A 57,671-nucleotide genomic window follows, 5' to 3' on the forward strand; every position below is an offset into this window, starting at 1 on the left:
AATCTGATTAACCAACATGGCGGTCGTGCCATTGGTTTAACAGGTAAAGATGGTAATTTAATTCGTGCACAAAAACTGTTGATGGAAAAAACCTTAGAAGATGGTTCTACACAACAGATTGATTTAGGACTTGTTGGTGAAGTCGTTGGTGTGAAAACAGATGTTCTTGAGATGTTTACCCAAAGTGACTTTATTCCTGTGATTGCGCCGTTAGGCGTAGATGATGAAGGTAATACTTACAATATCAATGCCGATTTAGTTGCAGGTAAAGTTGCTGAAGCATTAGGTGCTGAAAAGTTAATTTTACTTACTAATATTACAGGCGTACTTGATGAAAACAAAAATCTTTTAACAGGTTTAAGTACTCAAGAAGTTGATCGCCTGATTGAAACAGGGGTCATTTATGGTGGCATGATTCCTAAAGTTGGCTGTGCTTTAGATGCAGTTAAAGGTGGAGTTGTGAGTGCACATATTGTAGATGGACGTGTTCCACATGCAACGTTATTAGAAATTTTTACAGATCATGGTGTTGGAACTTTAATTACCAATCGTGCTCATGTAAAAAATACATAATGATGTTTGATGAGAAGGAGCCTATATGGCTCCTTTTAAGTTAAATTATCAAAATAAAATGAATAAATAAAATTAGTGATAAAATTCAAATACATTTGTATGTATTCTAATTCAAATAATTTTAAATTCTGATTTGCAAATGACCTATGAAGTCATGCAGAATGATCCAATAATAATTTTTGCTTGATGAAATTTTATGTGCCAGCTTCTAGGAATGAATTGTGCAACACCTACAGATATCACGTTTTCATTTCGTGGCTTTTCACAAAGAGCAGGGATTACCTCAGATCATTCAGATGGTTTTGGTATCGCTTTTTTTGAAGATAAAGCATGTCGTTTGTTTGTAGATAATGAGTCGGCTGTAAAATCACCGATTGCAGAACTTATTCGTAATTATCCAATAAAATCACGAAATGTAATTGCGCATATACGAAAAGCGACACAAGGAAAAATTAATTTAGAAAATTCACATCCATTTATTCGTGAACTATGGGGTAGACAGTGGATTTTTGCCCATAATGGTGATTTACATGATTTTCATCCTGAACTTTCTGGTAGATATACACCTGTTGGTAATACGGATAGTGAACGATCATTTTGTTATTTATTAGATCAATTAGTTGCATGCTTTGGCTATAAAGAGCCTTGTATAGATGAAATTTTTGATGTGTTAATTGGGATTTCACCAAAAATTGCAGAACATGGTACGTTTAATTTTTGTTTATCCAATGGGCAAGCGTTATTTAGTTATGCTGTAACAAAATTGCATTGGCTGGTTCGTGAATATCCATTTAAACCTGCTCAACTGATTGATTTGGATGTTGAGGTAGATTTTAGTCAAGTAACCACGCCAGAAGATCGTGTTGCAGTGATTACAACAGAGCCATTAACTCAAAATGAGCAGTGGACGGCATTTCAGCCAGGTGAAATGATTTTATTCCAAAATGGGCAACCGATTAAATCACAATTAACATGGATTGATCGATTAGAGAGAGAACGTTTAAATCCAGAGTTAAAACGTGTAACAAAAGCAGACCAGTATTAGAGAAAATATCATTTTAAGATTGTATGTTTTATATAAACTTAATTTAAATCAAGTGATTAGTGTCTATTTTTTTGTGTTTGCAGCTATTTTTTATATAGAATTAACAAAAAATATATTTTCTTTAAGTGCATCCTTTTGAATAATCAGAATATAAATATATTCTGATTTCGCGCAGCAAACTAAAGTTTACTTTAGTTTGCTTTTTTTGTTTTTGATTTTCCGTCATGAGAAGGGCAAAATAGCCATAGATTTTTAATAGGACAGCATCATGCAACATAATGCTCTATCACGATGGTTATCGCCGCTGATGGCGTTTTGTTTATCATTTATTATTATTACAACCTTGGCACCAGTGACAGGAATTCAAATTGAACGTCAAATCGACTTTTGGATTTTGTGGCTTTTGACGATGGTTGTGTTGGCATTGCCTATTTGTTATCTAGAAATTGCTTTAGTGAAACGTTCTAAGATGACTGCATTACAGGCTTTATCTAAACTCACAAGAGATGCTGATGCTTCACCTAAATGGCGTCTTGTAGGTTGGTTTGCTGTTGTTTTTATTCCATTTCTTGCTGGTGGTATTTTAGATAATGCAAGCCAATTGCTGATGGTTTATGCATTCCCTGCAACTGAATACAATATTTTATGCATTGGGCTTGCTATTGCAACAGTGATTATTTCATTGCTACCACGTGCAATTATTTTAATTTTAACTTTAATTGCTGTGATTGCATCATTAATATTTGCTAATGTTTTTGGGACTGTGTTGCCTGAATGGAAATTAAGTCCATTGGCTTTTTCTGAATGGGGGCATGCAACGATTCTAGCACTCGTTGCAAGTGGGTTAGGTCTTGGTTTATATGGTCAATCAAATTTAGCAACAGTTCAATCTGAAGATGTGGCGAGTAAAACAGTTTTACCGATTTGGATTGCTCAAATATTAGCGGTAGTTGTATTCGGTTTCTTTGCTATTCGTACTCAAATTCCTGCTTTTACATTTATTATTGCAAGTGTTGCAGGTTCAGCATTATTACTGCAAATGGCACGAGAGCAATTGGCACATCGTCAAATTTCAACTGTTTTACAGTGGGGCATTTTACTGATTGTACTTTTTGTTTGGGCGATACCCAATACAAGTGCAATTTTTGATCATATATTGGTATTTTGGGGCTTGGTTATTTGTTTTATTTACGCAATTTTTGCTGGTTGGATTATGAAAATAAGCCATTTACGTAAATCGATGAATTTTAGTAATGAAGCTTTTTATAATATTTGGCGTATTGCCGTTCGTATTATTTTACCAGTTGCGATTATTGTTGCGATTGTTGCTCAACTCGGACAATTGATCTAATGAGTTTAATTCAACAAATGGTGTGGGTTGCTTATGCAGCCCCAGAACAGCAATTTAATATTGCAGTTGAATACCGTGAGGGATTAACTGCAATAGAAGCCATAGAGTTAAGTGGAATTAGAAAGCAAATAGATTTACCCGAAACACTACAATTGGGTATTTTTGGTGTTCGCTTAAAAGATGAAAATCAAATTTTGAGTATTGGGGATCGTGTTGAAATCTATCGTGCTTTAACGATTAATCCTAAAGATATTCGTAGAAAACGAGCAGAAAATCATCCAGTTGGGCGATTAATTAAAGGTAATCGTTTTAAACAATCGAAATGATATAAAAAACCCCTTAGTTAGGGGTTTTATTTTATCTATCAAAGCACTTATAGTGGTGGCGCATTTAAAATGGTTTCTTTTGAACCAGGAAGACCAGGCTGAGATTCAGGAATAGTTTCTAATCCGTCAATCTTTTCTACAACTCCTTGGGAATTAAAAAATACTTTTAGATGTTGCCCTTGTGCTGCTGGAATTTTTGCTTTTTTAGCATAGGTTCCTGGGATATAGTTGTAAATATAGTCCCAACGTAATGGATTTAACGGATCTGATATTGTTGGACTACCAAGCAAAAAGCGAACTTGTTGGTGGGTCATTCCCACCTGAATTTTAGCTGCCTGAGCTTGGGTTAAAGGTGTACCTTGAGGAATATCAACTTTATAAACGCCTAAGGTTGAACAACCTGTCAGCAACGAAGTGACGAATAACGTCAACATGATTTTTTGCATTTTGCTACACTATCCCAAATTAATTATGATGCATTTGATCCACGGATAGATCATACTGCATCTTATGTTTGTTGCATATTCCAACTTTAATTTTGTTGAGAGATCATATTCATGGCTATTTCTAATCAAGACTTACGAAAGGCTGGACTGAAAGTTACACTTCCACGTATAAAAATACTCGAATTATTAGAAAATTCAAGACACCATCACTTAAGTGCTGAAGATATTTATAAGACATTACTTGAACAAGGGGAAGATGTCGGTTTAGCAACTGTATACAGAGTGTTAACACAATTTGAAGCTGCGGGGATTATTCAGCGTCATCATTTTGAAAATAACCATTCTGTATTTGAGATTATGCAAGAAGATCATCACGATCATATTGTTTGTCAAAACTGTAATAAAGTTGTTGAATTTACGAATGATATAATTGAGCATGAACAGCATGAAGTTGCTAAAAAGTTTGGATTTGAATTAACAGGTCACTCACTCAATCTTTATGGTTATTGCGATGCGCCAGCTTGCCAAGAAGCATTCCGCAAGCGTTAATATCATTGTATAAAAAAGCTCCTCTGGTGGAGCTTTTTTATTTTTATATTTTCTTGTTAATTAATGAGTAAGATAATTTATAAAAATGTTTCGGGCTGTTTTGCCATAGAGCGGGCAGTTTGAGGTGAAATTAATCCTTTTGCTACAAGGTTTTTTAAACTTTGATCTAAAGTGATCATACCGTGATTCGCGCCAGTTTGAATGGCTGAATACATTTGGGCAACTTTATTTTCTCTGATTAAATTACGAATAGCAGGAATGCCAATCATAATTTCATAAGCAGCAACACGACCACCGCCATTTTTTTTCAGTAAACTTTGTGAAATGACAGCCTGTAATGATTCTGAAAGCATTGCTCGCACCATTTCTTTTTCTTCTGCAGGAAATACATCAATTACTCGGTCTACTGTTTTTGCAGCCGAAGTTGTATGTAATGTACCAAAAACGAGATGACCAGTTTCAGCAGCAGTTAATGCCAAACGGATTGTTTCAAGATCGCGCATTTCACCCACTAAAATAATATCTGGGTCTTCACGTAACGCTGACCGTAATGCTTCATTAAAGCCATGCGTATCTCGATGAACTTCTCGTTGATTCACTAAACATTTTTTCGATTGATGCACAAACTCAATAGGATCTTCAACAGTTAAAATATGGCTATAACGTTGCTCGTTAATATAATCAATCATTGCAGCTAATGTTGTAGACTTACCTGAACCCGTTGGACCTGTAACCAACACAAGACCTCGAGGAAAATCACAGATATTTTTAAATACTTGCCCCATATTGAGTTCATCCATACTTAAAACTTTACTTGGAATAGTTCTAAATACAGCGCTAATACCACGTTTTTGATGAAAAGCATTTACACGAAAACGAGCTAAATTTTCAATTTCATAGGAAAAATCTATTTCTAGGTGTTCTTCAAATTCTCGTTGTTGTTTTTCATTCATTGTGTCATATAAGAATTCTTGTACATTTTCTTGTTCAAGATGAGGTACATTGATTCGTCTAATTTCTCCATCTACTCTTATTAGTGGTGGCATTCCTGCAGATAAATGTAGATCTGAGGCATTATTTTTTATTGCAAACGTTAGTAGTTCTATAATATTCATTAAAGCTCCCCAAGCATGAATATATTTTTAATAATTTTGTTAGAATAATACGGCTTTCTGTAGACTTAACCAATAGTTTACTGAAATTAAAAATAAAATTTTCAAAGATGAGAAGATCATTTATGAGTAGCCTTCAAGTATTACGTCATTCGGTATTAGAGCAAATCAAGCATGCTTGTGATCTTGCACATCGTTCGGTAGATGATGTACAGCTATTGGCTGTTTCTAAAACACATCCGAGTGAAATGCTACGTGAGATGTATACTGCGGGACAGCGTTCTTTTGGCGAAAATTATTTACAGGAAGCTTTAAATAAAATTGATGAGTTAAGTGATTTAAATATTGAATGGCATTTTATTGGTCATGTACAAAGAAATAAGACAAAACATTTGGCGGAAAAATTTGCTTGGGTGCATGGAGTAGATCGTTTAATTATTGCTGAACGCTTATCAAGTCAACGAGAAACATCACAGGCACCTTTAAATATTTGTTTACAAGTAAATATTGATCATCAAGACAGTAAAGATGGTTGTATGGTGACAGAAGTTTCTGATCTAGTTCGTCAAATTAGTCAACTTCCTCAGTTACGTTTACGTGGATTAATGGTGATTCCAGCACCTAATAATATTTCAGCATTTTCTGATGCACGTATATTATTTGAAAGTGTAAAATTAGAGCATGCTCATCCTGAAGATTGGGATACGTTAAGTATGGGAATGTCAGGAGATATGAATGAAGCAATTCAAGCGGGTTCAACAATGATTCGTATTGGAACTGCATTGTTTGGTGCACGTGATTATTCTAAGCTCTAAATTGGATCATTAGATTGAACGTGCTTTTAGTTCTAAATGACGATGAATAAGTTTATTTTTGTTTTGATCTATATTTAATTGATTCAATAATGATACGTATTGAAACAATAATTTTTACAGTAAAAAGGTTATGATTTCATTTGATTTTTATATCAAAAGGAATGGACTGTGAAAAATTTATTTGTCATTACTTTGTCGCTGGTAATGATTGGTTTAACGGGGTGTGCGACGTCAAGAGGACTCGTTACTTTAAATGCTCCTCAACACGTGAATCAATCAGAAACATTGAAACATACGGCTGTAATTAAAATAGTAGAAGATGATCGTCATTTTGAAAATAGACCAACATCTCCTAGTATTCCATCTTTAAAAGGTGGTTTAAATAACGCAACCGAAGAAGAGAAGGCAAGAGCTATTGCACGTAAGCGTAATACTTATGGCAAAGCTTTAGGTGATATTTTATTACGTGAAGGGACTGTAAGTTCGGTAGTACAAGATCGTGTGATAAGTGCATTGAACCAAGCAGGTTATAAAGTAATACCAACTTCAGTTGAAAATGAACGAAAAGCAGATTTAGTTGTTTCTGTTCAAATTAATAAATTTTGGTCATGGTCTAACCTAGGTGTTTTAAGCACAGAAATTGAAACAACTTTAGTAAATGATAAAAATACTGCAAAAAATATTGTAGTAGATACCAAATTAGTTAGACCCGTTCATGTGAAAACTGGTCAACAGTGGGTTGAAAATATCAATTTAGCTTTAGATGAATATGAAACTAAATTAGCTAAAGAATTAAAATCTAAATAATGAATTTTTAGATTTTTAAATTCTAGATAATAGGTAGAAAGCCCCAAGTATATGGGGCTTTTTTTATCCTGAAATTTCGATTGTACTTGCACCAGCACCGATAGGTTTTACTTGGATTTGTACAGGAATTCGCTCATGCATTTCTTGAATATGAGAGATTAGTACTACCTTGCGACCTTGGCTTTGTAATTGATCTAATGCATTCATCACCATGTGTAATGAAGATGCATCAAGTGTTCCAAATCCTTCATCAATAAATAATGATTCTATTTTCATTGAACCTGATGCCATATTGGCGATTGCTAAGGATAAGGCAAGGGCAGTTAAGAAGGATTCTCCACCTGATAGAGATGCAACAGAACGTGTTTCTCCATCCATATCGTGGTCAATAATTGCAAGACTCAGGGAGTTGTCTAAACGTTTTAATGTATAGCGCTGAGAAAGCATTGCTAATTGTTGATTGGCGTATTCAATCAAAATGTCGAGATTATATTGCTGTGCGTAGTCACGGAATTTTTTCCCTGTTGAGTCACCCATTAAACTCGAAATTTTATTCCAACGATGCTCTTCAGTCTGAATTAGTTGAATTTGTTCTGCAAACTCTTTTTGCTTGATTACATTACGATGATGAACTTCAAGTTTAAGTCTAATGTCATCACGCTGTTCAGCTAATTGATTAAGATGTTGAGCAAGCTCAGTGAGTTTGGAAATAAGTGTGTCTAACTCAATTTCAGGTTGCTGTTCCAAGTGTTGTTCTAGTTGATCTTGAACAGTTTTAATGCTTGCTTGTAGGTCTGTATAAGTACGTTCAACTTCAGAAATACGCTGTTTAAGTTGCTGTTCTTGCTCATGAGAAATCGTGCTTAATTGCTGTAAAAGAGCAGCATCAAAATCTAGATGTTGGCTTAACCATTGCTGAATATGAATACTTGCTTGCTCTACTTGTTTTTGAAGTTGAGTATTTTGGGTATTACATTCTTTTAGTGCACTTTGCGCAGTATCAAAAGACTGACGAATTTGATCAAAGCTTTTACGAGCAAGATTGATTCGATCTTTTAATTGTAAGCTATTCTTTTCAAAATCAGCTAACCATTCATGTGGTTTTTCAACGGTAATTTGTGTCATTTCAAAAATAGCTTGAATTGCAATATCGCTATTTTTTTTACCTTCAGTTGTTAAATTTTCAATTCTATTTTTAGCAGATTGAATATTTTCCCGACCGAATTGGATTTGTTGTGTGCATTGATCAAATTGTTGTGTGATTTGACTAAGCTGTGTTTTCAGCTCATTTAACTGTTTTAAGATGTCTTGACGTTGTTGCAAACAGTTTAATATATGCTCGGCAGTGCTTAATGTTTTTTGTTTCCACATTTGTTGTTCTGTATCACTGAGCAAATGAATAATATGCTGAATATTTAATTCGGCTTGCTGGACTTTTGATAAATGCTGTGAAGTTTGTTGAATAATTTGTACAAGTTCATGGCGCTGTTTTTGTACTTTTTCATGTGTATCTAATGAAAGTTCAAGTTGTTGTTGAGCCTGTTGGATATCATCTTTTTGACTTTGAATGAGTTGAGTGAATACATCATGATTTTGTGAAAAATCAAATGTGATGTCGAGTAGGCTAAGTTTTTGCGCAAGCTCAATTTGTAGTTGCTGTTGTTGAGCTGTCAGTGTTGCAAGCTGCACAGTATTTGCATCTAAAGACGTAGTTTGTTGAGTTAATGTCGTTTGTAGTTTTTGCCATATATCAAAAGCCACTTTTTCAGACACTAGTGCCTGTTGCTCTTGCTGTTCTTGTAATTTCACGAGCTCATTTGAAAAATCATCTTTTTTTGCATAAGGGTGATGTGTGCTGCCACAGACTAAACATGCTTCACCATCGACTAAATTTGCTCTGAGTTTTTCAATATTTTCGGTATTTAATAAACGCTGTTGTTGCAATATTTTTTGCAGTTGTTCATGTGCTGTCTTTTGGTCTTGATAATTATTTTCTGCATTTTTGAGCTCAGCTTGATTATGTGTGATTTGTTGGCTCAAGGTATTTTGTAAATTTGTTAATCGATGATATTCGGTATCAATATTTTGGAAATTTTGCCATTGATGTTGAATGACATTGAGCTGATTGAGTTTTTGTACAAATTGATCTCGTTCAGTACGAAATGTCGTAATTTTTTGATTGAGCACATCATCTTCACCAAATTTTTGAATCAATTCATTGAGCTGATTTTGTTGGGTTAAGAGTTGTGAGTTGGCATGTTTAAGATCGCCATAATTTTTTTCAAAGTGTGAATAGCTTTCAATGAAACGCTGAACTTGTTCAATGTGTGCTGAAAGTGCATCATCCAAATTGCTGAAATGGTTCGATAGCTCTAATTGTGCTGTGTATTGAGCAATATTATCGTGTATTTTCTTGAGCTGTTCTTTAATTAATATTTCATTATTGAGATGAGGAGTAAGTTGATTTTCAAGATCTTGAATATCATGTTTTGCTTTACGTAGTTGCTCTACTAAAATAAGACGTTCGGTAATCCGTTCACGGACCAATTTAATTTTTTCATGATGCTGTGATTCAAAAAGATCTTGCTGTTTTTGTTCTGTTTCAATTTGTTCAAAGGCAATTTTTTCAGTATTAAATTGTTGTTCAATCACCGTAAATTGCTTTTGAGCATGTTCTAATTTAGGTTGTAGTTGAGTAATTTCAGCATTCAAACTTTGCTGTTGAATAACACTTGGACGAATAGATGAAAAATGTTCCAAGCGTTGTAATTGAATTTTTTGTGGCGCAAGTGCATCAACCAATTGTTGTTGGGTTTGTAATTGCTGCTGGCGTGTTTGAATATTTACTACTAGCTTTTGTTTTTGTTCAAACCATTGTTGTTGTTTTTGTAGAATTTGCTTTTCAGCTTCAAGTTGTTGATATTGATTATTCAATATTTTGAATTGTGCATCGAATGTCGCAAAATCTTCATCAGATAAAATTTCAATATGTCCTAAAACACTCTCAAGTTCTTTACGCTGATTTGCAATTTGTTTGGTCTTTTCAAATGCCAATTGACCAATTTTGCCAAAAATATTTGAATTGGTGAGATATTCTAAAAGTTCACCACGCTCATTATCACGTGCTTTTAAGAAAGCAGTTACTTCAGATTGTGCAAGTAAAACGGCACGGGTAAATTGTTCAAAGCTTAGTTGTGTGAGCTTTTGAATTGCAGATTCTACGGCTTTGGCTTTATCTGCTATGACATTTCCATCGGTTAAGCATTTTAATGAACGTTGAGCACTTTGTAATTTTCCATTTGGATTTTCACGTGCGCGTTTAATTTCCCAACGTGCTAAATATACTTTTTGATCTTGAGCAACAAAGCTCAGTTCTGCAAAACCATGACCTGTACCACGACGTAAAACTGTTAAAGGCGAGTTACTTAGAAGTTCTGAACCATCTACATCAATTAGTCGTCCATCGCTGTCTTTTAAACGTGGAATACGATTGAATAATGCCAAACACATGGCATCTAAAATAGTTGATTTACCTGCACCAGTTTTGCCGACAATTGCAATAAGACCTGCACTTGCTAAGGGTTCACTTTCAAAATCAATGAAATGTTCACCTGCTAATGATGCTAAATTTTTTATACGAATAGATAAAATTTTCATGCTAATTCCTTAAATATTCGTATCATCTTCAAGTGATTTTTGTGCTTCTTCAACCAAGCTCATAAAATCTTTCAATACGGTTTCATCCGAGTGATAACCTTGCTTTTCCCAGATTTGTTGAAAGAGTTTTTCAGGCGTTGGTGGTTCTAAAAGAATATGTTGTTGTTCATCAAGCTCGTGATTCTGATTTTTATATTGTCTAGAAATTCGAATCAAACGATAGCGATTCGGTGCTAGTACATCTTCAAATTGTTGACGTAAATTCGGTTGAGGAGGTGTATCTGTATGATATTCAATATCGACATATTCCCGATGATCTATATTTGCAATTTCACCACTAGGTAAAGCTTTTAATTTTTCAAAAACCTCAGACAAACTTCCCTTTATTTTATGTAATTCTACGCTACGAGGAATTTCTAAAATATTGTAAATCATCCGTGATTCATTATTTTCTTCAGGATGAATCTCGACTTCAATTACTTGGTGCTTATAGTTAATTTCGCTAAATGAAAGCGGAATTGGTGAACCACTATATCGAATATTTGCCTGACCAACTTTTTGAGGTTTATGTAAATGTCCTAGGGCAACATAATCAATGACATCATCAAAAAGAGAGGTAGATAGCGCTTCTTCATTGCCAATAATAATCGGGCGTTCTGAATCTGAAGTTTCACCACCTTGCATATGCGCATGTGACATTAAAATTAAGGCTTGATTTGGTTTTGTACGCGTTTTAGCTTCAGCTATCAGTTGCTGATGTAAATATGCAATCGCATTTTGGCTATTAGTCGTTTGGTCATTATAACCTGTAATTTCAGATGAACGTAAAAATGGTAGGGTTAAGCACCAAGCTACGACTTCTTTATCTTCATTCAAAATAGGTTGTAATAAATGATCCAAATTCAATGTTTTATCAGCATTCCAAGCAATAACACCAACGGCTTTTGCATTATATTTTTCTAGTAATGGTTCAACTTGTTCAATTCTATAACCAGAATCATGATTACCTGCAATCATTAATGTTTGCATATGAGGAGCCACTGCATGGGCATCTGCAAGAAATTGATAAAGTTGTTTTTGTGCAGCGGATGCAGGATTAATTACATCAAAAATATCTCCTGCAATGAGTAAAGCATGAGGTTGTTTTTCTTTAATTTGATGAATTAACCATAAGAGAAATTGTTCATGTTCATATTGACGTGAATGGTTATAAAAAAATTGTCCTAAATGCCAATCTGAAGTATGAAAAAAACGAACAGTCATATTTTTAACCCTATGCATTAACATGCATAGTAGCGAAAATGAATAGCGTAATTCTAGTCTTATTTTAGTAAGATAAGAAAGGCAATTTAAATGACAGAATAAAGATAATACTGCACACAAATAAAAGACCGACGATTCGAGTGATGATGAAATCGTCGGTCAAGGAAGCTTAAAACAAAAAATTTTGGCTACTATTCAAAATCCATGTTAAAGCTATGAGCTTATTGCTTTAGGAAGGTCACCGAAAATATTGTGGATGCCGTACAAATTCACGGTTGCTACAGACCTTATACTTATATAACGTCAGCATATACAGAATGGTTGACAATAAAATGAAAAAAAATTCATTTTTTTTTATACTGTGTTATAAATTTTTTTATTGTGAGTACCATGGCAACCTTAACTCGTTATTTTATTTGGTTTTTCTTTCTGATGTTTATTTTTACCTGTATTTGTGGAGTACTTGCTGCGTTACTACCCCAAGGTGTCGGAGGGATATTGACAGTGATTCCTTATATGATTGCGATGATTTGGGTTTTATTCAAATTTATTAAGCAACAAAAACGTGCACCAAGCCAAAGTGAGCGTATAAAATTTACCTGGGGACTTAATCTTATCTTTTGGTTGTTTAATGTAATTTTTGTTTTTTTAGGAATCTTCTTATTTTCAAAAGGTGATCCTGAAATCTGGAAAATTTTTGTTCTATATTTAAAAGAGCCTAGATTTATACTGACCATAGGTTGCTTATTTTTATTGATTGCTATTCCATTAGGTTTAATTACTTATTGGTTTTATGGACCGCAAGCTCAGCGTATGGCTCAAAAGATACATTCTTAAGAACCTTGAAAATAAGCATTACAAGTTACAAAAAACTAAGAGGAAAAGCGTGCTATTTATTAAAGAATAGCCTATTTATAGGCTGAATAATACGTTATAGGTATAGCAAGATGATAGATAAGTCTTTGGTGTTAATTACGGGTGCATCAGGCTTTATTGGATCATATTTAATTTCTTATTTATTAGATTTAGATTATCAAGTGATTGGTTTAACCCGGAATAAACATCAGAAAAAAATGCATCCCAATTTAGAATGGGTTGAAGAATTTTCAGAAATTAACAGAAGTCAGATTGATTATGTCATCAATTTAGCAGGGGAAAGTATTGGTCAGGGGCGGTGGACAGAAAAACGTAAAGAAGAATTAAAACAAAGCCGTATTAAAACGACTAAAAACCTATATGAGTATTTAAAGAAAAATAATATTTTTCCAAAAACCATTATTTCAGGTTCTGCAGTGGGCTTTTATGGCATAGATCAAATGGAAAAATGGTCTGATGTGAGTAATGAAAATGCATCACCACAATCTATATTTATGTCTGAATTATGCCAACAATGGGAAGCTGTAACAGCGCAATATCCTGAACAGAAAACAAAAATTATTCGTTTAGGTGTTGTGTTTGGACGAAAGGGAGGCATTCTTCCTCAAATGTTATTGCCTATTCGTCTAAATTTAATTGGAAAAATAGGTTCAGGAAAGCAACCTTGTGTTTGGATACATATTCAAGATGTATTAAGAAGCATTGTATTTTTAATGACAACAGAAACATCACAAAGCATTTTTAATGTAGTTGCTCCAGAGAAAGTTTGTCAGGCAAGTTTTGTGAGTACATCTGCCAATATTTTAAAACGGAAACCATTTATTACATTGCCCAGTTTTATTATGAAATTGATATTGGGGGAACAATCTCAGCTTATTTTAAATGGACAATATGTGAAACCTAAAGCCTTACAAGATGCAGGCTTTGAGTTTAAATATCCAACCCTTAAACAAGCTTTGAAAGATTTATTAGAGAATTAATCTTAGGTGCATTTCAGGACATTAAACGTAAGGGTGAATAAGCATCTGGGTTTTCCAATGGCGTTTGATTTAGCATAAGTTGGCGCAATAATTTTGCAGAAGCAGCTCCCATACATAAGCCATTTCGAAAATGACCAAAGTTAAACCATAAGTTTTCTATAAATGGTGCTTGACCAATAAATGGAACGCCATTGGGTGAGCTAGGTCTTAAACCTGCCCATTGCTGCACAATTGGAAAGTGAGCAAGTTCAGGTACCATGTCGAAGCATGCATCTAAGATATTATTTTTTATATTTTCATCTAAAGATAAATTAAAACCAACTTGGCGCATACTAGAACCGCAAACAATATGTCCATCCATACGTGGAATAAGATACATCACTTTATTCATACACATGGTGGGTAACCAATTTTCAGGCGTTTTAAATAACAGCATTTGTCCTTGAATTGGCTCGACAGGAATATGAATATTCAACTGCTTTTCCCAATGTTTTGACCAAGCACCTGCGGCAATAACGAAAGCATCTGCATGATGAGTTTGTCCTGATAAATCTGTAACCGATATAAGTTTTTGCTTTTGAATATTTAGTTTTTCTATTGGACAGTGTTCTAAAATTTTAACCTGTGGTTGTTGTTTTAAATATCTTTGAATAGATTGTAATACGCGTGGATTTCGTGCATTTGCTAAATGTGGAAAATAGAGTGCATGTGTATATTTTTTATGAATAAATGGATTGATTTGTTCGAGTTGTTCACGCTGTATATATTCTGCATGTTGTAATGGTTCATGGTGCTGTTTTGCATAATTTAAGCCAATGTCAAAATCATCTTCATCAAAAATAAGCATACCTGTTTCATGAATTTGAAAATCAATTCCTGTTTGTGGTGCTAATTTTTCATTCCATGTTTGATAAAGCGGTTTGGCATATTTTGCGAGGGCATTAACGGCAGGATCATAACGCCAAGGATACATAGGGGAAAGAATTCCTCCACCTGCCCATGAAGCTGCTTTTCCTACTTGTTGTTGATCGAAAATTGTGACAGAACAACCTTGTTCAATAAGTTCTAATGCAGTCATTAGGCCGCTAATTCCTGCACCTATAATCGCAATATGCATTAGGTATAAATCCTGTATGTTGAAAGTGGGAGAGATAAAAAAAGCCCTCCATATCAGGGAGGGCTTTTAAAATGAAGAAGTTACTTCATATCTTTAAGTTTGATGGCAGCTTCTTCGGCAAAATATGTCCAAATTCCGTCTGCACCAGCACGACGACAGCTCATGAGTGATTCAATAATCACGCTGTCTGATAGCCAACCATTTTGAATTGCGCCTGCAAGCATAGCGTATTCACCACTGACTTGATAAACGAAAGTTGGTATGCCAAATGTATCTTTTACTTCACGAACAATATCTAAATAAGGCATACCTGGTTTTACAATGACCATGTCTGCACCTTCTTGAATATCGAGCGCAATTTCATGTAATGCTTCTGCACGGTTGCCAATATCCATTTGGTAGTTGTATTTGTTACCACCTTTTAGATTGCTTGCTGAACCAACCGCATCGCGGAAAGGCCCATAAAAGCTTGAAGCATATTTTGCTGAATATGCCATGATATTTGTATAGATATGACCATTGGCTTCTAATGCTTGGCGAATTGCACCAATACGACCATCCATCATATCACTTGGTGCAATCACATCGGCACCAGCTTCTGCATGGCTGAGTGCTTGTTTAATTAAGCATTCAACAGTTTCATCATTCAATACATAGCCAGTATCATCAATAATGCCATCTTGACCATGAGTGGTATATGGATCAAGTGCACCATCAGTGATGAGTACCATTTCTGGTAATTCTTTTTTCAATAAACGAACAGTATTTTGAACTAAGCCATCTTCACGCCAAGCTGCTTCAGCTGTTAAGCTTTTATCTTCTTGTGGTGTAACAGGAAATAATGCAAGTTTAGAAACACCAAGTTCTAATAGTTTTTCAGATTTTTTCAAAAGTAAATCAGCAGATAAACGCTGAACATTTGGCATGCTCGGAATATCTTGAGTTTGATTTTGACCTGGTAAAACAAATACTGGATAAATGAGATGGTCAGCCGTCAGGTGTGTTTCTCTGACCATGGCACGTAGTTGGTCATTTTTACGAATACGGCGCATACGAGTAGCAGGAAAAGCAGGACGATTGAACGTGTAAGTCATAACAATCTCAGTGATCAGTATTAAACTATGGTCTATTGTAGACGCTTATTTCAGCTTTAGGGCAATACAATTCATTTTTTTATTCAATCAATATCATTTAAGTAGTCAATTATGGCATTAAAAAAAAGTTGGACTGGTAATGTTGAATTTGGTTTAGATACAGATGTAACGGTTGTATTAGAACAGCTATGTCATGCATTTAACCAATCTCCATTTTATACCTATTGTGGTATGAGTATGAGAGTTGTAGATGGGGTCATTGAAGCTTATGTGGAGATGCAAAAGGAGTTAATTGGTAATACTGCATTCAGAATTTTGCATGGTGGGGTGGCAGCAACTATTTTAGATAGTATTGGTGGTATTACTGCAATGGGGGAGCTTTATAAAAAGGCAACGCCAGAAGAATTACCTGAAATTAGTCAAAAAGTATCTAAATTAGCAACTATTGATATTCGTGTTGATTATTTAGCACCAGGTCGGGGGCAATATTTTGTTGCACGTGCTGAAACTTTACGTTTAGGTCGTAAAGGTTGCACTATGCGTATGACCATGGAAAATGATGAAGGCAAAGCGATTGCAACGGCAATAGCATCTTATGTGTATTAAAGAGATGTTGATAAAAATCACAACACTGAAATTTAAAGCGGTGTTGTGAATAAAATAAACCCATAAGTTACATTTTATGTTTTAGAAAAATAAAAAATTATTATTACAATATGAACCATTAACTAGAAATACTTTCTCATCGACACCAGCAAAGGACAATGATGTCCGATCCTTGTTGTAAAAGGATGATGCCTGATGACCAAGTGAATTGGATTTTAGGAATATTCGATGACAGATGTTCAAAATACACTGCCAAATGCACCATCTACAGATCAAACGAGTGATGCTGAATTAAAAGCAAAACGAAAGAAAGCCTTAAGTATAGTGGCACTTTTGCTTGTAATTACATTTGCTATCTTTTTGATATGGAGGTTTTTCTTTAATAATACAGTAAGTACAGAGAATGCCTATGTAGGTGCAGAAACGGCTTCTATTACATCTATGGTAACGGGGCAAGTTGCAGAGGTTTTTGTAAGTGATACTCAGCATGTCAAAAAAGGGCAATTGTTAGTACAAATTGATCCTAGAGATGCTGAAATTGCGGTAGCACAAGCAAAAGCAGAATTGATTAAAGCACAGCGTCAATATAAACAAACCGCTGCTAATAGTAGTTCTTTAAATGCGCAAATATATGTGAGTGATGATGCAATTCAAAGTGCAGCTGCTCAAGTTGTAAAAGCTCAGGCAGATTTAACGAAAGTCCAAGAGGAATATAATCGCCGTGTTCAATTACGTTCAACTGGTGCAATTTCTCAAGAAGAATTAAGTACATCTAAAAATACGGTTAATACAGCGAAAGCCGCTTTAGAAGTTGCGAATGCGAGTCTTGCACAAGCTAAATCTAGTCAAAAAGCAGCACAAAGTAATTTAGAAGCCAATCAAGCGTTAATTCAAGGTGCAAATGAAAACTCAACGCCTGATGTTTTAGTTGCTCAAGCGAGATTGAAGCAAGCTTTACTAGATTTAGAACGAACCAAAGTAAAAGCACCATTAAATGGTGTTGTAACACGTCGAAATATTCAAGTTGGGCAACGTGTATCGCCAGGTAGTGTTTTGATGCTTGTTGTACCCGAACAGCAAGTATATGTAGATGCTAACTTTAAAGAAAGCCAGCTTGAACGTGTACATGTGGGGCAAAAGGTTAAACTCACTTCAGATTATTATGGTGACTCTGTTGAGTTTACTGGAACGGTTACAGGTTTTTCAGGAGGGACTGGTGCAGCCTTTGCATTAATTCCTGCACAAAATGCAACAGGGAATTGGATTAAAGTCGTTCAGCGTTTACCTGTACGTATTCAGTTAGATTCCAAAGAATTAGCAGAGCATCCACTTCGAGTCGGTTTGTCGATGGAAGCAACCATTGATTTAACATCGAAGTAATCACCTATGAATCAGGTTTATCCTATAAGTGATCTTAAAGGTGGTCGCTTAATACTGGCAGCTTTTGTATTGGCTTTAGCCAACTTTATGGTCGTCTTAGATATGACGATTGCCAATGTATCTGTACCTCATATTTCAGGAAGTTTGGCAGTTTCAGCCTCACAAGGGACGTGGGTTATTACCTCTTATGCAGTTGCAGAAGCAATTTGTGTTCCTTTAACAGGATGGCTTGCAGGACGCTTTGGTGCAGTTCGTACTTTTGCTGTGAGCTTATTTGGCTTTACTATTTTTTCTATTTTGTGTGGTTTATCTACCAGTTTAGAAATGCTGATATTTTGTCGAATTGGACAGGGGCTTTTTGGCGGTCCAATTATGCCATTAAGCCAAACTTTGCTAATGCGAATTTTCCCTCAAGAGAAGCAATCACAGGCAATGGGAATGTGGGCAATGACCACAGTTTTAGGTCCTATTTTAGGTCCTATTTTAGGTGGAACGATCAGTGATAATTGGTCTTGGCATTGGATTTTCTTTATTAATATTCCTGTGGGCTTGGTCTGTGCATACGCAGTTATGCGCTTATTAAAATCTGCAGAAACACCAACTGCAAAATTAAAAATAGATATGGGGGGATTGTTACTTCTCGTTCTATGGATTGGTGCTTTGCAGCTAATGTTGGATTTAGGTCATGAAAAGGACTGGTTTAATAACCCATTTATTGTCATTTTAGCGATTACATCTTTTGTTGGGTTGATTATTTTTACGATCTGGGAGCTGACAGAACGTCATCCTATAGTGAATATTCAAATCTTTAGATACCGAGGATTTACCATTTCAGTTTTAGCCTTAGCATTTGGCTTTGGTGCTTTTTTTGGCAGTATTGTACTTATTCCACAGTGGCTGCAAATTAACTTAGGATATACCGCAAGTTGGGCAGGACTACTGACTGCAACCATGGGGCTTGGTAGTTTAACGATGTCACCTATTGCAGCTAAACTAGCAATGAAATATGACCAACGGGCATTGGCAAGTTTTGGATTATGTTTACTTGGTGGTGTGACGCTTATGCGTGCTTTTTGGACTACAGATGCCGATTTTATGGCATTAGCATGGCCGCAAATATTACAAGGTTTTGCTGTTCCATTTTTCTTTATTCCTTTATCGAATATGGCTTTAGGTGCAGTTAAGCCACATGAAATGGCAGCGGCAGCAGGGTTAATGAACTTTTTAAGAACCATGGCAGGTGCTATAGGTGCTTCTATTGCAGTCACAATTTGGGCTGATCATGCCAAGATTTCACGTGCAGAACTTTCGGGCTTATTACATATTGATGAAGTGAAAAATACTCTCATGAATATTGGCTTAAGTGAACAAGGCTCAATTGCTTACATTGCTAATTTAGTTGAATCTGAAGCAAATACTATTTCTGCTGATTATGTATTTTTTACGATGTCTTTAGTTTTTTTCTTTGCTGGGCTTATTATTTGGTTATGTCCAAAACCAAAAGCAGGTATGGCAAGTAGTGAAAACTTACATTAAAACCAACTGGAAAAAAATAAAAAAACCGCAATAAATTGCGGTTTTTTTATGATTGTTAAAATTAATTCATTAGATAATATCGGATTTAGCACGTTTTAAAGCAGTTTGCCATTGTGCTAAATAACTTTGTCGTTGATCTTCATTCATTTTTGGCTCAAATGCACGATCTAATTGCCAAGATTGTGAAATATCTGAAAAATTACTAAATATACCTGCTTTTAATCCGGCCATTGCTGCAGCACCCCAAGCAGTAGATTCCAACATTTGTGGACGTAAAACTGGAACATTTAAAATATCCGCTTGGAATTGCATAAGCATATCATTTTGGCTAGCACCACCATCAACACGGAGTTCTTTGAGCGGATGAGCTAAGTCAGATTTCATTGCGGTTAGTACATCTGAAACTTGGAATGCAATAGATTCTAATGCCGCACGTGCAATGTGTTCCTTTGTTGTACCACGAGACATTCCACATAAAAGTGCGCGTGCATCACTATCCCAATGAGGGGCACCAAGTCCTGTAAATGCTGGAACGAGAACAACGCCATCTGTATGCTGTACTTTTGTTGCTAACTTTTCAACATCACTACTTTTTTGAATAATTCCCAAACCATCTCTTAGCCATTGAACGACGGCACCTGCCATAAAGACACTGCCTTCAAGAGCAAATGTAGTTTGATTTTGGGTTTTCCAAGCCAATGTAGATAATAATTTATTTTGACTGTATTGAACTTGATCACCACTATTGAATAATAGAAAACAACCTGTTCCATATGTATTTTTTGCCATACCAACATCAAAACAAGACTGACCAAATAAAGCAGCTTGTTGATCTCCTAAAATGCCTGTAATAGGAATATTTGCACCTAATAACCCTGTTGCTGTATCTGCTACATAGGTATCTGAATTGATGATTTGAGGAAGAATAGAAACTGGAATATTAAATAATTCGAGTAATTCTGTATCCCAAGATTGGGTTTCTAAATTCATGAGCATCGTACGAGAGGCATTACTTGCTTCAATGATATGTGTTGTACCTTGGGTAAGATTCCAAACTAACCAACTATCAATAGTGCCAAATGCGACATGCCCATCTTCTGCAAGTTTTCTTAGCCCTTGAATATTTTCTAGTAACCAAACGAGTTTTCCTGCACTAAAATAAGGATCTATTCGTAATCCAGTTCTATGTTGAATTTTTTCACTTAGGCGCTTTTGACTAAGTTGGTTGCACCATGGTGTTGCCCGTCGATCTTGCCAGATAATAGCAGGTGCAAGTGGTTTACCTGTGCGCTTATCCCAAATAACGGTTGTTTCTCTTTGGTTTGTTAAACCAATTGCTTTAATATCTTTTGCTAAAATACTCGCTTGGGCAAGTGCTTGCTGAATTACAGCAATTTGTGATGACCAAATTTCTAAAGCATCTTGCTCGACCCAACCAGATTGTGGAGTATGAATATGGGTTTCTTGTTGAGCTATTGCTTGAATTTCTCCATGCTCATTAAAAATGATGGCACGACTTGATGTTGTACCTTGATCTAGTGCAAGTAAAAAGCTCATAAAATATTGAGATGCTAATTTGAATTTTTAAATTCTAGCGTAAATATGAAAATAAACGCATTAAGTTGTGTGAGTGAGTAAAAAACAAGCTGATATTTTTTTCTTTTATGCTATGATGACTCTGTACTTTGGGGATGTTTCTGGCTTCGACGCTGGTGATGAAACTCATAGATGCATGCCGAGAGCGCATTTTCTCTCGTAAATAAAATTTGCATTTTTATAGTCGCAAACGACGAATCTTACGCTCTAGCTGCCTAAGGGCAGCTTGTCCGCATCTCTGAATACTTGTGGTTAGAGATCCCGACTGAAGCGCACGCACACAAGTCCGTATAACATCAAGCCTTGGGGTGTTGTACTAAACTAAAAGGATCGCGATTTGTATCCTGTTCGTCGGGTCACAAAAAGCTAAAATAATAGACGATATCTAAGCATGTAGTATTCTCGAGCGTAATGCTGGCGGACGCGGGTTCAACTCCCGCCATCTCCACCAAATACCTAACAAAACATACCAAGATATGGTTTGTTAAACACTAAAAAGGCTTGATTCTAAAGGGATTAAGCCTTTTTTCTTGCCTAAACATAACTAAATATAACTAGCTATAGTGTACATGCACCGTGTACACTGTCTTGTACATTGCAATATTTATTGAACTCACTGGTGTACAAGCCATGAAAAGAACAGATATAAAACGCCGTCCTTTATCTGATACCACCTTAGCTGGCACTGTTGCAAATAGCTCCTATGATAGGCTAAAGATCTTATTTGATTTGAGATACAGTGTATGAATCCATTCCATGGCCGACATTTTCAAGGTGAAATTATTCTTTGGGCGGTTCGTTGGTATTGTAAATATGGCATCAGCTATCGTGAACTTCAGGAAATGCTTGCTGAACGAGGTGTAAATGTTGATCACACTACGATTTATCGTTGGGTGCAGCGTTATGCGCCTGAAATGGAAAAACGTTTACGCTGGTATTGGCGCAATCCTACAGATTTACATGCATGGCATATGGATGAAACTTATATCAAAGTAAATGGCAAATGGACCTATCTCTACCGTGCTGTGGATCAACGTGGTCATACCATTGATTTCTATCTTTCATCTCGACGAAATACCCAATCGGCTTATCGCTTTCTCTCCAAGATCTTCAACAATGTGAAAAAGTGGCAAATTCCACGCGTAATCAATACAGATAAAGCTCCGACTTATGGGCGTGCGTTATCACGATTAAAACGAGAAGGAAAATGTCCTGAAAGCCTTAAACATCAGCAGATTAAATACAAAAATAATGTGATTGAATGTGATCATAGCAAGCTGAAGAGAATCATTAAGCCCATGTTAGGATTTAAATCAATGAAAACGGCATATGCCACCATTAAAGGTATTGAAGTGATGCGTGCACTACGCAAAGGACAAGCTTCATTATTTTATCGGGGTCATGCCTTAGGAGAAGTGTATTTAGTGAATAGAGTTTTCGGAATTTAAGCAACATTTAAACAAAAATTACAGCCTCACTTCCTATTTGCAACAGTGCCTCTCAAATAGTATTTTCAGTAAACTTAAATTATTACATTATCCATTCTATTGGTAGGATTGAGATCACTTTGATTGTAAGTCTTTGAAATAAAGTGGTCTCTGGTTCATATTTATGTGTTGTTACATTGCCATCATGATGCTCAAGCCATATAATTTTTCCATATTTATTAAGTTTTAGTTCGTAGGCGATACGAGGTAATAATAGAGATAATGATTCATGAATTTCTTGTTGTAAACTTTCAGATTCAAGTATCAAACCAACTTCAGTATTTAATGATTTAGATCTTGGATCAAAATTAAATGATCCAATAAAAACTTTGTGATCAATATAGAAAAATTTAGCATGTAAACAAGATCTATTTTTGTTTTGAGTTGGAATGATATTACCTGTTATAATTTCATACCAAGTTTGTTTTTTTGTTGAATGAAGGGTTTTAACTCATAAATTTTTATATTTGAAGTTAAAAGTTTTTGTCTATATTTTTGATAAAAAGCATGCACAATCGGAACATTATTTGCTAAATAAGAATTAGTGAGAATACGAACACTGACATGCGATTCTTTAATATTCGTTAATTGCTTTACACCGAATTTAGTTGGAATGAAATATGCTGAAACGAGTTGAAAATGATACTTTGGCATTCCCATTATTTTTATAAATTTATTGTACAAAAGATCCTCTTTATTAACTTTGTTTCTAGTTTTGTTAGGTGTGTCTCCAATAAAATGGGCTTTTGCCCAACGGAGTGGATATTTAGCTAAATGATATTCTCTAAGTAACTTTTCAGTACGGAAGAGTTTTTCTTTATCTATGGTTTTTACAAGACTTTCTTGCTCATATTTATTTTTTAACTGTTGTAGACCAGCTGCTGTACCTGATTTTAAAAAATAATTAACAGGACAACTTAATGTATCATTCCAAAAGTCTAGAAATAACCGATTGGCATCTTTAACAGGTGGGCCATAAAATAGAATATCGAAATCCGTAAATTCAGATTTATTACTAGCATTAAAATACTGACGACTAATATTTCTTCCACCAGTAACTGCAATTTCACCATCAGCAATTATAAGTTTATTATGCATACGACGGTTTATTTGAAATGCTCTATATAAAAAATCTAATGCACGTAATTTTCTAAATTTATAGGGATTATAAAATTTAATAGAAAAATTTGGATGAATTACAAGTTGTTCTAAACTAGAATCAAGTTGAGTGCCATTTTGATCATCAATTAGTAATCGAATTTGTACTCCTCTATTAGCTGCCCTAAGAAGTTCTGAAAGAAGTAAGTGTCCAAGCTCATCGTTTTCCCAAATATAGTATTGTAAATCGATATGATGTTGGGCCTTGGTGATTAAGTGTAATCTGGTTGCAATACTTAAAAAAGCTTCATATAACGGTAAAAATGCAGTTAGACCTTCTGCAATTTTAGTATCAATATTTTGTTCGGAATGAAACCAATAATTACTATCAATAGGGGAGCTTGATGCTTCTGAACTATTTATATATTTTTTTATACGCTCTACCATGAGTAATTATAATCCTATATGAAAAGAGTACATTTCACTTATTATAAAATTATTTTCCTATTTTAAAAAGATTGAATTGAACTGAGTTTTACTACATAAAGGTTTGAAAGGCAGAGTTACTAAACTCAGGCATTACAGAGGTAATTATTAGAGCATTGATTATTTTGAAATATTATAACATATCATTTTATAGTGAATTCACACGTGTTAAAATTAGTACCTAAGTTCAAATCCTAGAATTGAATTTGAACAAAATTAGTTTTAGTACTCAATGCACTAAATCTGATTTGGGTAAAAATTGGGTAAAATTTTTCTATTATATGAATTAGTATTTAAAATCAATGGGTTATTAACTGAATTCAATTGACGTCATCGTTTTAAATAGTAGATGAAAGGCTTGATTCTAAAGGGATCAAGCCTTTTTTATATGCATATAATTGAGTATATCTAGATATAGAAACACACTCTATTTTAAAACTCATGGGGATACAAGATAGTGAAAAGATCTGCAATTAAGAGAAGACCATTAGCTGATACTGTATTAGCTATATCGAGTCTTAACTAAAAATATTGAGAGTGAATAATTGTTTATTATCATTTTTTACTTTTGTTACCTTTAAAAATCGATTAGGGATTTAATATTTAGCGAAGAATACATTCTCTTTTGAAGTATACGTCTATCTAAAATAATTTTTATTTCTGATATATTTTGATTGTTTAACTTAGTTCGATATTAGACATCTTCAAAGTTTGTTCCTGAAAATAATGAAAAACAAACACGGCGTAACCATTGATTACTTGGATTATTGTGTACACGAGAATGCCAATGTTGTTTCACCTCATATTTAGCGAAATTAAAAGGAAGCTCGATAATTTTCAATCGTCCCCTAGATAATAAAACATGGCTTAAATAGTTCGGTATAGTTGCAATCGCATCAGTTTCCTGAATAACAAGTCCAATCCCTAAATAGCTTGGTAGCGTTACAGATGTATTTCTTTTAATACCGAGTTTTTGTAACTCATGTTCCACTACATAATGTCCACCCGTTGCTAAAATATCGATATGTAATTCTTGGCTATATTGTTCAACTGTAATTCGATTCTCTCGTAAACGAGGATGTTCAGCATTTGCAATTACAACATAATGCTGATTAAAAAGTGTTTGTTGATAAAAGCCAGCTTCTAATTGAGGTAAGAAACCGATTGCTAAATCAATATCGCCTGATTCCATTAAACGTTGAGTATTATTGTCAATCGGAACAATATTTATACGAATATTGGGTGAATGTACCTGTAAGTAATTTATGAGCTTTGGCAATAAGACTAAATGACTAATGTCCGTCATACTGATATTGAATTGTTGATTTGATGTTCTAGGGTCAAATTCAACATTGAAGTCATTAATACTTTGAATTTGTGTTAAAACACTTCGAATTCCTTTTGATAAATTTATTGATAAATCAGTTGGTTGCATTTCATTTCCAACTCGAATAAATAAAGGATCATGATAATGTTCTCTTAATTTATTTAAGCCAATACTCACAGTTGGCTGACCAATTCCAAGCTCATCAGAAGCTTTTGAAACACTTCGATGTTTAAAAATTGCATCAAAAATATTCAATAAACGCGTATCAATGCTCATAAATTAGACAAAAAAACTGTATTGATATAATCAATACAGAGTATTGAATCTAGCGAATAGATTCAAGTTATTTTGGTTGCTAAATTAAAAAACAAGAAATATTGAATGCGAACTTTAGTTGCATCATTCATCAATGGAAGAGGTAAGTTATGGAACAGCTTGCAACATTAGCAGATCTCCCGGAACGCTATTTGGAACATCTAGAACAAAGTAATTTAGTCCCATTATGGCCCAGTCTTCGTAATGTTTTACCCCCGATAAAACCAATTCCACATACACAAAGTTTAGTTTGGAAATATAGTGAAATTAAGCCTCTATTATTAGAAGCTGGGGAATTAACACCGATTGAAAAGGCTGAAAGACGTGTCCTAGTACTCGCAAATCCAGGACATGGTTTGGAAAATATGCGTGCAACTTCAGTAATTTATCTTGGAATGCAATTGCTTCTTCCAAATGAGTGGGCACCTGCACATCGCCATACACCGAATGCAGTTCGTTTAATTGTTGAAGGTGAAAAAGCCTATACAACGGTTGAAGGCGTTAAATGCCCAATGGAACATGGTGATTTAATTTTAACACCATCGGGTTTATGGCATGAACATGGTCATGATGGTGATCAACCAGTGATTTGGTTAGATGTGCTTGATTTGCCATTGGTGTACTACATGGAAGCATCTTTTGTAGAAGGTGGCGAGTCACAGCCTGTAAAAACTGTAGAAAATAAAATGAGTTATAGCGCAGGTCTAGTACCAGTACAGCATCATATTCGCGCTGAACAAAATTATCCAATGCTTCGATATCCATGGAAAGATGCTAAACAATTACTCATCGATTTATCAGAAAAACAATCTGAAGGTCCAATTCAGGTGGCATATGTGAATCCTGAAACAGGTGAAGATTGTCAAAAAATTATTGGTTATTCAGTGCTTATGGTGAGATCAGGTGAAACAGTTCAGTTACAACCGCGCTCAGCAGCAATGGTATTTCATGTAATTGAAGGTGAAGCTGAAATTAAAATTGATGGAAAAATCTTTGGAATTGACCAAGCAGATACAGCTTGTGCACCTTGTTTTTCAAATATTGATTTAATCAATAAGTCTAATAGACCTTGCTTTATTTTTATAGCAGATGAAGCACCAATTCAGAAAAAACTTGGTCTGTATTCGGTTCGTGCTCGCAGTGAATGATCGTTTTTAAAGGATGAAGAACATGTCAAATCAAACGATGCCTATTTTAGTTGCTGGTGGCGGTATTGGTGGTTTTGCTGCAGCATTAGCTTTAGCAAAACGTGGTTTCAAAGTGCAAGTTTTTGAGCAAGCACCAGAAATTGGTGAAATTGGTGCGGGAATTCAATTAGGACCAAATGCATTTAATGCATTTGATGCTCTAGGGATTGGTGATCGTGCACGTGCACGTGCAGTTTATACCGATTATATGGTTATGCATGATGCATTGGATGAGTATCAAGTTGGTCGTATTGAAACTAGTGAGGCTTTTATTAAACGATTTGGTAATCCATATGCGGTTATTCATCGTGCTGATATCCATACGTCATTAGTTGAAGGTGCACAGGAAAGTGGTGATATTGAAATTATCACAGACTGTAAAATTGTTAATGTTGATCAAGATGAAAATAGTGTGACGATTACAGATCACAAAGGTAATGCATATATTGGTCAAGCATTAATTGGTGCAGATGGTGTGAAATCTATTGTCCGTGAAAAATATGTAGGTGATCCTGCATTAGTAACAGGTCATGTGGTATATCGTGCTGTTGTATCTAAAGAAGAATTTCCTGAAAACTTACAATGGAATGCTGCAAGTATTTGGGTCGGTCCGAATTGTCATTTAGTACATTATCCATTGCGCGGCGGTGAAGAATATAACGTTGTTGTAACTTTCCATAGTCGTGAACAAGAAGAATGGGGTGTTAAAGATGGTTCTAAAGAAGAAGTTCTTTCTTACTTCCAAGGTATTTGCCCTAAAGCACGACAATTAATTGAATTACCAAAATCATGGCGTCGTTGGGCAACTGCTGATCGTGAACCAATTGATCAATGGACGTATGGTCGTATTACATTATTAGGTGATGCTGCTCATCCAACAACTCAATACATGGCACAAGGTGCATGTATGGCAATGGAAGATGCGGTTACATTAGGTGAAGCACTACGTATTACGAATAATAATATTGAGCAAGCATTTGATATTTATCAACGTGCACGTGTTGCTCGTACTGCACGTATAGTTCTATCTTCACGTGAAATGGGTAAGATTTATCATGCTAAAGGCGTACAGCGGATGGTACGTAATGATTTATGGCGTGGTCGTCCTAGTGAAGGTTTCTATGAGGCAATGTCTTGGTTATATAACTGGAATGTTGATAACTGTTTAGATGCGGCGAAAAATTATACGGGGAATGCAGCATGAAAATGTTTGGATTTTTCCGTAGTGGAACATCGCACAGAACACGTATCATTTTAAATTTAAAGCAAATTAACTACGACTTTCAGCCAATTTCATTAATGAAAAATGAGCATAAACTAGCGAGCTTTAAAGAACTTAATCCGCAAGGTTTTGTACCTGTACTTGAAGTAAATGATCAAAAACTTATTCAAAGCCCTGCAATTATTGAGTGGTTAGAAGAGCAGTACCCAATGCCTGCGTTGTTACCTCAAGAAGAGCCTGCAAGAGCAAAAGTACGTGCGATTGCAGCCTTGATTGGATGTGATATTCATCCAATCAATAACAAACGTATCCTTGAATATCTTCGTCATACATTAAAACTTGATGATCAACAAGTTGAAACATGGTGCCAGCATTGGATTAATGAAGGGTTCAATGCTTTAGAACAACTACTTGAACAAGATCAAGTACGTGGTGATTTTTGTGTAGGGGATGCACCAACAATTGCAGATGCATACCTAATTCCACAAGTTGATTCATCAAAACGTTTTAATGTTGATATGACTAAATATCCTAATATTCAGCGTGTTTATGATGCATGTATGCAATTACCTGCATTTCAAGCAGCTGCGCCAAAAAATCAACCAGATGCTGTGTAATCCAGCTAAATATTGAAATAAACAAGGAATGAACATGAGTTTCGTATTTAATCCAATGCCGATTGTTGGTTTACCAGTAAAAGATACAGAAGCATTATTTCCAGTACGTCGTGTGTACTGTGTAGGTCGTAACTATGCTGCGCATGCACGTGAAATGGGCTTTGATCCAGATCGTGAACCACCATTTTTCTTTTGTAAGCCAAATGATTCTGAATCAATTGTGCCTGTACCTGAAAATGAGGCTGTAACAATTCCTTACCCAAGTTTAACGTCTAACTATCATTATGAAATTGAGCTTGTTGTCGCAATTGGTAAAGACGGCAAAAATATTTCTGTAGAAGATGCAGTGAACTATATTTATGGTTACGCCGTTGGTTTAGATATGACTCGCCGTGATTTACAAATGGCTCAACGTGAAAAAGGTCGCCCATGGGAAGTTGGTAAGGCATTTGATTATTCAGCACCTATTGGGCTTATTCACCCGATTTCACAAACTGGTGAATTAAACTCAGGTGATATTCACTTAACAGTTAATGGTGAGACTAAGCAACGTAGTGATGTAACTCACCTCATTTGGAATATTGCAGAAACAATTGCAAATCTTTCAACACTATTTGAGTTAAAGCAAGGTGATTTAATCTTTACAGGTACTCCGGAAGGTGTTGGTGCTGTAGTTCGTGGAGATGAAATGCGTGCTGAAGTAGCTGGTTTAACTGGTATAACAGTAAAAGTTGCTTAAGAACAAAGAAAAAATACTCTCATTTGAGAGTATTTTTTTCGCAAAGGATGCAGGGTGCTTCAGGATGACAAAAGGAGAGATGCAATGTCTCAAAATCAACAAGTAGATGTACAAAATTTCATAGATGAAAATCCGTTATCGGGTGCACAAAAACGTATAATTTGGTTATGTTTTTTAATTGTTGCAATTGATGGTTTTGATACAGCCGCTGTAGGTTTTATTGCTCCAGCATTAAAAGCTGAGTGGGCATTACAAGCAGCAGACTTAGCACCATTATTTGGTGCAGGTTTATTTGGTTTGATGGCTGGTGCACTAATTTTTGGTCCATTGTCAGATAAATTTGGTCGTAAACCAATTTTAATCGGTTCGGTAATTTTATTTGGTTTAGCAAGTTTGGTGAGTGCATTTACGACTGATTTACAATCATTGGTGGTTTGGCGCTTTATTACTGGACTTGGTTTAGGTGGGGCAATGCCAAATGCCATTACTTTGACTTCCGAATATAGTCCTTCAAAGCGTCGTTCTAGCCTTGTGACTTTAATGTTCTGTGGTTTTACTATTGGTTCAGCTTTAGGTGGTATTGCAGCGGCTCAGTTATTACCTCATATCAGTTGGCATGGAATTTTATTGCTTGGTGGTATTATGCCATTATTGACAGTGCCATTTTTGATTTGGTTATTGCCTGAATCACTCAGATTTATGGTATTTAAAAATTACGCACAGCATAAAATTGATAAAGTTTTAAAAAGCATTGCTCCTCATTTAACACAGTTACCAAAATTATTACCAAGTACAAGTGAAGCTAAAAATAAAGTGAGTATTAAGGCACTATTTAGTCGTCAATTTGCTTTAGGCACAATTCTAATTTGGTGCACATTTTTTATGAGCTTATTAATCATTTATATGATTTCGAGCTGGATGCCGACACTCTTGACGAATGAAGGTTTCAACTTAGTGAATGCTTCATGGTTGACTTCAATTTTCCAAATTGGTGGTACGATTGGTGCAATCATTATTGGTTTGTGTATGGATAAAATTGAGCCTGTAAAAGTACTCAGTTTTGTTTACGTATTGGGCGGTTTATTTCTTATTTGTTTAGGTTTGGGAATTGAACAATCCAATATGCTGTTACTGATGCTTGCAATGTTTGGTGTTGGTGTTGGTATTAGTGGTTCACAAGTAGGTGTAAATGCATTTACTTCAGGCTTTTATCCAACATATTGTCGAGCAACTGGAGTAAGCTGGGCAAATGCAGTAGGACGTTCAGGTTCTGTGATTGGCTCTGTCATTGGTGGTTGGTTAATGTCATTAAATCTATCTAGTTTTGAAATTATGTCGATTTTAGCAATACCAGCATTCTTTGCAGCATTTTCATTATTTATGATTAAACGATTAAAAACAGAATCTCAGCCTTTTATTCAACCTATTATTATTAAAGATTAAGTATAAGAATATTGATGGAAAATCTTTGATCAGCAACCTATAAGAATTCTCTTGTAGGTTGTTATTTATTTAAGAGTTTTTAATTTTAAAAAGATAGTTTTACTAATTTTGTTGTGAATAATATAAAAGTGTTGATGTAGTACTACTTAAGTTTCGATTTTTATTTAAAGATCCGCTCTTAAAGAGCGGATCAAATTTTTGATTTAAACCATTTTTTCAATTGAATTTGGATAGCTGACTTTTATTGTATTTCTGTTTTGTATCTTAGAAATAGCGAGTACAGTAATAATTGCAAGTATGAAAGCACCACCATAGTATCCATATAGCGTGAGTGAAGAGATTCCACTATCTAAAAAAGCACCTGCAACAAGTGGGGATAAAATTCCACCAATACGACCAAAACCAATAGCATAACCTACGCCAGTTGCACGTACATCTGCCTCATAAATTGATGGAGACATGGCATATAAGCCTGCGACACAGCCATTTGCCATCATGCCTAAAAGTACAGATAAAATGAAAGCAATAGTTAATGATGCTGTGCTACCAACAAATAACCAAATTAATACCGCAGTAAGTGCAAGAAATGCTGCTTGTACATAAAAAATACGAACACGAGAACTAATGAATCCTAATAATGCCGCTCCAAACATACCGCCTGCACTAATTAATACACCAGCTGTAACTCCCTGTTCTGTTGTCATTCCATTCGCTGATAAAATTTTTGGCGTCCAGCTCATGACGAAATAGAAACCAAACATGACAAAAAAGAAGCTTAGCCAAATACAAATTGTTTGAAATGCTAAACGTGGGCTGAATAGGCGAGAAATTCCACTTTTTTTCAACTCGGCAGTTTGTGAAATAATGGGTAATTGCGTTAATCGAGTAATATTGATTTTTTGTGTTAAGACATTAATTCTATTTAATGCATTTTTAGGTTGTTTAGCGAGTAAGTAATCTAATGATTCTGGTAACCAAACATAAGAAATAATAAACATGAATAGGGTAGTTAAGCCACCAGTCAGAAATACAGAGCGCCAACCAAAACTACTAATCAATGCAATGGCAATAATACCACCAACAGTTGCACCAATTGCATAGCCAGTACACTGAAGACTTACAGCCAAACTTCTCCAACGTGAAGATGCATATTCACTCGCAATTACATTGCTGCTTGCTAAAATGCCACCAATTCCAATGCCAGTAATAAAGCGCATTAAGCCCAGTTGCATGGCTGTTTGAGCAAAAGATGCAGCAACCATACTAAGTCCAGAAATCAGTAGGCATAGCAAAATTAATGGGCGACGTCCTATTTTATCTGCCCAAGGTGCTAAAAATAATGAGCCTGCACCCATGCCAAATAAGCCAGCACTGAGTAGGGCGCCTAATTCTGCCCCTGATAATCCCCACTCATTAGATACAGATGCGGCTGTAAAAGCCATAACGAGTACATCAAAGCCGTCAATGACATTAAGCAAAATACAGATAAAAATAACAAACCACTGAAAACCATTCATGTTTTTGTTATTCATTTCCTCACGCGGGTTCTGAACCATTTACTTTCTCCATGGAAATCGATACGTTCTGGCTTAGAAAACTGTATGAAAATAAATCATTTATTTAGCAGCGAAAAAATCTAAGTAGAAAGCATCATCCTAGTAATATTTAAGGTTTTATTTTCAGTCTAAGAACCCGTCCATGTTCCATTATTGATGTATTCATCAACCTGACTGTTTTGATGAATTTATCATCATTGGATCCAAATTCAAGTATGTTTTTACTGTAATATGCTAGTTTTATAGAAATATAGTGACTTTTAAAGTTATAAAATATTGAAAATTATATTAATTTAGTCGGAATAAAAAATTATACTGAACCGTCAATATTTCAATTGCATAAAAGAAATAGGAAGTTTTTTAGATGAAATTAGATAATTTCATTTGTCATAGCAGTGCACGTAAATCATGTGCAGTTTGTTTTAGGAGTGGTAAAATATTTTGAATAAGATAAGAAGATTGAATTCTGTTACTTGGACCAATACAGTTTAAGGCAGCTACCGTATCACCTTGCATATTTAATATTGGAACAGCCATCGCAATAACTCCAAGTTCATGTTCTTCTGTTGAAATACAGTAATCATGTTGATTAATTTCAGCTAATGTTTGTAACAAAATTTGAGCATCTGTAATTGTGTACGGTGTTAGACGTTTGAGCTGATATTTATCTAACCATTGTTGCTGATCTTTTTCATTTAAACGAGATAATAAGATTTTTCCTGTCGATGTTGCATACGCTGGAAGGCGATTACCTAAATGCACACCTAAAGGGCTAATTTTTGCACTGTTATTTTGTAGTGCTATGCTTTTAGCAACAGGAACGACTTCATGTTCATCTAAAACAACGACAGAAAAACTGAGAGTAGTTTTTATGCTAAGAAAATTTAGCATAGGTTGAGATACCTTTGGTAAATATGCCGAACTTAGATAAGCGCTTGAAAAGCGTAGCACTTTGTAAGTAAGCCAGTAGAAATGTTCATCAGTGTCTAAATATCCAAGAAATTTGAGTGTGCGTACATAACGTCTAGCAGCACTACGACTTAGCCCTGTACGTTCTGCAATTTGTGTCACATTTAGCTTTTGACGTTCCATGCCAAAGCATTCCAGTAGACTGAGTCCTTTTGCAAGCCCAGCAATGTAATCATCGTATTGTATAGTTTCACTATTTTTATCATTAGAAATCAAATTATTACGCACTTTGAAAAATCCTTCTTAACTTTTGTGCTTTTATATCTTGTCCGATCATCGGTCAAAAGTCATCTATTTCGGTCGGGATTAGGGCTAAAGTCTAGTCTATATTTAAAAAATTACTTAGTTTTAAAAAAGAATCTTTATTTGAGAAGATGAGTATATGGAAATTCTAAAAACCAAGGTTGCAATTATTGGATCAGGTCCTGCGGGATTACTTCTAGGACAATTATTATATAAAGCCGGCATTGACCATATTTTAATTGAGCAGAGAAGTGCAGAATATGTTGCTGGACGAATTCGTGCAGGTATTCTTGAGCAAGTTTCTGTTGATTTACTGGAAGAAGCAGGGGTTGATGCTGAACTCAAAGTAAAAGGTTTACCACATAATGGGATTGAAATTTTAACAAATGGTGAGAAATATCGTGTTGATTTAACCAAACTAACAGGTGGTAAACAGGTTACGGTCTATGGGCAAACTGAAGTTACAAAAGATCTTATGTTAGCGCGTACACAAGCAGGTTTAAGTTCATTTTATGAAGCACATAATGTTCAAATTCACGATTTTTATACAGATCAACCATCTGTAACTTTTGGATATAAAGATCAGAAATTTATAATTCAATGTGATTTTATTGCGGGTTGTGATGGTTATCATGGGATATGCCGTGCGAGTGTTCCTAAAGATAAAATTAAGACTTTTGAAAAGGTTTATCCTTTTGGTTGGCTTGGTGTTTTAGCCGATGTTCCACCTGTTGCAGATGAATTGATTTATGTACAATCTGAGCGCGGCTTTGCCTTATGTAGTATGCGTTCAAATACAAGAAGCCGATATTATTTACAGGTTCCATTGACAGATAAAGTAGAAAATTGGTCCGATGAACAATTTTGGGAAGAGTTGAAAAATCGCTTAGATCCAGAAAGCCGTGAAAAATTAGTAATTGGTCCATCAATTGAAAAGAGTATTGCACCTTTACGCAGTTTTGTTACAGAGCCAATGCGGTTTGGTCAATTATTTTTAGCAGGAGATGCTGCGCATATTGTACCGCCAACAGGAGCGAAAGGGCTTAACTTAGCTGCTTCTGATATTGCATTTCTATCAAAAGCACTGATTGAATACTATCAAACAGGTTCTGAAAATGGACTAGAGCATTATTCAGAAAACTGTTTAAAACGAGTGTGGAAGGCAGAGCGTTTTTCATGGTGGATGACGCATTTATTACATCGTTTCGAAACAGAAACTGAGTTTGAACATAAAATTAAACAAGCAGAGTTAAGTTATATATTAGGATCTGAGGCGGGGCAAACAACACTTGCTGAAAATTATGTGGGGTTACCACTACAAAAAGCGGGTTAGTATTTGTAATTTAAGTTTCATCCATTTGTTATAAAAACACATCGAGGTCTTAAGATTTCGATGTGTTTTTTATTGAGTCAGAATATTCTGACTCAAAGCATTTGTCTAAACTCTGTGGCTGTTTCTCTAAGTAAAGGCAGAATATGTTGTTGTAAATATTCATGACTTGTTTTGCCTGTTGGTGAAACGATATTAAGTGCAGCAACGACATTTGCTCTACGATCATAAATGGGAACTGCAAGTGCATGTATTCCAAGTTCATGTTCTTCAGCTGAATAACAGAATTCATCAGATCGTATTTGTTTAAGCAATGTTAAAAAGGCTTGATTATCAGTATATGTATATTTAGTTAAAGATTTTAATGGATAATGATAAAGCCATTCTTGTTGTGCATCTTCATTTAAATAGCTGAGTAAAATTTTACCTGCAGATGTGGCATGGGCAGGCAATCTATTTCCTAGATGTAATCCATAAGGATTTACTCGGTCTGTTTGTTGATGAGCAGCACTGCGTGCAATTGTAATTGCTTCAAAGCCATCTAAAACCATGACGGAATAAGTGAGAGAAGTTTGTTGAGTCAATAAATTAAGTAAGGGTTGAGCAATTTTAGGTAGTTGTGCACCACTTAAATAGGCACCAGAAAATTTCAAAACTTTAGGACTTAAAGTGTAATAGTGCCCATCGAAATCAAGATAGCCTAAATATTCAAGTGTCAGTAAATGACGACGTGCAGCTGCACGAGTTAAGCCTGTTCGCTCTGCGGCCATTGTGACATTTAAGCGATGACGATCATTAGCAAAACAATCTAAAATTGCAAGTCCTTTACTTATGCCAGCTATGAAGTCTTCATGTCGAATGACTTTTTTATTTTCAGGATGTTGTATCCTTTTTTCTGCTATTTCCTTATTTTTGTTCATTTTCTCTCCTTGAAGTATTCGAATTTCTGTGTTGATGTTCAACCTATTACTTGAATTTAAAAACAGAAATTATTTTTTGTGCGATCATCGAACAAAAGAACTATAAATCGTACAAAACTCATTTTTAACCGTAGTCGAATGCTAGGTTTTTATCAAGAATGGATAATACGAAATCCTAAGGACTTTAGTTGGAATTTATTCTCCGTCCAGAATAATTCTTTCTGAATACTTAGGATTTCCAAAAAATATTTAAATACAGTGGAAACACATGGAGTTATTTGATGATCGATAAAAGTTCATCTTCAATGATGGAAGTCCTCTCAAAAATTAAAGATGGTTCAACCATTATGATTGGTGGTTTTGGTACGGCAGGCCAGCCTGCTGAACTCATTGATGGTTTAATTGAACTTGGTGTAAAAGATCTTATCATCGTCAATAACAATGCTGGAAATGGTGATTATGGGCTTGCTACACTGCTAAAAACAGGTGCTGTCCGTAAAATTATTTGTTCATTTCCTCGTCAATCTGATTCTTATATTTTTGATGAACTTTATCGTGATGGAAAAATTGAATTAGAACTTGTTCCTCAAGGGAATTTAGCTTGTCGCATTCAAGCCGCAGGTATGGGACTTGGACCTATTTATACTCCAACAGGTTTTGGAACTTTACTCGCAGAAGGCAAACCAACGCTTCATTACGAAGGCAAAGACTTTGTCTTAGAAAACCCAATTAAAGCTGACTTTGCACTTATTAAAGCTTATCAGGGAGATCGTTGGGGGAATCTTATCTACCGAAAATCTGCACGTAATTTTGGTCCAATTATGGCAATGGCAGCAGATGTCACAATTGCCCAAGTGAGTGAAGTTGTCGAATTAGGTGCACTTGATCCTGAACATATCATTACTCCTGGGATTTTTGTTCAACATGTTGTTCAAGTACAACCAGCACAATAAGGAATCGGAGAAATAAAATGAGCTATAGCAAATTAAGCCGTGACCAAATTGCCCAACGTGTTGCACAAGATATTCCAGATGGTGCTTATGTTAATTTAGGCATTGGTTTACCAACTAAAATTTCGAGTTATTTACCATCAGACAAAGATGTATTTTTACATTCTGAAAATGGCTTATTGGCATTTGGTCCACCACCTGCCGAAGAAGATCGTGATCCTGAACTGATTAATGCAGGAAAAGAATTTGTCACCATGCTCACAGGTGGTTCATTTTTCCATCATGGAGACTCATTTGCCATGATGCGAGGCGGTCATTTAGATATCGCTGTTTTAGGTGCTTTTCAAATTGCAGAAAATGGTGACTTAGCGAATTGGCATACGGGTGCACCTGATGCTATTCCTGCTGTAGGCGGTGCAATGGATTTAGCTGTTGGTGCTAAAAAAGTCTTTATCACCACAGATCATGTCACTAAAAAAGGTGAACCTAAAATTGTCAAAGAACTAAGCTATCCTGCTACAGGGTTGAAATGTGTAGATCGAATCTATACCGATTTATGCGTTATTGATGTGACCCCTGAAGGGTTGAAATTAATTGAAAAAGTTGAAGGTTTATCATTTGAAGAGTTGCAGTCGATGACAGGTGCAACACTGATTAATGCGATCACTTAAAGCAGAAAATCTCTCCTTTATTAAAGGAGGGATTTAGGGAGGATTAATGTTAAAAATTAACTTCCTTTAAATCCCTCCAAGCCTCCCTAAAAAAGGAAGGAATTTATGAACAAGGATTTAAAATGAAAAATGCCTATATTATTGATGCTATTCGCACCCCATTTGGTCGTTATGCAGGTGGATTAGCCTCTATTCGTACCGATGACTTAGGTGCATTGCCTATTAAAGCATTAATGGAACGTCATCCTAATATCGATTGGAAAAAAGTTGATGATGTAATCTATGGCTGTGCTAATCAAGCAGGTGAAGACAATCGCAACGTAGGAAGAATGTCTGCTCTACTTGCAGGTTTGCCATACCAAGTTCCTGCAACAACTGTAAATCGCTTATGTGGCTCATCTTTAGATGCAATTGCAATGGCAGCACGTACGATTAAAGCAGATGAAGCTGATTTAATGATTGTTGGTGGTGTAGAAAGCATGTCTCGTGCACCATTTGTAATGGGAAAATCAGAAACAGTGTATGGCCGCAATCAAAAGCTTGAAGATACCACAATGGGATGGCGCTTTATCAATCCAGAGCTTAAGGCTCTATATGGTGTTGAAACAATGCCACAAACAGCAGAAAACGTTGCTGAACAATTTAATATTTCTCGTGCAGATCAAGATTTATTTGCTTTTAATAGTCAGCAAAAAACAGCTACAGCTCAAAGTAATGGTTTTTTTAGTAAAGAAATTATTCCTGTCATCATTCCACAGCGTAAAGGTGAACCGATTGTTATCAATACGGATGAACATCCACGTGCATCAACCACACTTGAAGGTTTAAATAAATTAAAACCTGTTGTAAAAGCCGAAGGGTCTGTAACAGCTGGTAATGCATCAGGAATTAATGACGGTGCAGCCGCACTATTAATAGCATCAGATAAAGCCATTTCACAATATGGCTTAAAACCACGTGCAAAAATTATAGGTGCTACAGTTGTTGGTGTTGAACCTCGTATTATGGGATTTGGCCCAGCCCCTGCTATTAAAAAACTACTTACACAAACAAGTTTAACCTTAGAACAAATAGATGTCATTGAGCTAAATGAAGCATTTGCAGCACAAGCTTTAGCGGTAACACGTGATTTAGGTTTGGCTGATGATGATGTCCGCATAAATCCAAATGGTGGAGCAATTGCATTAGGTCATCCACTAGGTGCATCGGGAGCACGATTGGTAACAACTGCACTGAATCAACTTGAAAAAAGTGGTGGGAAATATGCGTTATGTTCAATGTGTATTGGTGTAGGCCAAGGCATTGCTTTGATTATTGAACGAGTTTAAATCACGATTATATATTTCTTGAGTGAGATATTCGTGTTGAATAAATAAAAAGGAATCCGATATGCAACTATATGCAAGTTTATTTTACCAAGCTGAAGTTACTGAAATTTTTAGTGATGAAGGGATGGTACGCTATATGTTGCAAGCAGAGGCGGCATTGGCTCGAGCTCAGGCAAATGTGGGCATAATTCCAGATGCAGCTGCTTTATTTATTACTCAAATTTCTCAGCAACCCATTAAAAATATTATTGATTTTTCGATATTGGGTCATGCCGCAAGTATGTCTGGAAATATTGCAATTCCTTTGGTTAAGCAGTTTACAGCTGTTGTAAAGCAACATGATGAGGATGCTTCACGTTATGTTCATTGGGGAGCGACGAGTCAAGATATTATTGATACTGCATGTATTTTACAGTGTCGAGATGCACTAAATATTATAGAAAAACAATTATTTCAAGCAATTCATGCAACAAAATTGTTGACAGAACAATATCGTCATCAGGTCATGATTGGACGAACATGGTTACAACAGGGTTTACCATTAACATTTGGTCATAAAACTGCACGCTGGCTTTCAAGCTTACAGCGAGATTTACAACGGCTTCAAACCATCAAAGAATCTGCTTTAACTGTGCAATTGGGAGGTGCTGTTGGCACACTTGCTTCCTTACTTGATCAAGGGAGTTTGGTTGTTGAAGCATTTGCGAAAGAACTTAATTTGAATGTTCCCGATTGCACATGGCATGGGGAGCGCGATCGTATTGTAGATATTGCACATGTATTGGCTGTTTTGACTGGTAATTTAGGCAAAATCGCACGTGATTGGTCACTCATGATGCAAACAGAAATTGCTGAAGTGTTTGAACCGAGTGGTGCTGAACGAGGAGGTTCATCAACCATGCCTCATAAACGTAATCCTGTTGCTGCCGCATCTATTTTGGCTGCAGCAAATCGCGTTCCAGCACTGATGTCAAGTATTTATCAAAGTTTGGTACAGGAACATGAACGTAGTTTAGGTGCTTGGCATGCCGAATGGTTAGCGTTACCTGAAATATTCCAGTTAAGTTCAGGCAGTTTAGCGAGGGCGATAGAGGTTTTTGAAGGTTTAGAAGTAAATACTGAAAATATGTATCGAAATCTTGAGTGTACTCACGGTCTTATTATGGCTGAAGCTTTAATGATGGCTTTAGCACCTAAATTAGGTCGACTTAATGCACATCATATTGTTGAAGAAGCATGTAAAAAAGCAGTAGCTGAGCAATGCCATTTAATTGATATTGTAAAAAATAATACAGAAATTACAGCACTGTTTAGTGTGGAACAACTTCATAAAATTTTTAATCCGCAACACTATTTAGGTAATACCCAACAACAAATTGATGCTGTATTGAAAGATGTACAAAGGAAGGTGCAATCATGTCGTTAATAAATAATCGTAATGGTCAACAATTAGCTGTTTATAGTTTTGGTGATATTGGTCAGCCAACTATTATTTTTTCAAATTCATTAGGCACTGATCATTCAATGTGGCAGTTTCAAGTTGATCAGTTTTCAAAAGAGTACTTTGTTATCTGTTATGACACACGTGGTCATGGAAAAAGTACTGTTATTGAAAATACAACCATTACTAATTTGGCTGAAGATGTGATCGATATTCTTGATTACTTTAAAGTAGAGAAAGCACATTTTTGTGGCATTTCTATGGGGGGGATTACAGGTCTTCAACTTGGTTTGGAAGCACAGCAACACTTTTATAGTATTACGATAGCAAATTCAGCAGCCAAAATTGGTCAAGAAGCAGCATGGTTATCACGTGCAGATGCGGTAGAAAAAGAAGGTCTAGCCGATATTGTCAGTACAACACATACACGCTGGTTTAGCCATAAATTTGATTATATTCACGATACTGTTGCACAAAAAACTATACAAAGTCTTTCAGTCACTTCTCCTAAGGGATATGCAGAATCTTGTCGTGCACTAGCACAAGCAGATTTACGTGATGAGATCGCAAAAATTACTGTTCCTTGTTTAATTTTATGTGGTGAGTTTGATCCTGTCACTACAGTTATAGATGGTGAGTTTATGCAAATGCATATTCCAAATAGTGAATTTGCAGTCGTTGAAGCATCGCATTTATCTAATATTGAAGCAGCAAATGAATTTAATAATATTTTTAAGAGATTTATATCAAAATATTGATTTAATTTAAATATTTTAATGGCGTGAAGTGGTTTTTTAATCTTTATGCTGATGTATAACAATGTATAACAATGTATAAGAGTGTATTTATCATGAATGATGAAGATCGTTACAAACAGGGAATAGAAGTACGCACAGAGGTTTTAGGCGAAGCACATGTAGGGCGTTCTTTAGAAAATTTAAATGACTTCAATGAAGATTTCCAAAACTTTATTAGCCGATTTGCATGGGGTGAAGTGTGGTCAAGACCTGGTATGCCAAGGCATACACGTAGCCTCGTAACCATTGGAATTTTATTAGCACTTGGGCGTGAAGCTGAATTACGCATGCATATTCGTGCATGTTTTAATAATGGTGTCACGAAAGATGATTTAAAAGAATTATTTTTACATTCTTCTTTATATGCAGGTTTACCTGCTGCAAATGCTGCAATGCATATCGCTGAAGAAGTTTTTGCAGAGCTAGGTATAGCACCAACAAAACTTAAATAACGGAAGATTTTTAGAATTGAACAAGGAGAGATTCATGTCTCAAATTATATTAGGTGCATATGCACAGCGTAATACAGATGATCATCCACCTGCATATGCGCCAGGCTATAAAACGAGTGTTTTACGGTCACCAAAAAATGCATTGATTTCAATAGCAGAAACACTTACAGAAGTAACAGCTCCACATTTTAGTGCTGATTTGTTAGGTCCAAAAGATAATGATTTGATTTTAAATTATGCAAAAGATGGTTTGCCGATTGGTGAGCGTATCATTATTCATGGATATTTACGTGATCAATTTGGTCGCCCTGTGAAGAATGCATTAATTGAAGTCTGGCAGGCAAATGCATCAGGTCGTTATCGTCATCCTAATGATAAGTTTATTGGTGCAATGGATCCAAATTTTGGTGGTTGTGGACGTATGTTGACAGATGAAAATGGATTCTTTGTTTTCCGCACGATTAAACCAGGTCCTTATCCTTGGCGTAATCGTATTAATGAATGGCGTCCCGCACATATTCATTTTTCTGTCATGGCTGATGGTTGGGCACAGAGATTAATTTCACAATTCTATTTTGAAGGCGATACGTTAATTGATAGTTGTCCAATTTTAAAAACAATTCCATCAGAACAGCAACGTCGTGCTTTGATTGCGCTTGAAGATAAGAGCAATTTTATTGAAGCAGATAGCCGTTGTTATCGTTTTGACATCACTTTGCGTGGTCGTCGTGGTACGTATTTTGAAAATGAATTAACGTGATAAGGAGTATCATAATGAACGGTTGGAATTTCCAGGAATTACATGAAACACCATCGCAAACTGGTGGGCCATACGTACATATTGGTTTAATGCCAAATCAGGCAGGGATTGAAGTTTTTCAACACAGTTTTGATAATCAACTGGCGAAAGCTGAAATACAAGGTGAGCGTATTCGTTTAGAAGGTCAGGTATTTGATGGTTTAGGTTTACCATTACGTGATGTTTTAGTTGAAATTTGGCAAGCTGATGCAAATGGTGTTTACCCAAGCCAAGCTGATACACAAGGTAAACAAGCAGATCCGAATTTTTTTGGCTGGGGAAGAGCGGCAGCTGATTTCGAAAGTGGTATTTGGCATTTTAATACGATTAAACCAGGTGTTGTGCCGGGTCGTAAAGGAAGTAAACAGGCACCACATATTGCATTGGTCATATTTGCACGTGGTATTAATCTTGGGCTACATACTCGTGTTTATTTTGAAGATGAGGTAGAAGCTAATGCCAATGATCCTTTATTAAATGGTATTGAATGGGCACCACGTCGTCAAACTTTAATTGCAAAACGTGAAGAACGTGATGGTCAAGTTATTTATCGTTTTGATATACGAATCCAAGGCGAAAATGAGACCGTATTTTTAGATATTTAGGTATTCTATAGGATGCTAAAATAACAAAAGGTCAGTCATTCTACTGACCTTTTTTATTGGTAATTTTAAGTTAATCTAAGACCATAAACGCAGCACTAGTTTTTGCGATCAGTTTTTTATGCTGCCAAGCCTCGCTTTCAATACTAAGAATTTTCTTCCCTTCTTTAATAAACCATGCTTTTGTTTGAATTGTACCTATTTCACAAGGTCTAAAAAAATCCATTGATAGATTAATGGTCGCTGCTGGTTTTTGCATTTGATTGAGAGCTGCTAAAATTCCCATTGCATCATCAAGCATGGCACAAATCATACCACCTTCTACAGTTCCACGTGGATTAGTAAAACTTTCAAGTGCCATATAGTCAACGCAGATTTCACGTTTATCAGCATCCCAATGAATATTATGTCCACCTAATAAATGATGGATTGGGGGGAGTTGACTGAATATTGTTGTATGCATCATTTGTTCCTTCCATGGTTTGTTGAGTTGCTTTTCATGCTATTTAAAAGTAAATGCATTATAAATAACGGCTTTTCCAAAACGTATTACATTGCCCGCAGCAATTGTTTTATTTAGCCAAGCATATTGAGAAGCACTCGTTTCAAATTGCATGGTTAATTTAAAGTAATATTGTGTTGGATCAACGTCATGTCCTTTACTAAGTTGTTTAAGGATATCTGGAGAGCCGTAACGATAGCCCTTAGTTTGTAAATAAGAGCACTATCTTCAGTTTCTAGAAAATAGCGAGTATCCATATGAGCAAGACCATTACTATCAATAGTTTGCCAATCTGCACCATTATTTAATATTTGTCCCTTAATTAACGGTCCTTTAAATGTTCCTCCAGTAATTGGAATAATCCGTCGTTGTCCTAAATCAGATGTTTTTCCTAATTTCCAAACAGGTATTTAGATCAACGTTAAAGGTCTAAAGAGGTTCAAGTTTCAATGGCGGTGGACTAAATTTGGTGTTCGCATAGCTCAGTGTTGATAATCCTAAACAAATATATAAACCCAATAGATATTTCATAGAATGATCTCACTAAAATAAAAAAGGCTCTGAGGATGCAGAGCCTAGAAATATTTATTTAAATTTCCATGTGTAATCAATATTAATGCGCGTTTCATTGGCAGGTTTGATATTGGCATTTGAAAGCATATTGTTATCGTATATTGCATAACGTGCTCTTAATGCTAAATTTTTTAAGAAACCACTTTGTATGGTATAGCCGATATCGAAGTCGAGTTCATCTTCTTTAAGATTGGTACCACCTAAACGAGGAGCATAGATATTTGTACCTTTTGTATAACGTGTCATAAATCGAAGACCTGGTACATATTTTTTGAAATCGTATTCATATCTAGCGCTATAGACTTTTTCTTTCGGATTTAGGAATTCACCTGTCCACGTATCAATGAGAACACCCGGTTCTCCACCTGTTAAGTATGGAAATGCTGTTTCACCTTGGTGATGGAAAGTAGATACAATAAATTTATGTTCTTTATGTTTTAGTTCAACATGTGCATGGATTAAATCATTATCCACTAGTCCTGCATTTGACTCTCCAGAGTCTCGACTTACGTAATATCTGATTTGACTTGTTAAGGTATTATTTTCATTAATTGGATATTTGTACGTTAAGCCGAGCAATGTCTGACGGAAAATGTCATGAACATCCATATAAAAGGAAGTTAGGCGTAATGGCACTGACTGAATGTCATAATTACCGCCAACATAATATAAATGACTAGTTTCAGCAGGGATAAAGCGACCATTGACGCCAGAAAGTTTTATTTTTTCATAATCGGTAGAATCTCGATGATTGACCTTATCAATATACGAAGCTTGAATATCAAGTTGAGAAATATCTTTTACATTTAATGCGACACCACGATAAGTTTGCGGTAGTAATCTGGCTGGAGAACCAACTAAGACAGGCGTCATAGGTTGTAGTGTACCTATACGTAAATCAGTTTTTCCAACTTTAATTTTACCTGTATAACGTAATTCACCATAACTGCCTTGAGGCTCATTGGTAATAGGATCTCGGGGAATATTTCCTGTTCCAGCATGTTTTGCATCCCCATGCAGTTTAAAGCCTGCTGTACCTAGTAAGTCTATTCCAAATCCAATTGGGCCTTCTGTATAACCTGAATTCATTTTTAAAATAAATCCTTGACTCCAATCTTTTGCTGCTGGATAAGCGGAGACATCGGTATAGTCACGATCAAAATAAAAGTTGCGTGCTGTCAGTTCGACAGTACTGTCCTCAATAAAACTATTTGCAAAAGCAGGTATAGTTAAAAGTAAAAATGGCATAGTCCATATTTTTTTCATCGTTATTTCATCCTGAAAATATTTTGAAAAATATTGTTTTAAGTGTGTAGGTGTTTATTTGCCTAAGAGTTCGCGTGCAACGATCTCTTTCATTATTTCATTTGTTCCCCCATAAATTTTTTGTACTCGTGCATCTACAAAAAAACGTGAAATTGGATATTCTTGCATGTAGCCGTAACCGCCAAAAAGTTGAAGAAGTTGATCGATTACTTCACATTGGGTTTCGGTAATAAAGCATTTCAACGCAGCAACTTCTGTAATACTCAAAGCATTTTTGCGATATAGATCTTTGCAGCGCTCTACAAAGGCTTCTGCTGCACGTGCCTTAATTTGTGCTTGTGCAAGAACAAAGCGAGTATTTTGAAATTGAGATAAATGTTGACCAAATGCTTTCCGTTCAAGTACATATTCTTTGGTAATTTCAATTGCACCGATCATTGCACCTAAAGCCATTAAGGAAATACTTAAACGTTCACGAGGTAATTCTTGCATTAAATAATTAAAGCCTTGACCCTCTTGACCGAGTAGTTGAGATTTTGGTACACGAACTTGGTCAAAGAAAAGCTCAGCAGTATCTTGAGCATGAAGCCCAATTTTCTTTAAACCACGACCTTTTTTGACCCCATTTAAATGTGCATCTACCAATAAAATAGAAATACCTTTTGCACGTGCTTGAGGATCTGTTTTCGCAACTAAAACAATTAAATCGGCATGGTGCCCATTAGAAATAAAGGTTTTAGAACCATCAACAATGTAGTGATCACCATCTAAAATGGCTTGAGTACGTATTGCTTGTAAATCCGAACCTGCATTTGCTTCAGTCATCGCAATTGCCGTTACAACTTCACCTGAGACCATTTTGGGAAGCCAATACTGTTTTTGCTCTTCACTGCCAATATTTTGAATATAAGGGGATACCAATTCACTTTGCCCACCAATTCCAACGGCGAGTGATGTAAATCCAGCTTTTGCTGTTTCTTCTACAAGCATTTGTGAATAATAGATAGGTGCGCCGTAGCCTCCATATTCTTCAGGAATATCAACACATAAAAATCCATTCTCGCCAAGCTTATGCCATAGTTCACGAGGAATAAGCTCTTGCTCTTCCCATGACTCATAATAAGGTGCAACTTGTTCAGCTAGAAAACGCTGATAATTTCGGCGAAAAAGTTCGAAATCACTATCATTTTGCATAGAGTATTCCTTTTTGAGGACGTAAAAGTCCAAGCGGCTCTATAAAAGAGCAGCTAAATTGAGGGTGAAAAATTATTGTTTTAAGGTTGGAATCCGAATAATGAGAGGATTATTTACATGCTTCTCATAAAGTTCCTGAATCATTGAAGCCCTACGCTTTAAAATGCCATTTTGGTTTAAATTACCTTTATCGGTTGTTTCACCAGCATCAAGTTGAGGTGGTTCAACCATTAAATACAGCATTGATACGGTATTAGAGCTTCCAGTTGCATCTTTATTGAAGTCTAATAAAAATTGTTTAAACCAATGTTGAACTTTTGGATGAGTTAATATTTCTTCAGTGGTGACATTTTGAATATTTAAACCAGCATATTTGGCACAAGCACTAATTTTAGGAAAAATAAGAAATCCAATAGCATTTAGATTTGAGCCTGTAATACAGACATCTTGGATGAGTAAGTTTCCATTAATAAGAACTTTATTTCGTAACGTTCCAACGTTTACGAAAGTACCAGTATTCAGTTTAAAGTCTTCGGCAATACGTCCGTCATACATTAAACCTTGACTAGGATCATTTGGATCTACTAAAACTACAGCATCGCCAGTACGGTAGAACCCTTCATCATCAAAAATATCGGTTTGTTGTTCTTGTGGTAAACGCCAATAATGTTTCATCACATTTTTTCCACGAACACAAAATTCAAGCTTGTCGCCTAAAGGTGTAAGTTTGACTTCACAGCCCGGCGCAGGATAACCAATAAAGCCTGCCATAACTTTTGGTCCTGTCGTAAAGACGCATGATGGTGCAGTTTCAGTCATACCTAAACCGCTCATGATTCGAATGCGTTCACCACAATGATCTTGAGCAATTTTATCTAAACGGTTCCATCCTGCTTCGGAAAGTGCAGCACCTGCGAAGAACAAAATTTTAACGCGACTAAAGAATTTTTCACGTAATTCTGCATCTTGTTCCAATGCAACAGTAATTTCTTCCCAGCCTTTAGGCACATTTAAGTAAACTGTTGGCGCAATTTCTTTTAAATTACGAATGGTTTCTTCCATTTTCCCTGGCACTGGTTTTCCATCATCAATATAAATGGTCCCACCATTGTATAAGGCAATCCCAACATTATGACTACCACCAAAAGTATGATGCCATGCTAACCAATCAACTAAAACTGGCGGTGTTTCTTCAAATTCAGGGAAAGTTTGTAGTAGCATTTGCTGATTAGTACATAGCATTAAATGCGTTGTTGGTACTGCTTTTGGCATCTTTGTAGAGCCAGAAGTAAATAAAAATTTTGCAATTTGATGCTCATCAACAGTTGTGTAGTGAGCTTTAATATCTGTAATTTCAGTATCAAGTAAACTTGAAAAAGCAGTACATGGTTGATCTGCTAATTGTCCCGAAGTAGTAATGACTTCAATATCATCTGCATTGCGACAAGTTTCTATTGCTGTTGCAAATGCATCACCATCATTTGCAAAAACAAGTCCTGGTGTAAGTACATCAAAAATATGTTTTAGCTTGCCAAAGTCTTTTGAAATAAGAGAGTAAGCAGGTGAAATGGCAGAAAAGGGGATGCCTGCTAACATAGCCCCCATAGATAATGTTAAATGCTCAAGATCATTACCAGATAATATAACGATTGGGCGGTCATCAGATAAATGTGTGTACTTTTTTAATGATTGAGCAATGCGCCATGCACGATTTGCAGTTTCAGCATAAGTAAGCTCGATCCATTCACCATTAGCATCTCGTTTAGCTGCAAATACACGATGAGGATGTGACTCTGCATATTGCAATAAGCGGTCTGTCAATTTTTGTGGATAAGGCTTGAGTTGTTCCTTAGGAGATATATATAAAGTATCGTTTTTATATTCAAAAAGTATTTCATGGCTGCCTAATTTAACAAATCGTTCAGGATATTTTTGCGCATGAACTGTCATATGTGCCATTTTTATTACTCCATGTAATTTTATCTATTTTGTCTTAACGAGAAGAGTTGACTTCATGTCAACTCTTATTTCTTCGTTAAATAGGGTAATGACGTGGGCTTGTTTGGATAGTAATCCAACGTAGTTCAGTAAATTCAGCTACTGAAACTTTGCTCCCAAAACGTCCATAACCACTTTGTTTTACGCCCCCAAATGGCATTTGTGCTTCGTCATGTACTGTTGCGCCATTAATATGACAAATCCCCGAATCAATACGTTTTGCAACAGAGAGTGCATCAGCTAAATTTTGGCTAAAGACAGCTGAAGATAATCCAAATTCAGAATCATTCGCGAGTTCAATAGCTTCATTAACTGTTTTAAAACGTTGTACAGTACAGACAGGACCAAATGATTCCTCAGCATATAACAACATCTCTTTAGTTACATCTACGACAATAGTCGGTTGCATCACTGTTCCATCAATGTGTAATCCTAGTGGAATATTTGCTCCTTTGTTGCCTGCATCTTCTACAAGTTTTTGGATGCGATTTGCTGCTTTTAAGCTTTCTAGTGTCCCAAGTGGAGCATCACTATTGAGTGGGTTTCCTGCATGAATTGTTTTGACTTTATTAACTAACTTTTTAATAAATTGTTCAGCAATTTTTTCATCGACAAGAACACGTTCCGTCGACATACAAATTTGTCCTTGGTTAAAGAAAGCACCAAATGTAATTGCGTTTACTGTTTCATCAAGATCTGCCTGTTCAAGTACAATGACAGGAGCTTTTCCACCTAATTCAAGTAAGACAGGTTTTAAATACTTTGCAGCTGTTTCAGCAATAATTCGACCTACATGTGTAGAACCTGTAAAGTTAATTCGTTTAGTCAGAGGATGTTGAATTAATCGCTCTACGATTTTTGGTGCATCTTCGGGTGCATGAGTAATGACATTAACTACGCCATCACCAATACCAGCTTCATGTAATACTTCACCAATGAGTCGATGGGTTGCAGGGCAAGATTCAGATGCCTTTAATACAACGGTATTACCACATGCAAGAGGCATGGCGAGCGCACGAGTAGCAAGAATTACTGGAGCATTCCATGGAGCCATTCCTACAATGACTCCACAAGGAACACGAATACCCATTGCCATATTTCCTGGTACATCTGATGGAATAATGCTTCCATCAATTTGAGTTGTCATCGCAGCAGCTTCACGTAACATATTAGCTGCAAGGTGAACATTAAAGCCATACCACGTTGCAGTTGAACCTATTTCATGAATCGCTGTCTGAATAAATTGTTCAGTTTTTTGATCCATAAGGTCTGCCGCTTTGAGTAGCTTTAAACGACGGTCTGTTGGAGAAAGCGTAGACCATGTTTGAAACGCTTCATGAGCGGATTCGATAGCACGATCGACATCATCTAAAGTTGCTGCAGCACTCATTGATGCAATTGAGCCATCAATTGGGCTAATTCTTTCAAAGTATTTTCCCGAACTTGCAGCAACGGATTGACCGTGAATAAGTAACTCTACGTTTTGCATGGCGAATGTTTCCTTACATGTCCATTATTTAGTGATGAATTGATCTATTAAGCAGGGCGTTTATATGCTTGAAGACCAGGCTTTATTGATTTGTCATCAAGAAATTGTTTTAGCCCTTGTTCACGACCACCTTCATCATCACGATAATTACATTGATCAAGTTTTGCGTATAAATAATCTTCATTTTGTTCCCAAGTGAGTTCGCGGCAACGTTTAAATCCATTTTTCGCCGTGCGTAATACCACAGGGTTTTTTTCAAGTAGATTATTTGCAAGTTCTGTCACTTCTGCTTTGAGCTGTGCGAGAGGAACACTTTTATTTACCAATCCCATATTTGCAGCTTCAACGCCAGAGAACGTTTTACCTGTCATGATGTAATACATTGATGTACGATGACCAACAGTATCAGCCATTGCTTTACTTACCAAGTTACCAGGAGGAATGCCCCAGTTAATTTCTGATAAACCAAAAGTTGCTTCATCTGCTGCAATTGCTAAGTCACATGCAACAAGTGGAGAGAAACCACCACCGAAACACCAACCGTTGACCATGGCAATTGTTGGTTTTGAGTAGAAACGAAGTAAATGCCATTGCCAACGGGAAGCATCACGACGAATGCGCTCTTGGAAAATTTCTGGTTGATTATCTACTTCACGAAAATATTCTTTTAAATCCATGCCAGCAGTCCAAGAATCACCAGCACCTGTTAAAACGAGTACTTTTGCTGCCGGATCTAATTCCAATGTTTCTAGTACATCAATCATTTCTTTATTCAGTGTTGGGCTCATCGCATTTTTCTTTTCTGGACGATTTAATGTCACCCATGCAATGCCTGAATCAACTTGTACATCAACTGTTTGCCAGCGGTTCTGATAAGACATGTGTAGCTCCTTAATGTATGTTTTATGTCCTGATGCTTTTTAATTTAATATCAGTTAAACTTACATTCAAGCATTATTTTGGATTTTTTATATATTTTTTATAACTTATTGAAAATTAAATTATTAAAATATTATTTTGTAAATATATAAAAATATATGTTGATTAAATTATAAGTTTGGGTGATATTTTTTTAATTGCTTAGGACGGAAGGCAATACATAGGATGTGTATAGATTAGAAAAATCTAAGAAAGGACTATAACGAATGGAAAATAGTGTAAGTAGTAAAAGTAAAGCCACACTTACACTCGTATTGTGCTTTGCTATTGCCGTCTTTGAGGGTTTCGATCTTCAATCAATGGGCGTTGCAGCACCACGTATGCGAGCAGAGTTTGGCTTAGATAATGCACAAATGGCTTGGGCTTTCAGTGCAGCAATTTTAGGGACTTTACCAGGTGCATTACTTGGTGGACGCTATGCGGATAAAATTGGACGTAAAGCAGTTCTTTTAACCAGTATTTTTATTTTTGGTGTTATGTCAGTTTTGACCGCATATGCATCAGATTATACTTTATTACTCATCATCCGGTTTTTAACGGGTTTAGGGATGGGTGGTGCTTTACCAATGATGATTACAATGGCATCAGAAGCTGTTTCTGAGAAGCATAAAGGTGCTGCCGTAAGTATCATGTATAGTGGTATTCCATTTGGTGGAATGTTGACTTCATTTGTTGCGATGGGACTTGCAGGAGATGAACAATGGCGTCATATTTTTTATGTCGGTGGATTTGCCCCAATATTATTGATTCCGCTTTTAATGAAGTTTTTGCCGGAATCGAAGGATTATTTAACAGCATCAAGAACAAAACCATCTATACCATTTTTTGAAGTATTATTTGCGAAAGAACGTCGATTCTCAACCATTCAAATTTGGATCAGCTTCTTCTTTACATTGGTTGTTTTATATTTCCTTTTAAATTGGTTACCGTTATTGATGGGTGCTCAAGGTTTAGGGAAAACCGAAGCGAATTACGTGCAAATTGGTTACAACATTGGTGGTATTTTTGGTTCCATTATCATGGGGGTTCTACTTGATAAGATCAGAATGAGCATTGTGATTAAACTCATTTATATTGGTATTTTAGTATCGTTATGCTGTTTGGCAATTTCTCCAACAGTGGCTTTATTATCTTTGTCTGCTGTGGGGTGTGGTTTATTTATTGTGGGTGGTCAATCTGCATTATATGGACTTGCTGCAATGTTCTATCCAACTGAAATGCGTGGAACAGGTGTAGGAGCAGCTGTAGCTATTGGTCGAATAGGTTCTTTTGCAGGGCCTTTGTTTGCTGGTATGCTATTATCAATGGGTTCAAGCTCTGCAATGGTAATTGGTGCAAGTATTCCATTAATCTTTATTGCAGCAATTGCGGCACTTTTCTTGGTGCGGAAACCAAAAGTACAAGAAGCTACTTCGGTGCTAAAAGTCGCATCGCAGTAAGTGAAATAATCGAGTATGGTCTAGCATAGGCCATACTTTTTTATGTCTAAAATTTAAGGCGGTATTATTATGATTGAGCAACAAACCCATCAATTGCCAACATTAAGCTATATGATTGCGCGTGTTGATCGTATTATTAGTAAATTACTCAGCGAAGAACTCAAAGATTTAAGTATTACTTTACCGCAATTTACAGCATTGTCTGTATTGGCAGCAAAGGGAAGTCTATCTAATGCAAAGTTAGCAGAGCGTTCATTTATTAAACCACAATCTACTAATAAAATTTTACAAGACTTATTAAGCCAAGGTTGGATTGTAAAACAGTCAGATCCATCACATGGTCGTCGTATTTTAATTCATGTCACACCTGAAGGTTTTGAAAAATTAAGTCAATGTCGTACGATCGTTAAAAAACTTGAAGACACAATGTTAAATGGTATTGATATTAATCTATCACTTTTGATTCGTAATAACTTAGATATCATGGCGAACAATTTGCAAAAGCAGAATAGCGTATAAAATTCGATATGTGGTCGGATTGAAAATTTAGAATGCATATGAGAATAAATGATATTAGATCGGGTTTTAAACTTTATTTTATCGAATGAAGATACTGTGAATAGATTGAAATGATTGACTTGAATCGGTAGCATCAGGAAACTTTACCCATGGCGAGCAATACGATGTCTTCTGGTCAGCAAGTACTGATTGAACTAAGAAAAATGATAATTTCTGGTGAGCTACAAGGAGGATTACGGTTAGCTGAAATTCCTACAGCTGAAATGTTGGGTGTTTCGCGGCAGCCTATTAGAGTTGCTTTTCGGTTGCTTGAGCAAGAGGGATTATTATTAAAAAATCCAACTCGGGGTTACACAGTACGAGAAATATCCCCAAAACTTATTCAAGATGCTCTTGAAGTTCGTGGTGTTTTAGAAGGTCTTGCTGCAAAAAAATTAGCAGAAAAAGGGATGAGTGAAACTGAACAAAAACAGTTAATGATGTGCCTTGAGAATATTGATCCTATTTTTGAAAAATCAGAACTAACAGATGATGATATTGAAATTTATCATCATTTTAATATGATTTTTCATAATACAATTATACAGGCTACAGACAATCTTGCGATTACTCAGGCATTATCTAAAAATAATCAGTTGCCGATGGCATCTGCACAAGCAATTACGTTTGATAAAAAAAATCATTTGTCAGAGATTAGACGTTTACAACATGGGCATATTCAGCATTGTGCAATTTATCAGGCATTATTGAGCCGAGATGCAGCACGTGCAGAAAGTTTAATGCGTGAACATAGCCATGTTGTTACATTGGGAAGCATGATGCGAGCAGTATTTGAAACGAAATGAGTTCATCATTCCGTTTCAAAACCTAAGTGAATATTTCTTTAAACTAAAATATTATAAATCAATGATTAATGTTTTAGATTTTGCACGTGAACAACATGGTGTAAAAAGTTTATTTTCAGCCTGTTCTTCTTCGGTTAGATATAAATCTCGATGGTCAATTTCACCTGACATAACATTAACCAAACAAGTACCACATATGCCTTGCTCACATGAAACGGGAACACATATTCCTGCTGCTTCTAGGGCTTTTACGGCTGTCTGATCTGGGGCTACATGAATGATTTGTCCTGTTTTTAAAATTTGAATATTAAAACTTCCATCATTACTTGTATCTATTGTAGGGGCATTAAAGTGCTCCTTATGAATGTGACTATCAAGCCAAGCATTTTTTTGAGCGGTTTGAATAACAAAATCCATGAAACCATTTGGACCACACACATAGAGATGTTGATGGGCTGAATGATGCCTTAATTCATGATTTAAATCACATTGGGTATTGGGTTCATCATCAATATGAATATATACAGAATTCCCAAGTTCAGTTAGCTCTTCTAAAAAAGCGAGGGATGTACGAGTTTTAACAAAGTAAAAGAGCTGAAAACTTTTGTTTTGTCGTTTTAATTCTTTTGCCATTGCCAGTATTGGGGTAATACCTATTCCGCCTGCACAAAGTATGGCATGTCCTAAATGAGGGTTAAGCGCAAATAAATTACGTGGCTCACTAATAATTAATCGTTGCCCAACTTTCAGTTGTTCGTGAATATATCGCGAACCTCCACGTGAACTCGGATCTTTTAAAACGCCAATAACATAACGATGTTGCTCTGAACTACAATTTGCCAATGAGTATTGTCGTATTAAGCCATCACCTAAATGTACATCAATATGTGCACCAGCTTGAAAAGCAGGTAAAGGAATTTGATTTTCAGAAATTAATTCAAAAGATAAAATATCTGGATTATGTCTATGAATTTGATGAATGGTCACTTCCATGTGAGTATTGTCCTTTACAATAATTTTGAATGGATTATTCAAGAGTCAGATTTTATTGAAGATTGACTGAAGGGATTTGATCCGATGCAATATTTTGTACTTGTTCTAGACTTATTAAACGATCAATCACTTTACGAGCTTGAACACCACCAGCATCAATATTGAGCATTAATAATTTTCGATTAGGATATCGAAGTAAGTTTTGTTGTTGTTGCTCTAACATGTCTAGATCTTCTGAGAAAATTTTTCCTTGACCTTCTTTAATTTGAGCTGTTAATTCAGCATTATCAGCTTGGAAATGACGTGCCATTCCCCAAAAGTACCAATGAGATGTTTCTGTTTCTGGTGTAATAAAATCAACAACAACAGAAGAGACTTTTTTATCTTCTTGAGCATGATAACCACCATGTCCTGCATGTGCGACACCAACTTCAATATGTACATTGCTTGGTGCATGAAAATGACAGATTTGCCAACGATCAACAGGAACATCAGTTGCTAGATTATTGCCTTTAAGTGCCATTTGCCAAAATGGAGGGGCATAAATATTTTTCATATGGCGTTCGGTAATAACATGATCACCATCAACACGTGTTGTAGGTGCTGCTTCATCTATTTCTTTTTGACCAATACTATTTGCATGAACATAAGTTTCATGTGTTAAATCCATGAGATTATCAATCATTAAGCGATAGTCACAATTGATATGAAATAAGCCACCACCATAAGCCCATTCTTTACTTTCAGCCCATTCAAGTACGGGTAAATCATCTTCAGTTGCAAGATGTTGTTCACCAGGCCATACCCAAATAAAACCGTATTTTTCAATGACGCTATAACTTTTATTACATGGGAAGCCTCGAACGCGTTGTCCAGGCATAGATATAGTTTTTCCATCACAACCCATAACAAGTCCATGATAGCCACATACTAAATTTCCATCTTCAATAAAACCTAAAGATAAAGGTGCTCCTCGGTGAGGGCAAAAGTCTTCGACAGCATAGATTTTATTTTCTTTACCACGATAAAACACGATTTTTTCTCCACAGATTTGACGACCCAATGGTTTATCTGTGACTTCTTCTAGACGTGCTGCTACATACCAAGCATTTTTGATGAACATAGATTGATCTCCATATCAATTGGATCCAATTTATGGTTTTTTGTTCAATATGTCAAACTAATTTAATCATAATATTAATTTTTGGATCCATTTTGTGTGAAAATAATCGTATACTTTTTGGAATTGTATGAATGAAATTTACGAATTGATTTGTATGCAAAAGTTACCCTTTACAATATAAATTATAAAGTGTTTTCATGAGAGTGAGGATTTTAGGATCAGAAAGTCGATAAAATATTTGTTTACCTTCTCGACGAGTCGACACAATATAATTCTTACGAAGAACGGTTAATTGTTGAGATAGAGTAGGTTGATAAATCTCAGTACAAACCTCAATTTGTTGAACATTGAGTTCACCATCGACCAAAACACATAAAATCTTTAAACGATCTGGATTGGATAAAACTTTTAAGTAACCTGAAACAATATCTACTTTGGAAAAATCAATTTTAGGGTGATCAACTGGATTATTCATTACAGTGTCCGAATGCACTATCGAGAAGAAGAAGGGATTAGAAAAACCATATCATATTATTGCTTTTAATATTATATAAAATTGTATAATATTGATAAAAATATTGTTTTAAGGGGATGTAATGCATGAATTTTTGATTGCCTTTGCAGGTGGACTTATGCTTGGTCTTTCCGTTGTAGGATACCTCTATGTCAATGGACGTATTGCTGGCATTAGCGGGCTGATTAGTCAGGTATTAAACTTTCAAGCTGTTTTTAAAACACCAGCGATTTGGTTTTTATTGGGTTTGATGATTACACCATTTATTTATGGACTTTTTGTACAACCTGAAATTCATATTGAAGCAACGCCATTAATGATGATCCTTGCTGGTCTATTAGTTGGTTTTGGTACTCGTTTAGGATCTGGGTGTACAAGTGGGCATGGCATTTGTGGAATGAGTCGTTTATCTAAGCGTTCAATTATTGCAACCATTACATTTATGTTTGCAGGATTTATTACTGTATATATTGTTCGCCATCTAATGGAAGCACTTTAAAATGAAGAATATTTTTGCATTTTTCTTTGGTGCATTATTTTCAGTTGGACTAATGGTATCAGGAATGTCAAATCCCCAAAAAGTGATCGATTTTTTAGATATTTTTGGACAATGGGATGCAAGTTTAGCATTTGTGATGATGGGAGCAATTACAATTGCAGTTATTCCTTTTCAAAAAGTAGTACGCCAAACTCAGCCTAAAACGGTCTTTAATGAAGCGATTGAATTACCAAGTAATCAGTGCATAGATTCAAAGCTAATTATTGGAAGTTTAATATTTGGAATGGGGTGGGGAGTTGCGGGGATTTGTCCTGCACCAAGTTTTACATTAATTGGTCTTGGATATTATCAGGTATTGTATTTTATTGTTGCTATGTTAATTGGTGTCCTGCTTCATCGTAAATGGTCGGGAGCATAGTAATTGTTCAAGAAACCTTTAAGTAATGAACTCGATGCTACGCTTAGTATGCCAAAACTGATATTGCCAGCGATTCAAGTAAATATGAGAGTAGGTCATTTTCCTGAACCAGAACACAATGGAATTTCTTATTTAAAATTACCTTTAAATTATTTTTCTTAAAGATAAAATCATTTTTTGTATAAGACAGTAATTAAAAGTTTATTTAAGATGAATGAGTATGTTGTGTATATTGTTAATACATAAACAGTT

At 35.7% G+C, this 57,671-nt stretch carries 54 protein-coding genes, 1 other RNA gene and 2 pseudogenes (1 of these 57 running past the window's edge); 34 read left to right on the forward strand and 23 right to left on the reverse strand.

The genetic code is table 11. The features are described from left to right. From argB to AOY20_RS07045, 4 genes are all read left to right on the forward strand, one after another. Window positions 1–573: the 3' portion of an acetylglutamate kinase gene (gene argB / locus AOY20_RS07030; protein ID WP_054581198.1), read on the forward strand. The gene continues 336 nt to the left of window position 1, outside the view; the window shows 573 of its 909 coding nt (coding positions 337–909); its start codon lies off the left edge, out of view; the stop codon is at window positions 571–573. 196 nt (window positions 574–769) lie between these two features. Next, window positions 770–1,618: a class II glutamine amidotransferase gene (locus tag AOY20_RS07035; RefSeq protein ID WP_054581199.1), complete on the forward strand. Its 849-nt coding sequence runs from the start codon at window positions 770–772 to the stop codon at window positions 1,616–1,618. Window positions 1,619–1,886: 268 nt separating this feature from the next. Next, window positions 1,887–2,969 (forward strand): hypothetical protein, encoded by a 1,083-nt coding sequence (locus tag AOY20_RS07040; RefSeq protein WP_054581200.1) that lies wholly within the window; start codon window positions 1,887–1,889, stop codon window positions 2,967–2,969. Further along, on the forward strand, window positions 2,969–3,295 hold the full coding sequence (locus AOY20_RS07045; protein WP_054581201.1) for an RnfH family protein: 327 nt from the start codon (window positions 2,969–2,971) through the stop codon (window positions 3,293–3,295). The genes AOY20_RS07040 and AOY20_RS07045 overlap by 1 nt, the downstream gene beginning before the upstream one ends. A gap of 47 nt (window positions 3,296–3,342) precedes the next feature. On the opposite strand, the gene AOY20_RS07050 is transcribed toward AOY20_RS07045, so the two are convergent. Next, window positions 3,343–3,741 carry an outer membrane protein assembly factor BamE gene (locus AOY20_RS07050; protein ID WP_054581202.1) on the reverse strand — a complete coding sequence of 133 codons (399 nt, stop codon included), beginning with the start codon at window positions 3,739–3,741 and terminating at the stop codon, window positions 3,343–3,345. A gap of 111 nt (window positions 3,742–3,852) precedes the next feature. On the opposite strand from AOY20_RS07050, the gene fur reads away from it, so the two are divergent. Beyond that, entirely contained in the window at window positions 3,853–4,290 is a 438-nt protein-coding gene (fur, locus tag AOY20_RS07055) for a ferric iron uptake transcriptional regulator (protein ID WP_054581203.1), read from the forward strand. A 77-nt stretch (window positions 4,291–4,367) separates the two neighbouring features. Here fur and AOY20_RS07060 read toward each other — a convergent pair whose 3' ends face one another. Then, window positions 4,368–5,405, reverse strand: coding sequence for a type IV pilus twitching motility protein PilT (locus tag AOY20_RS07060; RefSeq protein WP_054581204.1), 1,038 nt, complete (start codon window positions 5,403–5,405; stop codon window positions 4,368–4,370). A gap of 122 nt (window positions 5,406–5,527) precedes the next feature. Here AOY20_RS07060 and AOY20_RS07065 point away from each other — a divergent pair, with 122 nt between their 5' ends. Both AOY20_RS07065 and AOY20_RS07070 read left to right on the forward strand, forming a co-directional pair. Continuing rightward, on the forward strand, window positions 5,528–6,217 hold the full coding sequence (locus AOY20_RS07065; RefSeq protein WP_054581205.1) for a YggS family pyridoxal phosphate-dependent enzyme: 690 nt from the start codon (window positions 5,528–5,530) through the stop codon (window positions 6,215–6,217). Window positions 6,218–6,385: 168 nt separating this feature from the next. Next, complete coding sequence (locus AOY20_RS07070) at window positions 6,386–7,024, forward strand: flagellar biosynthesis protein (RefSeq protein WP_227510369.1); 639 nt, start codon at window positions 6,386–6,388, stop codon at window positions 7,022–7,024. 63 nt (window positions 7,025–7,087) lie between these two features. Here AOY20_RS07070 and AOY20_RS07075 read toward each other — a convergent pair whose 3' ends face one another. Together AOY20_RS07075 and AOY20_RS07080 are read right to left on the reverse strand one after the other, a co-directional pair. Next, window positions 7,088–10,681: an AAA family ATPase gene (locus tag AOY20_RS07075; protein WP_054581206.1), complete on the reverse strand. Its 3,594-nt coding sequence runs from the start codon at window positions 10,679–10,681 to the stop codon at window positions 7,088–7,090. Between the two features lie 9 nt (window positions 10,682–10,690). Next, window positions 10,691–11,944 (reverse strand): exonuclease SbcCD subunit D, encoded by a 1,254-nt coding sequence (locus AOY20_RS07080; RefSeq protein ID WP_054581207.1) that lies wholly within the window; start codon window positions 11,942–11,944, stop codon window positions 10,691–10,693. A gap of 390 nt (window positions 11,945–12,334) precedes the next feature. Here AOY20_RS07080 and AOY20_RS07085 point away from each other — a divergent pair, with 390 nt between their 5' ends. Both AOY20_RS07085 and AOY20_RS07090 read left to right on the forward strand, forming a co-directional pair. After that, window positions 12,335–12,781 carry an ABZJ_00895 family protein gene (locus tag AOY20_RS07085; protein ID WP_054581208.1) on the forward strand — a complete coding sequence of 149 codons (447 nt, stop codon included), beginning with the start codon at window positions 12,335–12,337 and terminating at the stop codon, window positions 12,779–12,781. A 113-nt stretch (window positions 12,782–12,894) separates the two neighbouring features. Continuing rightward, window positions 12,895–13,800 (forward strand): TIGR01777 family oxidoreductase, encoded by a 906-nt coding sequence (locus AOY20_RS07090; RefSeq protein ID WP_054582559.1) that lies wholly within the window; start codon window positions 12,895–12,897, stop codon window positions 13,798–13,800. A gap of 13 nt (window positions 13,801–13,813) precedes the next feature. Here AOY20_RS07090 and AOY20_RS07095 read toward each other — a convergent pair whose 3' ends face one another. Further along, entirely contained in the window at window positions 13,814–14,917 is a 1,104-nt protein-coding gene (locus AOY20_RS07095; RefSeq protein WP_054581209.1) for an NAD(P)/FAD-dependent oxidoreductase, read from the reverse strand. An 80-nt stretch (window positions 14,918–14,997) separates the two neighbouring features. Beyond that, the gene (hemB, locus tag AOY20_RS07100; RefSeq protein ID WP_054581210.1) at window positions 14,998–16,011 is read right to left on the reverse strand and encodes a porphobilinogen synthase; all 1,014 of its coding nucleotides are present in this window, start codon (window positions 16,009–16,011) and stop codon (window positions 14,998–15,000) included. Between the two features lie 111 nt (window positions 16,012–16,122). On the opposite strand from hemB, the gene AOY20_RS07105 reads away from it, so the two are divergent. The 3 genes from AOY20_RS07105 to AOY20_RS07115 all read left to right on the forward strand — a co-directional run bounded on the left by AOY20_RS07105 (window position 16,123) and on the right by AOY20_RS07115 (window position 19,533). Further along, a complete protein-coding gene (locus AOY20_RS07105; RefSeq protein WP_054581211.1) occupies window positions 16,123–16,617 on the forward strand; it encodes a thioesterase family protein in 495 nt (164 codons plus the stop codon). A 228-nt stretch (window positions 16,618–16,845) separates the two neighbouring features. After that, a complete protein-coding gene (locus tag AOY20_RS07110; RefSeq protein WP_054581212.1) occupies window positions 16,846–17,997 on the forward strand; it encodes an efflux RND transporter periplasmic adaptor subunit in 1,152 nt (383 codons plus the stop codon). Window positions 17,998–18,003: 6 nt separating this feature from the next. Further along, on the forward strand, window positions 18,004–19,533 hold the full coding sequence (locus AOY20_RS07115) for a DHA2 family efflux MFS transporter permease subunit (protein ID WP_054581213.1): 1,530 nt from the start codon (window positions 18,004–18,006) through the stop codon (window positions 19,531–19,533). 69 nt (window positions 19,534–19,602) lie between these two features. Here the strand turns inward: AOY20_RS07115 and glpK are convergent, their stop codons facing one another. Then, entirely contained in the window at window positions 19,603–21,090 is a 1,488-nt protein-coding gene (gene glpK / locus AOY20_RS07120) for a glycerol kinase GlpK (protein ID WP_054581214.1), read from the reverse strand. A 130-nt stretch (window positions 21,091–21,220) separates the two neighbouring features. On the opposite strand from glpK, the gene ssrA reads away from it, so the two are divergent. Further along, window positions 21,221–21,580: a transfer-messenger RNA gene (gene ssrA / locus AOY20_RS14480) on the forward strand. A 292-nt stretch (window positions 21,581–21,872) separates the two neighbouring features. Further along, a complete protein-coding gene (locus AOY20_RS07125) occupies window positions 21,873–22,577 on the forward strand; it encodes an IS6 family transposase (RefSeq protein WP_054581215.1) in 705 nt (234 codons plus the stop codon). An 82-nt stretch (window positions 22,578–22,659) separates the two neighbouring features. Here AOY20_RS07125 and AOY20_RS15135 read toward each other — a convergent pair whose 3' ends face one another. The 3 genes from AOY20_RS15135 to AOY20_RS07135 all read right to left on the reverse strand — a co-directional run bounded on the left by AOY20_RS15135 (window position 22,660) and on the right by AOY20_RS07135 (window position 25,803). Next, on the reverse strand, window positions 22,660–23,025 hold the full coding sequence (locus tag AOY20_RS15135; protein WP_417855896.1) for a phospholipase D-like domain-containing protein: 366 nt from the start codon (window positions 23,023–23,025) through the stop codon (window positions 22,660–22,662). After that, complete coding sequence (locus tag AOY20_RS07130; protein WP_227510370.1) at window positions 23,019–24,161, reverse strand: phospholipase D-like domain-containing protein; 1,143 nt, start codon at window positions 24,159–24,161, stop codon at window positions 23,019–23,021. Before AOY20_RS07130 ends, AOY20_RS15135 begins: the two co-directional genes overlap by 7 nt. A 733-nt stretch (window positions 24,162–24,894) precedes the next feature. Then, window positions 24,895–25,803, reverse strand: coding sequence for a LysR family transcriptional regulator (locus tag AOY20_RS07135; RefSeq protein ID WP_054581216.1), 909 nt, complete (start codon window positions 25,801–25,803; stop codon window positions 24,895–24,897). Window positions 25,804–25,952: 149 nt separating this feature from the next. On the opposite strand from AOY20_RS07135, the gene AOY20_RS07140 reads away from it, so the two are divergent. The 5 genes from AOY20_RS07140 (at window position 25,953) to AOY20_RS07160 (ending at window position 31,050) form a co-directional block, all read left to right on the forward strand. Next, a complete protein-coding gene (locus AOY20_RS07140; protein ID WP_054581217.1) occupies window positions 25,953–26,990 on the forward strand; it encodes a cupin domain-containing protein in 1,038 nt (345 codons plus the stop codon). A gap of 22 nt (window positions 26,991–27,012) precedes the next feature. Further along, complete coding sequence (locus tag AOY20_RS07145) at window positions 27,013–28,233, forward strand: 3-hydroxybenzoate 6-monooxygenase (protein WP_054581218.1); 1,221 nt, start codon at window positions 27,013–27,015, stop codon at window positions 28,231–28,233. Further along, on the forward strand, window positions 28,230–28,868 hold the full coding sequence (maiA, locus tag AOY20_RS07150; protein WP_054581219.1) for a maleylacetoacetate isomerase: 639 nt from the start codon (window positions 28,230–28,232) through the stop codon (window positions 28,866–28,868). The genes AOY20_RS07145 and maiA overlap by 4 nt, the downstream gene beginning before the upstream one ends. A 34-nt stretch (window positions 28,869–28,902) precedes the next feature. Beyond that, on the forward strand, window positions 28,903–29,607 hold the full coding sequence (locus AOY20_RS07155) for a fumarylacetoacetate hydrolase family protein (RefSeq protein WP_054581220.1): 705 nt from the start codon (window positions 28,903–28,905) through the stop codon (window positions 29,605–29,607). An 84-nt stretch (window positions 29,608–29,691) separates the two neighbouring features. Further along, window positions 29,692–31,050, forward strand: a complete 1,359-nt coding sequence (locus AOY20_RS07160; protein WP_054581221.1) for an MFS transporter — start codon at window positions 29,692–29,694, stop codon at window positions 31,048–31,050. 203 nt (window positions 31,051–31,253) lie between these two features. Here the strand turns inward: AOY20_RS07160 and AOY20_RS07165 are convergent, their stop codons facing one another. Both AOY20_RS07165 and AOY20_RS07170 read right to left on the reverse strand, forming a co-directional pair. Continuing rightward, complete coding sequence (locus tag AOY20_RS07165; protein ID WP_054581222.1) at window positions 31,254–32,606, reverse strand: MFS transporter; 1,353 nt, start codon at window positions 32,604–32,606, stop codon at window positions 31,254–31,256. 387 nt (window positions 32,607–32,993) lie between these two features. Further along, window positions 32,994–33,803: an IclR family transcriptional regulator domain-containing protein gene (locus AOY20_RS07170; protein ID WP_054581223.1), complete on the reverse strand. Its 810-nt coding sequence runs from the start codon at window positions 33,801–33,803 to the stop codon at window positions 32,994–32,996. Between the two features lie 154 nt (window positions 33,804–33,957). Here AOY20_RS07170 and pobA point away from each other — a divergent pair, with 154 nt between their 5' ends. Beyond that, window positions 33,958–35,151 (forward strand): 4-hydroxybenzoate 3-monooxygenase, encoded by a 1,194-nt coding sequence (gene pobA / locus AOY20_RS07175; RefSeq protein ID WP_054581224.1) that lies wholly within the window; start codon window positions 33,958–33,960, stop codon window positions 35,149–35,151. A 92-nt stretch (window positions 35,152–35,243) separates the two neighbouring features. On the opposite strand, the gene pcaU is transcribed toward pobA, so the two are convergent. After that, window positions 35,244–36,068 carry an IclR family transcriptional regulator PcaU gene (gene pcaU, locus AOY20_RS07180; RefSeq protein WP_054581225.1) on the reverse strand — a complete coding sequence of 275 codons (825 nt, stop codon included), beginning with the start codon at window positions 36,066–36,068 and terminating at the stop codon, window positions 35,244–35,246. Window positions 36,069–36,349: 281 nt separating this feature from the next. On the opposite strand from pcaU, the gene AOY20_RS07185 reads away from it, so the two are divergent. The 8 genes from AOY20_RS07185 (at window position 36,350) to pcaG (ending at window position 43,111) form a co-directional block, all read left to right on the forward strand. Beyond that, the gene (locus AOY20_RS07185; RefSeq protein WP_054581226.1) at window positions 36,350–37,021 is read left to right on the forward strand and encodes a 3-oxoacid CoA-transferase subunit A; all 672 of its coding nucleotides are present in this window, start codon (window positions 36,350–36,352) and stop codon (window positions 37,019–37,021) included. Between the two features lie 17 nt (window positions 37,022–37,038). Then, complete coding sequence (locus tag AOY20_RS07190; protein ID WP_054581227.1) at window positions 37,039–37,689, forward strand: 3-oxoacid CoA-transferase subunit B; 651 nt, start codon at window positions 37,039–37,041, stop codon at window positions 37,687–37,689. Between the two features lie 122 nt (window positions 37,690–37,811). Further along, on the forward strand, window positions 37,812–39,017 hold the full coding sequence (gene pcaF / locus AOY20_RS07195) for a 3-oxoadipyl-CoA thiolase (RefSeq protein ID WP_054581228.1): 1,206 nt from the start codon (window positions 37,812–37,814) through the stop codon (window positions 39,015–39,017). Window positions 39,018–39,078: 61 nt separating this feature from the next. After that, complete coding sequence (locus AOY20_RS07200) at window positions 39,079–40,443, forward strand: 3-carboxy-cis,cis-muconate cycloisomerase (RefSeq protein ID WP_054581229.1); 1,365 nt, start codon at window positions 39,079–39,081, stop codon at window positions 40,441–40,443. Next, window positions 40,431–41,216: an alpha/beta fold hydrolase gene (locus tag AOY20_RS07205; protein WP_227510386.1), complete on the forward strand. Its 786-nt coding sequence runs from the start codon at window positions 40,431–40,433 to the stop codon at window positions 41,214–41,216. Before AOY20_RS07200 ends, AOY20_RS07205 begins: the two co-directional genes overlap by 13 nt. 92 nt (window positions 41,217–41,308) lie before the next feature. Beyond that, window positions 41,309–41,707 carry a 4-carboxymuconolactone decarboxylase gene (gene pcaC / locus AOY20_RS07210; protein ID WP_054581231.1) on the forward strand — a complete coding sequence of 133 codons (399 nt, stop codon included), beginning with the start codon at window positions 41,309–41,311 and terminating at the stop codon, window positions 41,705–41,707. A 34-nt stretch (window positions 41,708–41,741) separates the two neighbouring features. After that, window positions 41,742–42,467, forward strand: coding sequence for a protocatechuate 3,4-dioxygenase subunit beta (gene pcaH / locus AOY20_RS07215; protein WP_054581232.1), 726 nt, complete (start codon window positions 41,742–41,744; stop codon window positions 42,465–42,467). Between the two features lie 8 nt (window positions 42,468–42,475). Continuing rightward, window positions 42,476–43,111, forward strand: a complete 636-nt coding sequence (gene pcaG, locus AOY20_RS07220) for a protocatechuate 3,4-dioxygenase subunit alpha (protein ID WP_171250441.1) — start codon at window positions 42,476–42,478, stop codon at window positions 43,109–43,111. 70 nt (window positions 43,112–43,181) lie between these two features. Here pcaG and AOY20_RS07225 read toward each other — a convergent pair whose 3' ends face one another. From AOY20_RS07225 to AOY20_RS07255, 7 genes and pseudogenes are all read right to left on the reverse strand, one after another. After that, the gene (locus AOY20_RS07225; RefSeq protein WP_054581234.1) at window positions 43,182–43,571 is read right to left on the reverse strand and encodes a PaaI family thioesterase; all 390 of its coding nucleotides are present in this window, start codon (window positions 43,569–43,571) and stop codon (window positions 43,182–43,184) included. 39 nt (window positions 43,572–43,610) lie between these two features. After that, window positions 43,611–44,141: pseudogene (locus AOY20_RS07230) on the reverse strand (DUF3237 domain-containing protein). Between the two features lie 54 nt (window positions 44,142–44,195). Beyond that, a complete protein-coding gene (locus tag AOY20_RS07235) occupies window positions 44,196–45,449 on the reverse strand; it encodes an OprD family outer membrane porin (protein WP_054581235.1) in 1,254 nt (417 codons plus the stop codon). A 54-nt stretch (window positions 45,450–45,503) separates the two neighbouring features. Further along, the gene (locus tag AOY20_RS07240) at window positions 45,504–46,643 is read right to left on the reverse strand and encodes an acyl-CoA dehydrogenase family protein (protein WP_054581236.1); all 1,140 of its coding nucleotides are present in this window, start codon (window positions 46,641–46,643) and stop codon (window positions 45,504–45,506) included. 72 nt (window positions 46,644–46,715) lie between these two features. Beyond that, window positions 46,716–48,602, reverse strand: a complete 1,887-nt coding sequence (locus AOY20_RS07245; protein ID WP_054581237.1) for a feruloyl-CoA synthase — start codon at window positions 48,600–48,602, stop codon at window positions 46,716–46,718. Between the two features lie 76 nt (window positions 48,603–48,678). After that, on the reverse strand, window positions 48,679–50,130 hold the full coding sequence (locus tag AOY20_RS07250) for an aldehyde dehydrogenase (RefSeq protein WP_054581238.1): 1,452 nt from the start codon (window positions 50,128–50,130) through the stop codon (window positions 48,679–48,681). Between the two features lie 47 nt (window positions 50,131–50,177). Beyond that, on the reverse strand, window positions 50,178–51,011 hold the full coding sequence (locus AOY20_RS07255; RefSeq protein WP_054581239.1) for a p-hydroxycinnamoyl CoA hydratase/lyase: 834 nt from the start codon (window positions 51,009–51,011) through the stop codon (window positions 50,178–50,180). A gap of 264 nt (window positions 51,012–51,275) precedes the next feature. Between AOY20_RS07255 and mhpT the strand changes: the two genes are divergently transcribed. The 3 genes from mhpT to AOY20_RS07270 all read left to right on the forward strand — a co-directional run bounded on the left by mhpT (window position 51,276) and on the right by AOY20_RS07270 (window position 53,872). Further along, a complete protein-coding gene (gene mhpT / locus AOY20_RS07260; RefSeq protein WP_054581240.1) occupies window positions 51,276–52,508 on the forward strand; it encodes a 3-(3-hydroxy-phenyl)propionate transporter MhpT in 1,233 nt (410 codons plus the stop codon). Window positions 52,509–52,577: 69 nt separating this feature from the next. Further along, a complete protein-coding gene (locus AOY20_RS07265) occupies window positions 52,578–53,027 on the forward strand; it encodes a MarR family winged helix-turn-helix transcriptional regulator (RefSeq protein WP_171250410.1) in 450 nt (149 codons plus the stop codon). A gap of 164 nt (window positions 53,028–53,191) precedes the next feature. Continuing rightward, window positions 53,192–53,872 carry a GntR family transcriptional regulator gene (locus AOY20_RS07270; RefSeq protein ID WP_054581242.1) on the forward strand — a complete coding sequence of 227 codons (681 nt, stop codon included), beginning with the start codon at window positions 53,192–53,194 and terminating at the stop codon, window positions 53,870–53,872. A gap of 51 nt (window positions 53,873–53,923) precedes the next feature. On the opposite strand, the gene AOY20_RS07275 is transcribed toward AOY20_RS07270, so the two are convergent. The 3 genes from AOY20_RS07275 to AOY20_RS07285 form a co-directional block, all read right to left on the reverse strand. Continuing rightward, entirely contained in the window at window positions 53,924–54,865 is a 942-nt protein-coding gene (locus tag AOY20_RS07275) for a PDR/VanB family oxidoreductase (RefSeq protein WP_054581243.1), read from the reverse strand. Between the two features lie 52 nt (window positions 54,866–54,917). Continuing rightward, a complete protein-coding gene (locus tag AOY20_RS07280) occupies window positions 54,918–55,988 on the reverse strand; it encodes an aromatic ring-hydroxylating dioxygenase subunit alpha (protein ID WP_054581244.1) in 1,071 nt (356 codons plus the stop codon). Between the two features lie 163 nt (window positions 55,989–56,151). Further along, the gene (locus AOY20_RS07285; protein WP_054581245.1) at window positions 56,152–56,463 is read right to left on the reverse strand and encodes an ArsR/SmtB family transcription factor; all 312 of its coding nucleotides are present in this window, start codon (window positions 56,461–56,463) and stop codon (window positions 56,152–56,154) included. A 121-nt stretch (window positions 56,464–56,584) separates the two neighbouring features. Here AOY20_RS07285 and AOY20_RS07290 point away from each other — a divergent pair, with 121 nt between their 5' ends. From AOY20_RS07290 to AOY20_RS14615, 3 genes and pseudogenes are all read left to right on the forward strand, one after another. Next, entirely contained in the window at window positions 56,585–57,001 is a 417-nt protein-coding gene (locus AOY20_RS07290) for a YeeE/YedE family protein (protein WP_054581246.1), read from the forward strand. Between the two features lies 1 nt (window position 57,002). Continuing rightward, window positions 57,003–57,419 (forward strand): DUF6691 family protein, encoded by a 417-nt coding sequence (locus AOY20_RS07295; protein ID WP_054581247.1) that lies wholly within the window; start codon window positions 57,003–57,005, stop codon window positions 57,417–57,419. Window positions 57,420–57,449: 30 nt separating this feature from the next. Further along, a pseudogene (locus tag AOY20_RS14615) lies at window positions 57,450–57,581 on the forward strand (MBL fold metallo-hydrolase); the annotation flags it as partial. Window positions 57,582–57,671 lie beyond the last annotated feature (90 nt).

Origin of the sequence: Acinetobacter equi (assembly GCF_001307195.1) — a bacterium.
Lineage (GTDB): Bacteria > Pseudomonadota > Gammaproteobacteria > Pseudomonadales > Moraxellaceae > Acinetobacter > Acinetobacter equi.

Bases quoted from the DNA above. Each gene is read 5' to 3' on its own strand.
- AOY20_RS07035 (WP_054581199.1), top strand. From the start codon at position 770: ATGTGCCAGCTTCTAGGAATGAATTGTGCAACACCTACAGATATCACG.
- AOY20_RS07040 (WP_054581200.1), top strand. From the start codon at position 1,887: ATGCAACATAATGCTCTATCACGATGGTTATCGCCGCTGATGGCGTTT.
- AOY20_RS07045 (WP_054581201.1), top strand. From the start codon at position 2,969: ATGAGTTTAATTCAACAAATGGTGTGGGTTGCTTATGCAGCCCCAGAA.
- AOY20_RS07050 (WP_054581202.1), bottom strand. From the start codon at position 3,741: ATGCAAAAAATCATGTTGACGTTATTCGTCACTTCGTTGCTGACAGGT.
- fur (WP_054581203.1), top strand. From the start codon at position 3,853: ATGGCTATTTCTAATCAAGACTTACGAAAGGCTGGACTGAAAGTTACA.
- AOY20_RS07060 (WP_054581204.1), bottom strand. From the start codon at position 5,405: ATGAATATTATAGAACTACTAACGTTTGCAATAAAAAATAATGCCTCA.
- AOY20_RS07065 (WP_054581205.1), top strand. From the start codon at position 5,528: ATGAGTAGCCTTCAAGTATTACGTCATTCGGTATTAGAGCAAATCAAG.
- AOY20_RS07075 (WP_054581206.1), bottom strand. From the start codon at position 10,681: ATGAAAATTTTATCTATTCGTATAAAAAATTTAGCATCATTAGCAGGT.
- AOY20_RS07080 (WP_054581207.1), bottom strand. From the start codon at position 11,944: ATGACTGTTCGTTTTTTTCATACTTCAGATTGGCATTTAGGACAATTT.
- AOY20_RS07085 (WP_054581208.1), top strand. From the start codon at position 12,335: ATGGCAACCTTAACTCGTTATTTTATTTGGTTTTTCTTTCTGATGTTT.
- AOY20_RS07095 (WP_054581209.1), bottom strand. From the start codon at position 14,917: ATGCATATTGCGATTATAGGTGCAGGAATTAGCGGCCTAATGACTGCA.
- hemB (WP_054581210.1), bottom strand. From the start codon at position 16,011: ATGACTTACACGTTCAATCGTCCTGCTTTTCCTGCTACTCGTATGCGC.
- AOY20_RS07105 (WP_054581211.1), top strand. From the start codon at position 16,123: ATGGCATTAAAAAAAAGTTGGACTGGTAATGTTGAATTTGGTTTAGAT.
- AOY20_RS07110 (WP_054581212.1), top strand. From the start codon at position 16,846: ATGACAGATGTTCAAAATACACTGCCAAATGCACCATCTACAGATCAA.
- AOY20_RS07115 (WP_054581213.1), top strand. From the start codon at position 18,004: ATGAATCAGGTTTATCCTATAAGTGATCTTAAAGGTGGTCGCTTAATA.
- glpK (WP_054581214.1), bottom strand. From the start codon at position 21,090: ATGAGCTTTTTACTTGCACTAGATCAAGGTACAACATCAAGTCGTGCC.
- AOY20_RS07125 (WP_054581215.1), top strand. From the start codon at position 21,873: ATGAATCCATTCCATGGCCGACATTTTCAAGGTGAAATTATTCTTTGG.
- AOY20_RS07130 (WP_227510370.1), bottom strand. From the start codon at position 24,161: ATGGTAGAGCGTATAAAAAAATATATAAATAGTTCAGAAGCATCAAGC.
- AOY20_RS07135 (WP_054581216.1), bottom strand. From the start codon at position 25,803: ATGAGCATTGATACGCGTTTATTGAATATTTTTGATGCAATTTTTAAA.
- AOY20_RS07140 (WP_054581217.1), top strand. From the start codon at position 25,953: ATGGAACAGCTTGCAACATTAGCAGATCTCCCGGAACGCTATTTGGAA.
- AOY20_RS07145 (WP_054581218.1), top strand. From the start codon at position 27,013: ATGTCAAATCAAACGATGCCTATTTTAGTTGCTGGTGGCGGTATTGGT.
- maiA (WP_054581219.1), top strand. From the start codon at position 28,230: ATGAAAATGTTTGGATTTTTCCGTAGTGGAACATCGCACAGAACACGT.
- AOY20_RS07155 (WP_054581220.1), top strand. From the start codon at position 28,903: ATGAGTTTCGTATTTAATCCAATGCCGATTGTTGGTTTACCAGTAAAA.
- AOY20_RS07160 (WP_054581221.1), top strand. From the start codon at position 29,692: ATGTCTCAAAATCAACAAGTAGATGTACAAAATTTCATAGATGAAAAT.
- AOY20_RS07165 (WP_054581222.1), bottom strand. From the start codon at position 32,606: ATGGTTCAGAACCCGCGTGAGGAAATGAATAACAAAAACATGAATGGT.
- pobA (WP_054581224.1), top strand. From the start codon at position 33,958: ATGGAAATTCTAAAAACCAAGGTTGCAATTATTGGATCAGGTCCTGCG.
- pcaU (WP_054581225.1), bottom strand. From the start codon at position 36,068: ATGAACAAAAATAAGGAAATAGCAGAAAAAAGGATACAACATCCTGAA.
- AOY20_RS07185 (WP_054581226.1), top strand. From the start codon at position 36,350: ATGATCGATAAAAGTTCATCTTCAATGATGGAAGTCCTCTCAAAAATT.
- AOY20_RS07190 (WP_054581227.1), top strand. From the start codon at position 37,039: ATGAGCTATAGCAAATTAAGCCGTGACCAAATTGCCCAACGTGTTGCA.
- pcaF (WP_054581228.1), top strand. From the start codon at position 37,812: ATGAAAAATGCCTATATTATTGATGCTATTCGCACCCCATTTGGTCGT.
- AOY20_RS07200 (WP_054581229.1), top strand. From the start codon at position 39,079: ATGCAACTATATGCAAGTTTATTTTACCAAGCTGAAGTTACTGAAATT.
- pcaC (WP_054581231.1), top strand. From the start codon at position 41,309: ATGAATGATGAAGATCGTTACAAACAGGGAATAGAAGTACGCACAGAG.
- pcaH (WP_054581232.1), top strand. From the start codon at position 41,742: ATGTCTCAAATTATATTAGGTGCATATGCACAGCGTAATACAGATGAT.
- AOY20_RS07225 (WP_054581234.1), bottom strand. From the start codon at position 43,571: ATGCATACAACAATATTCAGTCAACTCCCCCCAATCCATCATTTATTA.
- AOY20_RS07235 (WP_054581235.1), bottom strand. From the start codon at position 45,449: ATGAAAAAAATATGGACTATGCCATTTTTACTTTTAACTATACCTGCT.
- AOY20_RS07240 (WP_054581236.1), bottom strand. From the start codon at position 46,643: ATGCAAAATGATAGTGATTTCGAACTTTTTCGCCGAAATTATCAGCGT.
- AOY20_RS07245 (WP_054581237.1), bottom strand. From the start codon at position 48,602: ATGGCACATATGACAGTTCATGCGCAAAAATATCCTGAACGATTTGTT.
- AOY20_RS07250 (WP_054581238.1), bottom strand. From the start codon at position 50,130: ATGCAAAACGTAGAGTTACTTATTCACGGTCAATCCGTTGCTGCAAGT.
- AOY20_RS07255 (WP_054581239.1), bottom strand. From the start codon at position 51,011: ATGTCTTATCAGAACCGCTGGCAAACAGTTGATGTACAAGTTGATTCA.
- mhpT (WP_054581240.1), top strand. From the start codon at position 51,276: ATGGAAAATAGTGTAAGTAGTAAAAGTAAAGCCACACTTACACTCGTA.
- AOY20_RS07265 (WP_171250410.1), top strand. From the start codon at position 52,578: ATGATTGAGCAACAAACCCATCAATTGCCAACATTAAGCTATATGATT.
- AOY20_RS07270 (WP_054581242.1), top strand. From the start codon at position 53,192: ATGTCTTCTGGTCAGCAAGTACTGATTGAACTAAGAAAAATGATAATT.
- AOY20_RS07275 (WP_054581243.1), bottom strand. From the start codon at position 54,865: ATGGAAGTGACCATTCATCAAATTCATAGACATAATCCAGATATTTTA.
- AOY20_RS07280 (WP_054581244.1), bottom strand. From the start codon at position 55,988: ATGTTCATCAAAAATGCTTGGTATGTAGCAGCACGTCTAGAAGAAGTC.
- AOY20_RS07285 (WP_054581245.1), bottom strand. From the start codon at position 56,463: ATGAATAATCCAGTTGATCACCCTAAAATTGATTTTTCCAAAGTAGAT.
- AOY20_RS07290 (WP_054581246.1), top strand. From the start codon at position 56,585: ATGCATGAATTTTTGATTGCCTTTGCAGGTGGACTTATGCTTGGTCTT.
- AOY20_RS07295 (WP_054581247.1), top strand. From the start codon at position 57,003: ATGAAGAATATTTTTGCATTTTTCTTTGGTGCATTATTTTCAGTTGGA.